Source organism: Paenibacillus plantarum, from assembly GCF_013141695.1.
In the GTDB taxonomy this organism is placed as follows: Bacteria; Bacillota; Bacilli; order Paenibacillales; family NBRC-103111; genus Paenibacillus_E; species Paenibacillus_E plantarum.
This window is the reverse complement of sequence record NZ_WHNY01000035.1, coordinates 1-57671: the sequence shown is the minus strand read 5'-3', so window position 1 is coordinate 57671 and position 57671 is coordinate 1. Positions and strand designations below refer to the sequence as shown.

Genomic DNA, 57671 nt, shown 5'->3' with positions numbered 1-57671 from the left:
TTAATTCAGTTAAATAGATATGATGACTTAATGAGTAAGCGAAAAGAAATTATTGAAATGTATGATAGTGCGCTTCTACCATTGGGGGTTCAAACTTTAGTTCATTACAGTGAAAATTTCTCCTCTTCTGGGCATCTTTATATAACTAGGATACCTGGTATAGGAGTAGTTGATCGAAATGAGATTATTGTTAGGATGGCCGAGGCTGGGATTGTTTGCAATGTTCATTATAAGCCATTACCCATGTTTACAGCATACCAGAATTTAGGCTTTGATATAAAAGATTATCCAAATGCCTTTAGTATGTATGAAAATGAAATTACATTACCACTTCATACATTATTAAGTAATGATGATGTAGAGTATGTGACTACTACTTTTAAAAATTTGCTAATTGAATTTCAAGTGAGGTAACACGATGTATAGGATTGTATTCAAAAGGATAATTGATATTTTGCTCGCAATACTTACGTTACCGTTTTTAATTATTATCTTGTGTATAGTCGGGCCAATAATATATTTGGAAGATAAAGGACCTATATATTACAATGCCCCACGTCTTGGTAAAAATGGCAGGGTATTTATGATGTATAAATTGCGATCTATGAAAATGAATGCCGCTGACCTACGCAATGCTGATGGATCGACCTTTAATGCTGAGAATGATCCTAGATTAACTAAAATAGGGAAGTTCATACGTAAGTCGAGCTTGGATGAATCACCACAATTGTTAAATATAATCAATGGCGATATGAGTATCATTGGACCAAGACCTGACTTGCCAGAACACGAAGCCCTATATGAGGGAAATGAAAAACGAAAGTTAGAAGTCAGACCAGGTGTTACTGGTTTCAATCAAGCTTATTATAGGAATACGATTCCTTGGAAAGAGCGAATTCAAAATGATATTTATTATGTAGACCATATATCTTTTTGGCTTGATATTAAAATTTTCTTAAAAACAGCGGTATCTGTAATAAAACGTGAAGATGTTTTTGTAACAGAGAATAGTGCAAAAAAGGTAGATAATAGTGGTATTGGCCTGTAAGAAGTGGGGGTTCCAATAGTGGGAAATGCAGTAACATTTTATGATTTAGCTTGGGATACAGATTTCTTTGGAATTACTAGTGCAAAAGCCATCTTACATAAGCCGCTTACAATGAACGAATGGAAATTACTAAAAAATAGGTTTAGTGAATATCAATTTGTTTCTATAGAGAATAGAAATTCTGAGCCAGTGAATACACAACTAATTGGAAGTGATACCTCAGCATACCTAGTAGATGTGAATATACAATTTGTGAAGACATTGGAAGTGCCAGATAGAGTATCATCGAATATTGTAGTACATCAAGCTCTAGATCATAATGATCAAATTCTCGAGCTGGCGGATTTTCAATTTTCAAAGTTTACTGAGGATAGTGAGTTGGCCAACCGGAACGGTGATCAAGTGTATCTCCAATGGTTAATAAATTCTTTTGGTAAATCAGAGAAGTTTTTTGCAATATCAAAGAATGAGAATGGTCTAGTAAACGGATTTTTATTGCATTCGTATTTTGAAAATAGTTGTGTGGTAGAGCTTATTGCTGTTTCTAAGGTTAGTTCTAAGAGTGGGATAGGAACAGAATTGTTTAAGGCGGTTGAAGAATTTTCATGCCAGCGCGGAATAAAAGAAATAAAAGTTGGTACTCAGGTTCGAAATATGGCAGCAATAAACTTTTATCATAAGGTAGGATGTAAGCAAATTGGTTGTCACCAAGTATATCACTTGTGGAATAATGGAATGTGATTTAGTCTAGGGTTTTAGACGAAATAAGTACGTATTGTCTAAATAGTTAGCAGGTAAATTTTTTTGGTCCGGGAAAATGGTATTGTGTCTGTAATTAAACTTATAGCATTATTCACACAGAGACAAATAGAGGCATTGGCACTGGTTTTTTCAAAGTATTAGAATATGTAGCATTTCACAATAATATAAAGGAAATTAAAGTTGGTATATGAGTGTGAATTTGGCTGAATTTATTTTTATGATAGAGTTAGTTGAAAGCAAGCAGGGTTTCATCAAAAATTGATGTAAATAGTTAGTTAGGGGGAAAAATGAAGAAAATTCTTATTGTTTCATCGGTAAGCAGACAGTTTTATTTGTTTGAACAAGGGAATATAGAAGTTCTGAAATCGTTAGGATATGAGATCCATGCTGCTGCGAATTTTAATGATGTAAACGAGAGGTTGGATACTTTAGATATTATTAGGCATCATTTTGATATTGAGCGATCACCATTTTCATTTAAAAATTCTAAAGCATACTACCAACTTAAACATATTATGAAATCTGAGAAATTTGATGCAATACACTGCCATTCCCCAATAGGGGGAGTATTGGCACGATTAGCAGCGAAGGCTGTAGGAAATTGTCCTGTTATATATACTGCTCATGGGTTTCATTTTTATAAAGGGGCGCGTTTTATCAACTGGGCAATATATTACCCTGTAGAGAGATTGTTGGCAAGGTATACAGATCATCTTATTACAATTAACAAGGAAGATTTCAAAAAAGCTAATGAATTTAAAGCTGGACAAATACACTACGTTCCAGGAATTGGTGTGGACACGGATGCTTTTAATAATACTGCACTCAATCGCGAGATGAAGCGTATGGAATTAGGGATATCAGATGATACATTTGTATTACTTTCAATAGGTGAACTTATTAAACGGAAAAATCTTGAGACCTTAATTAGGGCAATAGTGAAACTAGAAAACCAAAATTTTGTGCTTTTAATTTGTGGTAGAGGAGTATTGGAGAGCTTCTTAAAGGAACTTACTGTTTCCTTAGAAATTCAAGAGAAAGTCAGATTTCTAGGTTTTAGAAACGACATCAAGGAAATCTGTATCGCTTCTGACGTATTTGTATTCCCTTCTTATCAAGAAGGATTACCTGTTTCTGTTATGGAAGCAATGTCAGCAGGCTTACCAGTTATTGCATCTGAAATAAGAGGGAATACAGATTTAATAAAAAATGGTGTTGGAGGATACCTTTTAAGTCCTGATGATATAAATGGATTTTCAGAATCGATTCAAGTGCTTTTAGAGGACGCTAAGTTGCGTAAGGACATGAGTGTGAAGAATAAAGATGAAGTGAAAAGGTATGATTCAAGTATAATAAAAAATAAAATGAGAGAAATATATAGTTCACTTTAATTACAATTTATCAGTAGAAAAGAGTGTCTATGAATGAGGGTTATATTTGTACGTTCTAATCCTGTCGATCCGGATTCTAGGGTGGAAAAGGAAGTGAATAGTCTTATTAAAGCAGGGCATGAAGTTGAAATTCTCGCATGGGATCGAAGCGGAAAATATAAACATATAGAGTCTCATTTAAAATTAGACATTGGTTATGTGAAGATTCATCGTTTAGGAATACCTGCCACTTATGGTGGTGGTATTCGAAAAAACTTATTACCATTGCTAAAATTTCAAAATAGGGTGTTTAATTGGTTATTAAGAAACAAACATCGGTATGATGTTATCCATGCCTGTGATTTTGATACTGCTTTTATATCAAATATAGTTGCAAAGATATTGAAGAAAAAATTGGTTTATGATATTTTCGATTATTATGTAGATGCATTTGGAGTACCTCTCAAACTTAAAAAGTATATTGTTTATCAAGACCATGCCATTATAAATACAGCGGATGCTGTCATTATATGTTCAGATAAAAGGCGCGAACAAATTAAAGGTACGAGTCCAAAACGATTAACCGTAATACATAATACACCGGCTAGTATGGAAGCGGGTTTTCAAGCTCTGAATTTGAATCCCAATATAACAAAAATAGTTTATGTTGGGATTCTTGGAGATGGAAGATTTATACGTGAAATTGTGGAATTTGTAAAGAAAAATCCTTTGTACGAGTTTCATGTTGGGGGTTTCGGGGAGTATGAAAATTATTTAGAAAAAGCTGCATTGGAAAGTAACAATATTATTTTTTATGGCAAGCTTCCATACCATAAAACATTAGAATTAGAAAGTAGTTGTGATCTAATGACTGCGATTTATGATCCGAGTGTACCAAATCATTATTATTCAGCACCTAATAAATTCTACGAAGCATTAATGTTAGGAAAGCCGCTTATTATGGTGAAGAACACAGGGATGGATGATACTATTATAACTAATGGTTTCGGTGAAGTAATTGATTACAACCGAGAGAGTTTAGAGAAGGCTATTAAGAAGTTAGTTGAACGGAAAGAGGAATGGAGTAAAATATCGTCTAAAATGAAGAATTTATACAGGGATAAATATAGTTGGGATGAGATGGAAGTGAGATTAATAGATCTTTACAGTAATTTATAAAGAAAGTTTGTTGGAATTCGTATGTATTACGCTTTAAGGTAAAGGAAGGTGATAAATAGGTGAAAATTTTATATGTGGTTTCCAGACCTTTAGAGATTAATACTTCTTCTTCGATAAGAAACCGTGCGACAATTGAAGGATTATTAAAAATAGGACATGAAGTAGATCTTATTACGACCGAATTTGATAAAAATCATTCGAATTATGATCAGAGTTTATCATATAGTAACTTAAATGTAAGCTATCTTAAGTTGGGCGGTATACAAGATATTGTAAAACTCAGTAGGAAATTTAAAGTAATACAACCTTTAAAAAAACTAGCCTACAATTTAATAAAATACTTTGAAATTTATGACAATCTTAAAGGTGTAGTAGACTATGTAACAAAGGATAAAATTGATATAACGGATAATAAATACGATTTAATTATCTCTTCTTCTGATCCTAAATCATCGCATCTTTTTGTTAGAAAAATGTTTGAAAGAAGACTAGTAAGTAAAACACCATGGATTCAAATTTGGGGAGATCCATTTTTGTCGGATATAACCAGAAGCAATAAATTATTGAATTCAAAAATCAAAAAAGAAGAGAAAAAACTCTTTGAGTATGCAAATAAAATAATCTACGTATCAAAATTGACATTGAACGAACAGAAAATGATATACCCAAACTATGCTATAAAAATGGATTATGTACCGATTCCGTATGTGAAGGAAGAGATATATCCTAATAGGGATAGTTTTAAAGAAAATTTAACATTTTTATACAGTGGTGATTATTCATCAAAAATAAGAGATATCCAACCTCTTTATGATGCAATAAATAATTCTAGACACTCCTTAATTATATGTGGATTAAGCGATATTAATATTGAGAGTACAGATCGAATCAAAGTTTACCCAAGAGTATCTTTCGAGAAAACAAAAGAATTTGAAAAAAAATGCGATGTACTCGTTCATCTAAGTAATATTGAGGGCACACAAATCCCAGGTAAAATTTATCAATATTCAGGTACTAATAAGCTAATTTTATTTATACTTGATGGACAAAAAGAGACACTGTTGAAAACATTTAATAATTATAATCGCTATGTGTTTGCTGATAATAATAAAAATGAAATCTTCGAAAAAATTACACGGATTGAAAATAAAGAATTTGAAAACACAAAATTTATAGTGGAAGATTTTTGCTCTGAGAATATTGTAAGTAAAATTATTAACATAAACGCAAAAGTAATTGTTAAAACTGGAGTGTAATAAATGGCAACTTGGTTAGTAGTATCTTTGTACAGTTTATTGTTGATAATAGCGATTTATAATTTGCTCACTGAGTATAAGCATAAGAGAATCCTGAATGCTTTCATATTTTTTCAGGCAGCATTTATATTGTATTATATCTTTATTCCAATTTTTATACACATCTACATAGACATGAATGCAACCGGTTTAGTGGGGTTCGTACTACGGATCAGTTTAAGTGACTCCCATGACATATTTTATGCATTTTCTTATACTGTAATTTCTTATTCAGTGTTTATGTTTGTTTATCGTATAAGGTTTACTTCTAAAATAAAACTAAGTAATAAGATTACAGAGTTTTCTAAAACCGAGAACAGAGAAAAAAGATTTTTGAATCTAAATGTAAACGAAGAAAAAAACGTGTATAAGTTTGCAGTTTTCGCGGGTGTTTCTTCATTAAGTATCGGTGTTTTTGCTGAGTTACTTATTGCTAATAGTCTTGGGGGTATCTTGAATGCATTGGCAATGGGAGATCAGTTAAGAGCATACGGAAGTGATAATTCACTCTTAATACCTCAAAATAGACTCTTCGCTATAGTTTTAATGGTTAGTTCACTTGCTTCTACTTATTTCTTAGTTTATGCATTAAGAATTAAACGAAGCTTTCTTATTATCCTTTTCCTTTTATTATCAATTTTAGCAAGTATGTTTCTTCTTCTTATTAGCGCAGGTAGGTTAGGAGTATTACTGTTTGGCTTAACATTTTTTATAGATTATGCCTTTAGAAAATCTAAACATCCGTTTTTTTATATGTGTGTGTATTCTATTCTAGGTTTTATTTTGCTTAAACATCTTGATAATCTTTTTTTCTATTTAAGTTATGGATATATTAAAGAAAGTTCGTCTGATTTTGGCTCATTTATAAATGAATTTGCTTTTCCATATCTAAATTTATTAAATGTACATCATATTAATGATGCCTTTGGATTTAGAATGGGAGTGGATTATTTTACTTGGATTATCAATATCATCCCAACTTCTATTTTAAGTATTTTCGGTCTAACGAAAGTTACATCAGGTTATTACTTTATAACACAATATTATTCTGGAACTGATATACAAGGTGGGATTCCAACCGATTTAATAACCTTGGGAATTAGGCAATTTGGATTTATTGGTATACTAATAATTTTTGTTATTGTAGCTATCTTGTGTAAAAAAATGGATGTAATAATAGGGGAATTACATTCAAATAAGTTTTATTTTATTACTTTAAGAATTGCTCTAATTTTGTTTATCTTAGTTCCATATGCTGATTTAGATTCTTTCTTCCGCAATAGATATGACATGATTATGGTACTACTGTTTGCTATTATAGTAAATTTAATTAGATTTAAGAATAAGAGACATATCAATGATGGAACTTGTTGATGGGGGATATAGTAAGAGAATGAGACTGTTTATACATCGAATATTTATTTTACTTTCAAAATTGATGATGCCTTTATTCTTTAATAATGAATTTCTTAAAGGACGCTGGTTTGATAACAATATTGAAGGTTGGAAATGGTGCTGGAGAAGTTTATTATTTCAAAAGTTGCTAGGTAAAAATAGACATGTTCCATACCCAGTATCACATAATAACATAATCGGAAAAACTGATAACATTTTTTTTAATGTAAATGATATAAATAACTTTCAACACATGGGCTGCTATTTTCAGAATTGGAGTGGCGGAAGAATTGTAATTGGAGAAGGTACATATATTGCGCCAAACGTTGGGTTAATTACTGAAAATCATAATGCATATGATTTAGATGCACATGACGAACCTAAAGACATTATTATCGGTAAAAATTGTTGGATAGGAATGAATGCAGTAATTCTACCTGGAGTAATTTTAGGTGATCGTACCATTATTGGTGCAGGTGCAGTTGTTACTAAAAGTTTTAAAGAAGGTTACTGCATAATTGGTGGTGTTCCTGCAAAAAAAATAAAAGACTTAGAAAAGGAACTGCTATCAAATGCAAATAAAACTGAAAAAGGCGCTTCTAGACTCGCAATATTTTAAATATATTTATCAATTAGCAATAGGGTCTTTTCTTGCTCAAATCATAACAGTTATTGTAGCACCTTTGATGACAAGACTATATGCGCCTGAAGAGATAGGTATATACACTTTAATATTGACTGTAGTAACAATTTTTGGGCCAGTCTTGTGTGGGAAATATGATCAGGCAATTGTAGCTGCAGAAGATGAAAAAGAAGTCGTGCAATTAATTGTTGGAAGTATTTTTTTTTCCTTTACATTTTTAGTATTAATTACAATAGGTTTTAAGATTTATTTATCAAATAATTTACAGATAACAGATGAAGTTGGAGGATTTGCTTATTTAGTAATTGGTGTATTATTTCTTACAGTGTTTGTTAATATCTTAACAGCCTATAACAATAGGTATAAAGAGTTTAAAATTATTTCTTCTGTAACAGTAACTAGAACATTGGCTCAAAATGTTGGGGTATTGGTCTTTGGGCTTCTGAAATTTGGATCAATAGGGTTATTATTATCTCAATTACTAGGAATGTTAGTTGGGTTTAAAAGACAAGGAAAACATTTATATAGGAATAGAATTCAACTAAAGGAAGTTAATTTTACAGGAATAAAAAATTCATTAATTAAATATAAAGATTTACCAAAATTCTCTATGCCTGCACATTTTATTAATACTGCAGCATACTCAATCTTAAATTTCTTTATTATTGATCTTTTTGGACTTGTAATTTTTGGATTCTACGCGATTTCCTACAGGATTTTAGGGCTACCTTTAAATTTGATTAGTATGAATGTATCTAAAGTGTTCTTTCAAAGAGCATTTGAAGAAAATAAATTGTTAGGTAATTATAGGAGTTCGTTAAAGATAATAAGCCTTTTTCTTTTGTGTTTATCAATACCTATGGTAATACTATTATTTATAATGGGGCCTTTTGTATTCAGACTAGTTTTCGGGGGGAGCTGGAATGAGGCGGGTGTTTATGTTCAAATACTCTCACCGATGTATGGTCTAAGGTTTATTGTTTCAGCATTAGCACCAGCGTTGATTATCTCAGGGAAACAAAAAGCGGAATTTTATATATCTAATCTATTTATTGTAGCATCGGTTGTTTCTTATATGATTTGCAAATTAATGGGATGTGATATATATACGTTCCTAACTATTATAACTGCGACTTATTCATTAATTTATATAATTTTCTATTTATATATTTATAAATTAAGCAAGGGTATTTCAGTTAAAGCTATAAGGGAATAGAGGGGTTTAATTAAATGATTAACATTATTGGTTTAGGCTACATAGGTCTACCTACAGCACTAATGATGGCGAAATATGGAATTAAGGTAGTGGGTACTGATAATAATATTGAACTAGTAACTACATTGATTAATGGGGAACTGACCTTTGAAGAAAAAGGTATAAAAGAACTTTTTCAAGAAGCTATTGCAAATGGAATTGAATTTACTACAGAATATCAAAAAACACATACTTATATTATTGCAGTACCAACTCCATATCTTAAAGAGAATAAAAAACTTGACTCGAAGTATGTAGTTTCAGCATTAAACAGTGTTCTTGATATTTGTGAGAAAGGTGCAGCAATAATCATTGAATCAACTATTTCTCCAGGTACAATTGATAAATATGTACGCCCTGAAATAGAAAAAAGAGGGTTGGTTCTTGGAGAAGATGTACATTTATTACATGCACCTGAAAGAATTATTCCTGGCAATATGATTTATGAACTTGAACATAATTCAAGAACAATAGGTGCAGATAGTCCTGAAATCGGTGAAAAAGTAAAGGGATTGTATGCACATTTTTGCAGAGCGGAAATAGTGATAACAGATATTAGATCAGCCGAAATGTCGAAAGTTGTAGAAAATACTTATAGAGATATTAATATTGCATTTGCGAATGAATTAGCAAAAATCTGTCGTATGGATAAAATGAATGTTTATGAAATTATTAGAATTGCCAATAAACATCCACGAGTTGATATATTACTTCCTGGTCCTGGTGTGGGAGGGCATTGTATTTCTGTAGACCCATGGTTCTTAGTTGGAGATTATCCTGACCTAACTAATCTAATATTAACAGCACGAAAAATAAATGATTCTATGCCAAGACACGTATTAGGCCGAATCAGAGATATTATGAGAGAACATGATATAAGAGATATATCGAAAGTTGGTCTTTATGGGTTAACATATAAAGAGAATGTTGACGATACAAGAGAAAGTCCAACACTTCAATTGTTAGAGCGAATGGATGAACACTTGGCATTTGGTGTTAAAGTATTTGACCCTTTTGTGAAGAAAAGAATTGTTGATCATCAATTTATGAATTTCGAGGATTTCTTAAATGAGATAGAAATAATTGTTATTATGGTGGGACACGATCATATTAAAAATAATATGGATCTTATAAAGGATAAACTTATTTTTGATACAAAAAATATTTGTACTTATGATGTTGCTTATAAATTATAAATAAAAGTAAGTAGGGATGGGTCAGGAAAAACAGGTTAGTATACGACACACGGCAAGCAGAGATCAAAATGTGTATTCTAGTTAAGTTGGGCAAGTTGCTGTCTTGGAAAGAGGAGATTCCTTCCTGCGAAGCTCTTGACTGGGAGAATAAATTTCACGCACTTTCTGTGGAATATTCTTCTGCATCTGACTCGCTTACTTTGCAATACCACAGTTTGCCTGTATATAATTATCTCTAGTACTTCCGCCCCTCCCACATCCCCAAAATCACGACGAATAGACCATTGCCGCAATTCATGGATTTGCTACAATAGGTATATAAGTCAATCACATAAATCGGACGATAATGGCAAAGCTGATGAAAATCAGTGACGCAAAGCTATAGGGACTAAGGTGGTTTATGCCAGTATGTCAGCCAGCTTCCGAATCATCGTGCCTCCCAGTGATTTATGTGAAATCGAGGAGGGAATTAGATGGATAAGTTTTGGCATTCTTTTTGGTTGAGATTTAACGAGGCTATCCTGGATAGCTGCATCTGCGATGTTGAGCGAACGAAAATTTTTAATAAAATTAGTTATCATCGTACTAAACTGTATACATAAGGAAAGCACCCAAAGGGTGCTTTTTTCGTTCGTAGTCTTATTGACGCCGCGGGTATTGATTCAAGCTAGAAATAGGACTATTGACTATGACCTAGGTCCCTCTGCAAATGTCGAATCCTCAAGTATAATGAAATTATTGGCAGCATGTACCAAACAGTTATTTGGGACTGTCGGTGAAACGTCTGCGTTTAAACCCCCAGCATTTGATCCAAATAGCGCCTTCATCATCTTTGAAAAGCTTGATACCGAGCAGTTTCAAAGGGGTCCATACTTCTGTAAAGTAGTAGTTAGGCAAGTGCATCGTCTCCCGTGTAAGGCTTATATTACTTTAATATAATCGTTTTCATTTAAAAAGTATGTCGAAATTTGTCGCCTGTCTTATGGGGTGATTATTTTTGCGTTAAAATGCACCTCGAGGTGCATTTTTTTTGCGTTTTCTGCGACAATATGTGACTTCTGGGCTCTAAGAGTTTATAATAAACATATCTATTATGCGACTTGGTTGGTGAATATATGAAGAAAAAGAAATGGATGAAGCGACTAGTATGGGCAGGAAGTAGTGCTGCTCTGCTGCTTGTAGTTGGGTATTTTGGCATGAATATAGCTATGTCTTATTTCCTGAATTCGATGATTCCCTCCATGCCTTTGGAAATCAGTCAAGCAGCTGAAGATGAGACTAGTTTAATAGTTTCTGATGTTAGTGATGTTAATAGTAAAACTAACGCAACAACAGTAACGATGGAGTCTACTATTCCCAATGTGCAGAAGCTAGATGATGCGACGCCTACGCTTAAACCGCAAGGGACAACAATTCCGATAGATACACCAACTGAGAAACAAGCTACTAGTTCATCTACGCAGAAGTCGAATGAATCTAAGAGTGCTGATCAGATCTCGACACCATCTCCAGCAGCGTCTAAGAATGGGACAGGCTATGAAGCTCAAATTACGACGGAGAAAGCAAAAGAGGTCCAGGATGCGATCACGCTTAAGGAGAAGGCTTCGGTGACTTCGGTGCTTCTAAAGAAATTAAGTGCGTCAGATATCCAACTTTTTGCGAAGATGGCTGGTAATGGTTTATCTGTAGATGAAAAGAAGAAAGCCAAGGATATTATTCTGCAGAAGCTATCGGAAGACGAGTATAACCAATTGATTGGAATTGCAGCGAAGTATGGCTTAAGTCAAGGGAAGAAGTATGCAGAAACGCAACCGAAGTCTACAAAGTAATGTAAATACAGTTGCTAACTACAGTAGGGGGTTGAGATGAGAAAAAGGCTCATACTGACGGTCATTGTGCTAGGTATGCTAGGAGTTGGCGGTTATACGGCTTATAGTTATGCGATGAATGTGATTGCAGATAAAATAGCCAATCAACTTGTTCTGGATGGTGGGACAAGCCAACAATGGTTGAATTCCATGGATTTGTCCGCTGTTGCAAATACGATTGAAATTCCTCCTTCTGTTACCCCGAGTGCTGAGAAGCCGAAGTCTGCAAGCGAAGATAAGTCGGATGGAAACGTGAACCCGAAGAACTCGAATGAGCAGGTAAACGTTGCGAATACCGTGAAGGGGCAAGAGCCAACAACGGGAAATGAACAGAAGAAGTCGACTGCAACGGAGAAGAAGGAAGATGTTCAATTCGAGAATAAGCAGGAGGCTGTGAAGTTCGTGATGAGCCGATTCTCGGCATCTGAACTCAATAAACTTAGGCAAATGGCTAGTGGTGGACTGACGCCTGAGAAGAAGGCAGAGATGAAGAAGATCGCGTATACGAAGTTTACATCGGCAGAAATTGCGGCCGTACAGAAAGTGGTTTCTTCCCAATAATACATAGAAGAGGTGTTCAGAAAGTGAAAGCGAGTCAACGAATGAAAGCAATTACAGGTTTATCCCTAGCCCTGGTGATGGGGATTTCTGCGCAAGCATCGGCAGCACAAGTGCCAATGGATGTGGATGTGTATCAGGTTCCGATGCATTTTACGTTTGATGGGAAGGAATATGCGCCGCCAGTGGATCAGCAGGGATTTATTTATGAAGGCACGACGTATGTGCCCATTCGATTCATTTCTTACTCGCTAGATAAAGCGGTCAACTGGGACCCGAATACCTACACGGTAACGATTGCAGAGCCTAAGGCGACAGAGAAAATTAATATTAGTGAATATAAATTAAATACGCAGGTTTTTTCGAAAAGCAATGAAAAGTTCGATAAATCGAAGTTGGCGCTAAGTAATTTGAAGGTATATAAAGAGAAAATTAATTATGTTTTTGATGGTGTTAAGAAGAGTCCATCTGATGAATTGCCAGGGTATATTGTTGATGGTAGTTTGTTTGTTCCGATTCGTTTCTTCTCGGAATCTGTTGGGAAAACGATTAACTGGGATTCGGAAACGTACACGGTGTCCGCGGTTACGAAGGAAGAGAAGAAGCCTGAGGTGAAATTGCCTGAAGTGAAGCCAGAGACTAAGCCTGTAGTTACACCACCAATTGGTGGTGGGGCAGGTGGTGGGGGCGGATCCACCATTAAAGTATCTGTAGATTCAATTAAAGCTGAGGCTAAGGGGAAAATGTCAGCTCTTGAGACAGAAGCAGCTGGCGTATTGCTAGAACTGTATCTTAAATATCTTGCAACACATGATGAGAGCTTAAAATCACAAGCTAGAGAGTACATCAGAGAAACATCAGATAGAAAGTTTGAACAAATCATGAGTGACACGGAAACGAAATTAACTTCGAATGGTTACGATAGGTCAACAATTGATACAATAATTGATACCTATAGAAATGATTATGAGAAAAAGAAAGCTGATAAAGAGAAGGACCTTAAAAACAAGTAAACCCGCCCATTTTTTGGGCTTTCATTCACCGAATAGGCAATCGCACACATACAGTATAGTAGAAAATCAAACTATACAGAGATTGTGAGTGATTACGATATGACGAAGCGTGAAGATCAAGAATTTCGTCCGCCGGTCGGAGGGCATGGTGGCGGTATAGGACATGGACCTGGCGGTATCGGAGGCATAGGCGGACCTGGAGGTATTGGCCACGGACCCGGCGGTGTTGGTGGCATAGGTGGACCTGGAGGTATTGGCCACGGACCCGGTGGTATTGGAGGCATAGGTGGACCTGGGGGTATTGGACACGGGCCTGGCGGACCAGGCCACTTCCCAGGAGGCCCTGGACATTTTCCCGGTGGCCCAGGTCACTTTCATGGCGGCGGCTTTAACAATGTATTGCCATGGGTAGTGGCTCCATTGCTTTATGGTGCGGCGACACAACCGTACTACCCACCCTATTACCCGTACCCATATCCATATCCATACCCATACCCATATCCATACCCGCCGTACAATCAGTAATATCCACCATATCCGTACCCTATAAATAGGGATGAGGAAGTATAATCTCCACTGTATGAAAATAAGAGCTGCCTAACAAGTAGAAGTCCTTCCTTGTTAGGCAGCTTTTTGTATGTAAGGTCTATTTTCAATTATATGTTCTGGGTTGCATCCTAGACTCAGGCAGCAATTTGAATGTTCGTTCTGCGTCTGCGTGTTAGCATGACAACTAAATATGCGCCATAGAGCAAGTAGCAGATACTCAGCACAGCAACAACAAATACTTCGTTCGCCGTTGTTGTTGCGTTCGTCAACTGGGCCATGGCATCGAACATAAAATGAAAAATGATTAACGGGAGAATACGAGCCGTCATGACAATCAGCAAGGCTAAAATGAGTCCGATGAGAAATGCATTTATGATCTGAAGTAAAATGGACAACCAGTCCCGACCATTTAGGGCATTGGCCATATGTAGGATACCAAAAAAGATGGAAGAAAACAGGATGTAAAACAGTGAACTTTTATCCTTCAACTTTGCCCAAATGATCCCTCGGAAAATTGACTCTTCGGTATACCCGACCACAAGTGAAAACAGGACAATCAAGACGATCTTGCCTAAGGACAGTTCGCTATTAAATCCACCAATCACAGGTTGAACAAAAACAATGATAACGAGCGGAACATAGTACAGCACCGCCTTATTGTTTACTCCTGCCAGTCGTTTGAAGCCAAAGATAGCCATAGTGCTGTCTTTCCTTCGCATATACATGGTAACAGCTATCGCCATGACGATGAATGCGCACCCTTGGGCAATCATCATCCCTGTATCTCCCAAGCCTCGCACGGTGGCTGCAGCTGATGCTACCGAAATTAATAAGGTTAGCACAATGCCGAGGAAGAGTGAGAATAGAACTGGCTGATCCTTGTAAGTTTTGTCAGACATTATAGGCATGCCTTACACCTCTTTCATCTAAAAGTAAACGAATTCTATTATAACAAAAATGGATAAAAAAGGAATATTATTTTTACCCGCAGGCACGTTATACGAATGAAACCAAGTAGCTCTGCAGACAACAGCAGCAGTACGACGACAGGATAATCCCGCTTTAAAACCTTGATAAATCACAATGTCATTAAGTTAAGAAAATAACCCCATATAGCGTTATAAGAAGAGCTATTAGTGAGCCGACATGACATGATGACGGCTACAATAATTAACTGGATTTACTATGTTCTAATATCAGAATTCCAAAACTATCACTAACGACATAAAAGCAAATATCTTTAATAAACAGCGAATGCCCCCTTGTCAAATCTTCCAAAGGGGGCATTCGCTGTTTTTCTAACCCGTTAAGTTAATGACATTGTGATAAATCAAGGTTTATGTCGTTGGAGATTCTTGTCTTTTTTTTGCGACAAGAATCTCCCTTATTAGCTAACTCAGAAGTTAAGCAACTAGTAATAAATGACGTTAGATGGCAAAATTATACAAATTATCTTTACGATAATGATATTTGGAGGTGATTTTGTGAAAACAAAATTACGCTATATTAATATATGTGACTTATCTTTTACAAGTCAATAACATTTTAGCTTCAGAGGAGAGTGTAGGTTTGTGAATGATCATCATCTATTTATTAAGAGAATTTTGATCGGAATATTGGTAATGGCGTTGGTTATCCCGTTCATACCAGTATCCCTTTCATCCTCGTCCACTGTTTATGCCACTCCCGTGATTCCTGCGAATCCTAGCGGTGTCGTCATGGTGGAAGATTTCGAAAATGTCGACTTTAGCGAATTATACTTGGACAGTATACGCAATAAAGGTGTCACTCTCGCGCTTGAAACTAATCCCAAATACGTTCGTAATGGGGCAAAGTCCTTACGATTTGATTATGATTTTATTGGAGTTACAGATAATCCCTCTCAATTTGCTGTGGGTGATAAAACTCAAGTAGTACCGTTGCCAGGCGGCAGGGTTCCCAAGAAAATTGGGATGTGGGTATATGGCAATAACGAAGGACATGGTGTAACCGTTAAGTTTCGTAATGCAACTGGTTCGACTAGAAATTATGATATAAGGGATGAAGAGACAGGTATAGACTGGAGTGGTTGGAAATATGTAGAAGCTACAATAGGGCCGGATATGTCTGTGCCGGGCTCACTGTGGTTTTACTTCCAGGTTAAGCAAAGACAAATGAGCAAAAAGAATAAAGGTTCGCTTTGGATTGACGACGTCAGGCTCATTTATGATGAACCGGTTGGTGAAGATATGACCGTGCCCGTGATCACTCCGACTTCACCGACGCCAAATCAGACTTTGAACGCACCGCTATCCAATATGACCCTGTCTGCGGACGATGTTGGATTGGGCATCGATCCAAACTCGATCCAACTGACCGTGAATGGAAAGTCTGTCACATCGGCGACCTACGCCTACGATCCGGTCAATAAATTGATTGCGTATCATCCAGATGCACCGCTTGATGGCGGCTATTATGAGGTGAATGCGGCAATTAAAGATATGGCCGGTAATCCTGCAACGGCAGATTATTCTTTCAACATAGAGCATGGGGCACGGCTTACCATGGAGGCACCGGAAGAATCACTTAGCAGCGACATTTACCGATTACAGCTCGGAGCAAAGGGTGTAGGCGCGGCAAAGAGCGTACATACCAAGCTCAAGTTCGACCCGGCGACTCTGCAGGTGAAAGCAATAACCGGGCGTTCCGACCTGAGCAACGTGCAGACCACTATCGATAATGTAGGCGGTTATGTTGAGTTTAGCGCAGATGGTTTGCAAGGAGACAACGCGAATCCTTTGGCAAGTATCGATTTCGAATTCACTAGAACGGCCAAGATGGAACGCGGCGAGACATTTAAGCAAATACGCATGGCGGAAGGCGCCTTCGGTTATACGGGCGGCACTTCGGTGAATTCCTTTGCCGCTCCAATTAACTATAAGATCGCGTTCCCGTACAACTTGGCAATCAAGGGAACGGGTTTGCAAACGCAGTCCTTAATCACCGTTACCAATCACGCCGGAGCACCGGTGGCAGGAGCGGCGATCGAGTACTTAGATCCAAACGGTCCTCAGACATATGTAACCGTGACAGCTGCGAATTCCAATATATATAGAAACGCCGACGGCACGACATCTTTGCTAGCGGTAAAGAAAGATCAGCAATTTATCGCAACAACAGGAAGCACTTCCGGATTTGTAAATGTGTATTTGCCTGATGGATCCAGGAAAGGTTATATATCTACTGCTGATGTTCAGCAAAATGATCTTAAACGAGGCATTGGCTTAACGGATTCAAAAGGAGAAATTCATACGCCACTCTTAACCCTTGGGATAGGCACTTGGACACTGCAAGCGGTCAAGGACGGAAGCACCACCGAAAGTATGAACATGGAAATTGTTAATCAGTTTGGTAATGACGAACCGGAATATGTGCAAACCTTTGTTGCCGAAGATATGAGAACAATGATGAACGTAGGATGGCAGACGGCACCTAGAGTTCAACAAACCTCTATTCAGTACAGGAAGGATAGCGAGCCCACGAAATCGATTGTGCAGGACGCGCTTACGGAAGTGCAAGTGATCCATCGTGAAAAGAATGGTCCCTTAGTCGAACTTAAGTTCCATCAGGCATCGGTTACTGGTCTTGAGCCGGGTACGAAATATCGTTACAGGGTTGGTTACGAAGGACATTGGAGTACATGGTACGATTACAAGACAGCGGACCCCGCGCAGGATAAGCCCATTTCTTTCGTATTCATATCCGATTCGCATGCCAATAGTGATAATGGAATTGATAACTTTCAAAAACTGATGACAAACGCTTTTACAAATTATCCGAACACCCAGTTCATTATGCATGGCGGTGACATTGTTGACGACGGAAATTTCTTAGATGAGTGGACCCAGATCTGGAAATCTACGTCGATCTACGCAACCTCGATTCCTTCGGGTTACACGATGGGTAATCATGATGTTGGAGGTGATGGCAAAGGGATTTTCGCCAAGGGATGGGAGCTTCCTAAAAACGGACCGGATTTCATGAAAGAATACGCCTATTCCTTCGATTCAGGCGAGGTGCATTTTATCGTGATGAATTCCGAAGGTGACGAAGTAACCATGGCCAAGCAAGCAGAATGGCTGCGCGAGGATATTCAGAAGAGCAACAAAAAATGGAAAGTCGTTATGTTCCATAAGCCTGTTTATCATACTGAAAAGGGGCGCGGGGATTATATCGAAAATACACAAACCTATTTCGGACCCATACTAGAACAATTGGAAGTAGACTTGGTGCTGGAAGGCCACGATCACGTCTACTCGCACACGTATCCGATGAAAGCGGGTAAGCCATTGAAGAATGGAGAGCGTGGGACTGTCTATTTGGCTGGAGGAACATCTGGCTGGAAGTTCTACGATGGAACAAAGTATGATTATCTCGATTTCATGTATGATGAACACGTTCCGATATACTCTGCAATTCAAGTTAGCCATGATAAGATCTCAATTCAGGCTCGTACGGAAAGCGGAGAATTGGTTGACGACTACTCGATCGAGAAGAAGGATGCAGCCATAACAAGTGTAAGCTTAAGTCCGATAACAGCGAGTGTGGTTCAAGGGGCGACACAGCAACTGACAGCTACAGTAACAGCAGTAGGTGGAGCGGACCAAACCGTAACATGGACAAGCAGTAATTCGAAAGTAGTTGTTGCTGCGAATGGATTAGTGACGGTAGCAGCAGATGCAGCGACAGGCGACTATACCATTACAGCAGCATCAACCTTTGATTCAAGTAAAAAAGGAACAGCAACGATTACGGTAATAGCAGCAACAACAGATACACCATCAACAGATACACCATCAACAGGAACACCATCAACAGGAACACCATCAACACCAACACCAACACCAACACCAACACCAACACCTAAGCCTTTCTACAATGAAAAGGTAAATATCGATCTAATCAAGGTTCTAGTAGAAAAAGTAAACTCTAGACCTGCCGTAACATTCATGGATGTACCTAAAGATTCTCCAGTTGTTAAAACAATCGAGTTAGCAACTAAGCTTGGAATCGTAAAAGGGTATGAGGATGGTTCATTCCATGCTAATGCTATGGTAACTAGAGCAGAGTTTGCGACTATGCTAGTTAAAGCTCTTGGTTTAACGTCCACAGGTGATTCCAGTTTTATGGACACCAAAGGTCACTGGGCGGCAGACGCAATTGCTTCATTACAAACAAGCGGTATTATTAATGGTTACGAGGACGGAACGTTCAAACCGAATCAGACAATCTCCAGAGCGGAGATCGTGGCTATGCTTTCCAAAGTAATAAACACTACTTTTGTGAAAAATAGTAAGTTCAAGGATGCTTCGGGTAACTGGGCAGAGGCTGAGATTGATACATTATCCGAAATGGGTATCGTAAAAGGTGCAACAGATGATTCATTTAAACCAAATGCTAAGGCTACGAGATCTGAGTCGTTACTTATGATTTTGCGTATGCTGAATGTCAGTCTTGGTCTTTCATTGGATGTAGAATAGAAATTTAAAGTTACTTGAAAACGGTAGGTACTAGTAAAACAGTATCTGCCGTTTTGTAGCTTCTTTTGAAAGTGCTCACAACTCTATTCAATCATGTGAAGTCAACATTTCGTTATCCTCGGAAATTAATCATAAGGACTCTATACACCCCTCGCTTAATCCGATTCATGGACATGGATAGGGTAGTCGCGAAGTGGTAGGTCAGGTGTGCATGAGATGCGAGGGGGGTAAAGCATACAATTGGCTGTAAGTTTTCATGAAAACCAAAAATTTGAACACTAAAGTGAACGTATGTTCCGTACTTGCAATCTAACGATATGAAAATATCAACTTAGAAACCTTGGTAAATCACAATGTCATTAACTTAAGAAAATAACCCCATATAGCATTATAAGAGGCAAAGAGCTCACAATCTTTGCCTCTTTTCCGTTCGTACTGTAGTGAGAAATGTTCCTTAAAACTCTTCTAATCCAAAGCTAAAGTAAAGCCGAGACGAAAATTTCTGGTCAGGTTGTCAGCTACCACTTTCAAGCGAGAACAAAAACAAATGGAAAGTCATGATTGCCTAGTTGAGATTGTATTTGACAAGACTAGAATTAATCCACATAGAGACACTTCTACGGCAGATAAACTATTATCCGATCTATTGGCAAGCTCGTGTCAGAAAAGATATGAGACTGTTTGCAGGCTATGAAACAATAAATTTAAAGCTAATTAGAATTATTATAAATAAGGTTGACTTTATTTCTATTTTATTTATAATAATTATTATCTGATATCGATTATCAATGGCATGAATAAGGCCGAATGGAAGGAGTGCATCACCGATGTATGATGTCATTATAGTTGGGGCTGGTCCCGCTGGAGCTTCTGCGGCGATATATACAGCAAGAGGGAATTTGAAAACATTAGTTATCGACAAAGCACCCAATACAGGAGCACTAGCCATTACGCATAAAATTGCGAATTATCCCGGTGTCATTGGTGAATTGTCAGGTAAGGATCTGCTGGATACGATGCGCGACCAAGCCAAAGGCTTCGGAGCTGAGTTCATCCAGACGACGATTACGGATGTGGATGTTGAAGGCGAAACGAAGTACGTGTTTACAGCTGATGGGATGTTTGAAGGCAAGGCGATCATCATTGCAACGGGTTCTAAGGGACGTAACCGCATGCTACCTGGTGAAGAAGATCTGATGGGGCGGGGCGTGAGTACGTGTGCGACGTGTGATGGTGCATTTTTCGAAGGAAAAACGGTCGCAGTGATCGGGGATTCGGAAGAAGCGCTGGAAGAAGCACAGGCGCTCAGTAAGTTCACGAAATCCATTCATTTCGTTGTGCCTCGACCTGAGCTGCAAGGCGTTCACCACGTTCCAGAATTGAAAGGCACAAACATTCTCTATAAGACGAAACCGCTCGAGGTTCTTGGCGATAAGCAAGTTCATGGTCTCAGAATTCGTACGAGCTCTGGTGGCGAGGAAGTGTTGGATGTGGATGGTGTCTTCGTTTTCCTTTCTGGCAGCAAGCCAGGTACGGATTTCTTGCAGGATCAAGTTCCTCTGGATGCCGATGGCTTTATGATTTTGGACAGCTCAATGCAGTCGCCGGTTGCGGGTGTTTTTGGTGCAGGAGAAGTTAGACGTACCCCAGTGAAACAAGCTGTTGTTGCCGCTGCGGATGGTGCGATTGCCGCCATGGCGGTCGATAAATTCATTAATAAACGGGCTCAACTGATCCCGCAATACAAATAATTCAACCTTTTAGGAGATGACCAACTATGTCTAATGTAATTGTATATTCCAGTACGAACTGCCCTTATTGTGTCCAACTGAAAAAATATTTAACAGATCAGCAAGTCGGTTTTGAAGAAAGAAACATCGATTTGAATGATCAATTCGGACAAGAACTGCACGATATGGGTCTCATGTCCTTGCCTGTCACTGTCATCGGTGAACACAAAATTCTTGGTCTCAACGTCACCAAACTCAAAAAAGCACTAGCCGAAATCGCTAGCTAATCCCACACATCAAAGGAGATATCAACCATGACACAACAACTAACCGTTCAATCTCAAGCTGCTTTTGCTAAAATTGGGTTGCCAGCACCGAGCTTCTCCCTGCTCTCCACGAAAAATATGGAAACGCTCGAGGAAAAAATCTCGCTTGAGGATTACCGCGGCAGATGGCTTGTATTCTTCTTCTGGCCTTTCGACTTCACATTCGTGTGCCCGACGGAAATTACTGCTTTCAGCGACCATTACGAGCAGTTCCTTGACCTCGATTGTGACATCGTGGGAGCGTCTGTAGATAGCGTCTACACGCATCGTGCATGGACACAAACACCGCGCGATCAAAGCGGCATTGGTCCTGTGAAGTTCCCGTTGGTCAGTGACTTCTCCAAAGAAACAGCTCGTGCCTATGGCGTCCTCGATGATGAGACAGGCGCTGCGCACCGAGGCTTGTTCATCATTGATCCGGATGGCGTGCTACGCTATCAAGTGGTCACGGACATGAATGTTGGCCGGTCGGTTGACGAGACGCTTCGTGTGCTTCAAGCACTTCAAGCTGGCGGTTTGTGCCCAGCGAACTGGAAGCCAGGCGATCGGACGTTGTAAGGCAATCGCCAGGGGCAGCAGCCCCGCGGGCCTTGGCAGGCTAGCGCACAAAAATTATGCGCAAGGGCCCCAGCCCCTGCGACCTTGGCGAGCTAGCGCACAAAAAATGTGCGCAAGGGCCCGGCCCCGCCGGCCGCGGCAGGCTAGCGCACAAAAATTGTGCGCAAGAGCCCCGGCCTCGCCGGCCCCACCAAGCTAGCGCTATGGAAGTGCAAATAACTATTGTAATTTTGCGTAACTTGAAGTAAATTATGAATGAGATCAGGTCGTGAAGAACACGCCGCTTGCATGGGAACTCGTTTCCAGTGCAAGCGGCTATTTTATTTTCTCAACGTAGGGAAGGAGATGGGAAACATAAATGATGAGATGAGTTTGCAGCTTAGTGCTGCGTATGAAAAGTGGATAGAATTACAAATCAAGTCGTCCACAGGAGATCGGCGGTTGCGACTGCAAAAGGGGCTGAGTTTCTCACTAAAGAAATTCATTATCCATGTGCTCTGGCCTGCTGTCGGGAGTTTTGAGGGTTGGTTTGCTGAGTACGAAGTGATGGATTATAAAGACGGATACAGATACCTCGATTTGGCCAAACCATCGACCGGTATCAAAATTTGCATCGAAGTAGACGATAAGGGAACACATGGCCATAATGCTGATTCGTATAAATTTTCAGATGACCGATTCCGCCAGAATGATCTTATCATCGACGATTGGAAAGTACTGCGCTTCTCACTACATAGCATCCTGGAGCAGCCTCTCCGTTGCCAACAACAGTTGATGCATGCGTTAGCAAAGTGGGGGATTGAATCCAATATCGCCCAACCAGCTTTGTCTCCAACGGAACTTGCTATTTTCAAATTTATCGAAAATAAGACGAAGGCCTACTCGCCAGTTTCGATAGCTCAAGCAGTTGGAATCCACAGAAATACGGCCATAAAATATCTGAAGTCTCTAGTTGAAAAAGGTAAAGTGATACCTGATGTCAATACGGGTGGTCCAATAAGGAGATACCGCAACAATCAGGGTTAATGACACGGAAACTTGATTTGTCGAAATGGATAGTTCGTATTCGTGTCCCCATTTGAAGTATAATATATGAATTACAGGCAGATAGTGAGGTCGAATGCAGCATGGCGTCCATTGCGGACAAGGTATTTATGGGTTCTTTAATTTTGATGATGATAGCTGTTGTAGTAAGCGGGATTGGCTTTCAATTCGTGAATTGGAAATCGCAGGTGACCAATGAACTTGAGGGAGAAACGCAGACAAGCAGCAGTCGGAAGAAATCCGTTATGGATCGACAAGATAAAAGTTTGAAACGCATCGGGCGATCTTATTTATTTTGGATTGCGCTTGCGGGCATGCTGATTTCTATAGGGTTAAGTTATTTATCTAAATAGGTCGTTGAAAAAAGCGTATAGCTGCTCAGGTTCATGATGAGGGCTGTACGCTTTTTTGTAAATTCAGGGAAGACGACAAAAATCTACATGAACTGATTGACAAGATTCTCCAACATTTTCATCGGTTGTGCGTTATAAAGAATATATACATTCTTAATAACGGAAGGAAATGTTGAATGATGAAAACTTACTCTCAATTGAAAACCGAAATTCAAACGATATCGGATGAAATATCTTTGTTATATAAGATACAAGATGAACTAAACAAGCACTTACAGGAAGTTTGTCTCCACGAAAACAAAGTTACCCTCGACAATGTAGAATACTCAGGAATGCTGCAAAGTATTGATTACTGTATGGATTGCAGAAAACCATTGCCCCTTGCTAGCTTCGCATCAAGTGTTTAAACAAACTCAAATAGGTATACAGAACAGTGAGTAAATACGCCTTAATTGGTGTGTTTACTCACTTTTTTTATTTAACCTGAATCCCGCGCAATAAAACGCGCAGATAACACCACTTTCTCCACCTGTCTACCCGGATGCTGTAGCCGGTAAAGCAGCGTTTCTACAGCTCGAATGCCCAAGGATTCCTTACCGAGCTCAATGGTGCTCAACGCAGGAGTCGCATAGGCGGTTGCTTCGATATTGTCCAGCCCGATGACTTTAACTTGACTCGGTACATCGAGGCCATGACGCTTCAGGATCGGCAACAGCGCTAGCGCGAGATGATCATTGGCGCAAACAATGCCATCGGGCATGGTTTCCGGCGTCATTGCCGCTACTTTGCGCTCCATTTGATGGAGCATGTGTGGGCTCGAGTAAGCGATTTGCCATTTCTTCAAATGGTAGTGATCAGCGGGGCCGGCTATATCTTCGAGGGCCATGCGGCAGCCCCACCAGCGCTCTTTGAAGCTGACGGCGAATTGGTCATCGCCGATGAAAATCACACGCTTCGCGCCAGCGGAGAGTAGGCGTTGACAGGCCATTTTGCCAGCATCCAAATTGTTATTGAGCACACAATCGACTTCGATGAGCGGTTCATGATGGTCGATGAGGACGAGTGGAATGCCACTCTGTTTCAACGAAATAACAGACTGCGTAGGAAAGGTGCCTGCTAGCAGCTGCCCAATGCAATGCGACGGATCGAGATAGGAAGGCATCTGCAGTCCCAGTTGATGATGAGGCGCGATGGGGACGATGAGATGCTCAAAGCCTAATTCTTTGCTGGCTGCGGCAATGCCGGTGAGAACTTTTCCCCAGAAAGGGTTGTCCTCCAAATAGGTAGACTGAATCCAAACCAAGATATAAGGAGAGATTTCGGCTTGGGCGTGTATGTCTCCATTCGGGACGTGGCTGGCAGATAGATGATGCGTTGGTGTGCGTTGTGCGTGCTTCTGTTGGAGCGTATAGCCCATCGCTTTCGCAGTCTCCTGAATACGGAGACGGTTCTCTTCACTAACGCCTGATTTACCAGATAAAGCTTGAGAAACGGTATATTTGGACATACCTAATCGGTCAGCAATTTGCTGCATGGAAACTTTTGGGCTCATGAGTGACATCCTTTTATGTTATACATACGTTAATTTTTCAAAACAAACCTAACAAATCTATTGTTCCTGATCAAGGGGATATTGTCAATCTACGTTTATTTCATGGTCTTATGCAAAATAAAGATTGACCTCAACTCGGAAAGTGAGTAAATTGTGTTCATGATTAAGAGTTGTTAGCCTAACAAAAATAACAAAAATTTATAAAATAACGATTAAACCCACACATCGATTTGGAGGATGAAAACATGCTTACAACGATCATATTTTACGATCCCACATTTCCATATGAAGGAATTCGGCCCGATGACAAGGCTGTTGCACAGCTTGGAGAAATAGGCAGAGTGGTTGGAGCGGAGGAGCTAGAAGCAGCGCTGCAGCAGGGGGCAGATAACTTCATTCATCTCCACGGACGTTACTTTCCGAAGTCGGCTTGGCAATCTATCCTAACTCATGCGCGTAAAGGCAAAGGATTCGTACATCTAGGCAGCGCTCCTTTCCGAGTACCGGCTTACCTAGGCACAGAGGGCTGGGAGCTGGAAATCGAGCAGACAGCCTACCATCAGCAGCTTCAAATTCATGAAATTCTTTCCGTAGACGACGCTCCTATTGCGGGATATGCCGCGAATGCTGAGCTGCCATTGCTGGCAGGTAAGGAAAATCTGTTCGCTATTCAACCGACGGTTGGATTCGCGCTGCATGTGACACGGACCGATGATCATCCAGGGCAAATTGGTTCTAGTGGTCCGATGGATGCGCATTTCACGCCTCTTCTGAAGGGGATTTCCAAAGAGGGACGTGAAGTGGCAGCGCCGATCGTGCTTCTTGAGAATACGAAGGGGGCATTCGCGGGGGGCCGCCACATTTTCGCCAATGTAGTTACTGATGAAACTTTCTGGGGTAACGGGGGAGTGGCGTTAGTAAGTGAGTTAGCAGCATATACGAAACGAGGCGTTACGGAGATATGGTTCAAGCCGAACTACGCTTGTTATGATCCTGGCGACCGTGCATCTTTGACGGTTCAATTGCAGACACTTGCGAATCGTACGGGGGCTGTGTCTGAGAATGAGTCTTGGACATTCCATGTCCAAGTATCCAAAGACGGTGCATCAACGCCTTTCTGGACGACGGATTTCTCGATGAGTGCGTCACGCGAGCTCTCTTTTAAAAAGGTAAACATACCTGTTGATATTGAAGCGGGTTACTATACAGCGGTTTGTAAAGCGGTGGCGAATACGGGGGAAACGCGCACGTTTAACCAAGGCTTCTGGGGATATGATGCTGATTTGCTTCGCGAAGGAACGCCGATGTCCTGTGATCGCGACTACTTCTGGAAGGACGGACGTCCGCTTCCGATCGTTGGGATGACGTATATGACGAGCGATGTGGCGAGGAAGTTTTTGTTCTTACCGAACGTTTCCGTGTGGGATCGCGATATTGCGCAAATGGTTAAAGCGGGCATCAACCTGCTTCGTACTGGCGTGTGGTCAGCGTGGCGTCAAATCATGTTCGTAGATGGACATCCTTATGAGGAAGTGCTGCGCAGCATTGATGCTTTTATTTTGACTTGCAAAAGACATGGGATCGAAGTCACGTTCAATTTCTTCTCTTTTACACCTGAGCTTTGGGAGGGCGTGAATCCGTATTTGGATCCGCGCAGCGTGGAAGCGCAGAAGCGGTTCATTTCCTCCGTGGTGTCCAGACATAAGGAAACGACGAATGTGCATTGGGATCTGATCAATGAGCCGTCGATGTTCAATCCGAGCAAGCCTTTTGCTGGGCCGCAGTCGGCGCATGATGCATTCGAGCACGAAGCGTATGTAGCTTGGCTGGAGGAGCGTCATGGGGATATTCGCAAGCTGCAAGAGCGCTGGAATATGTCTCCTGCTGAGCTGCCGAGCTTCGCAAGTGTCCGTTTGTTGGATCCTTCTGAAGTGAACATGAGCACAACGGAGACGGTGGAGAAAAAAGGTTCCCCATGGCTGGATTACACCCTCTTCACCATGGACATGCACAATCGTTGGGCGAAGGAATTGATCGCGACGATTCGCAGTATTAACCCCGCACAGTTGGCGACTGTGGGACAGGATGAGGGCTTAGGGGCGCAGCGGCCGTCGCCTTTCTTTTATGCAGAAGCAGTGGACTATACGACGGTGCATACGTGGTGGTTGATGGATCAGTTGGTGTGGGACGGGATTTTTTCCAAGGCGCCGACGAAGCCAAGCTTGATTCAAGAAACGGGTATTATGTATGTAGAGACGGCAGATGGGCGTGCGAAGCGTTCGGAGGTTGAGTTGCGAAATATTTTGGAGCGCAAATATGCCTATGCCTTCTCGACAGGTGGAGCGGGTGCTGTTCAGTGGATTTGGAATATCAACTTCTATATGAATAACATCAATGAGTCGCATATCGGTGCGCTGCGGGCAGATGGGACAGAGAAGCCGGAGGCGGATGTTTCCTATGATTTCGGAGCCTTTATGGGTGAGATACGTGATCTCTTCGTTGGACGCAAATTAGAGGATGTCGTGGCAGTGTTCCCGTATTCGAATGATTTCTCAACGCGCAAAGTAGCCGGTGAGGCAACAGCGAAGATGACGCGCACGCTAGCTTATGGGATGAACGTACCGTTCCGCGGGTTGAGCGAGTATCATCTCGAAGCATTGGCATCAGATCAGCCGAAGTTGATTATCGTGCCGAGTGCGCATAATTTCAGTGATGCCGCTTTGGAGAAGTTGACGACGCATGTCCGTGAAAATGGCGGAACGCTGCTGTTTACGGGGCCACTTGGTTTGAATGAGTACTGGGCGCCTGTTGCTCGGTTGACCGATATTGTAGGTGAAACGGTGCTCAGCAACATTGTTCGTGAAGAGGCGATGGTGTTGGAGGGCGAGATGATTCCGGTGTCCTTCGGTGGTGCACGGATCGCTGAGTTGAATAAAGAGGTTCCACTTTCGGATGATGGAAAATGGAATTCTCAGCATGGCGTCGTTCGCAGCTACGAGCTTGGCAAAGGTCAACTGATCTGGTGTCCACTCCCAGTGGAGCTGGGAGAGCGCGGCGATGTACTTGAGAAGTTGTACGCGTATGCTCTTAAGTCAGCTGGCGTTGATGCGGAACTAACGTGGGTAAAAGGCGGGCAGCTGCCTGGCGTGTATGGGCGGAAGCTTAGCTTTGATAGCGGTTCGTTATTCATCTTCGTCTCGGAGTTCGGCGTGGACACGCAGGTTGAAGTGACGGATCCGGCAACGCGCCGGAGCTATGCGTTCGAGCTGGAAGCCGAGCGTACGGTGATGTTCGCCGCGAATTCTGCGGGCGAGTTGTTGGCGGTGTATCGACCTGAGCAGGTGCAGGTTGAGGTGAAGTAGTAGCAGCTGGATGATTAAATATGAAATATAGAAGAAGCCCTTGCGGGAGAAAAGCTAATGCTTTTCTCCCGCAGGGGCTTTTGGTTGTGCGTGATCTGGTAAAGTTTTCTTTACAGAGTTCCTCCGATTTGTTAGAATTGCCAAAGTTGATTGTCAACCATTTACGTTGATTTTTGGTTGACAATAAAACAATTAACGGATGGTGATTCATTGTGCTTACGAATTATGAACGGCTTGCTGCCCGGAATAAGGAATACTTATGGCATCCTTTTACTCAAATGAAAGACTACAATAACGCTGACCCGCTCATTATTGAGCGTGGGGAAGGCATGAAGCTATTTGATGTCCATGGACGCGCCTACTGGGACGGTTTTTCATCTGTCTGGCTCAATGTACATGGACACAATGTGCCTGAGTTAAATCAGGCCATCACAGATCAGTTGGGACGCGTCGCCCATTCCACGCTGCTCGGAATGGCCAATGTTCCAGCAATCGAGCTTGCTGAGAAACTGGTGGAGATTACGCCGAAAGGATTAAACAAGGTGTTCTACTCGGATTCAGGTGCAACAGCTGTCGAGATTGCGATCAAAATGGCGTTTCAATACTGGCATAACCAGGGAGTACGAGGTAAAACGAGGTTTATAACCATGAATCAAGCGTACCACGGAGATACCATCGGTGCGGTAAGTGTCGGCGCCATTCCTCTTTATCATGAAGTGTACCGCCCTATGTTATTTCCTTCCCACGTCATTCCCTATCCCTGCGCTTATCGCCATGATGGGGGTGAGAGGGAGGTATTGGAAGCAACACTCACTTCACTGCGTCATTTACTGGTGGCGCGGGCGGATGAGATCGCAGCTCTCATTGTGGAGCCCATTGTGCAAGGGGCTGGCGGCATCGTTGTTATGCCGCCGAGCTGTTTGCGCGAAATGTCAGCGTTGTGCCGGAAACACGGCGTACTGTTTATCGCTGACGAGGTAGCGACTGGCTTCGGGCGGACGGGAGCCATGTTTGCTTGTGATCTCGAAGAGGTTACACCTGACTTGATGGTGGTTGGAAAAGGGCTTACAGGCGGCTACTTGCCAGTGGCAGCAACACTCGCGACAGATGAGATTTACCAGGCATTCTATGCGGACTATCAAGAGCAGAAGACATTCTTTCACGGTCATTCCTACACAGGCAACCCGCTTGGTTGTGCGGTTGCGTTAGCCAGCTTGAAGTTGATGGAAGAGCGCAGCATGGTTGAAGGCGTTAGAGCGAAGGCGGCATTTGTCGAGCGAAAGCTCGCTGCGATTAAGGATCATCCGCACGTCGGTGATATCCGGCAGAAGGGATTGATGATCGGAATCGAGCTTGTACGCCATAAGGCTACACGCGAGGCGTATGATTGGTCAGAGCGAATCGGTGTGCGCACAAGTCTGCGTGCCAGAGAACTTGGCATGCTAACAAGACCACTTGGCAATGTGATGGTCTTTATCCCTCCGCTTGCAGCTAATGAAGCTGAACTCGATGCGATGACTGATATTTTAATAGAATCCATCATTAGCGTTACAGAGGGGGCTCATTGACTATGAGCAAAGAGAGTGTTGAACGGATACGGGGTTTATTTGTGACAGGGACAGACACTGGCGTTGGGAAGACAATGGTCACTGCGGCTATTACTGCTGCTCTTCGAGCCGAAGGGCGGAATGTGGGAGTATGGAAGCCTGTTCAATCCGGTGCACGGCTAGGCAGCGGATTGACAGATAGCGAGAGGTTGCTGCAAATCACGGGAATCGATGAGCGACCTGAAGATGTGGCGCCATTTACCTTCGATGCTCCGCTTACGCCGCTGTTAGCCGCTAAACAGGCGGGTGTGATCCTTACGCTCAAAGAGCTGATTGCAGCTGGCGTACCCCTTACTAAACGATACGAAGCGCTGCTCATTGAAGGTGCAGGCGGCGTCGGTGTACCGCTTACCCATGATAGTCTTATGGTGGATTTGATCTCAGAACTTCGGATTCCAGCGTTAATTATAGCGCGATCCAGCCTCGGCACGATTAACCATACGCTTCTGACTGTGTCATTTCTGAGGGCTCATGGCGTTCCGATTGTAGGCATTATTATGAATGATGGGGATTGGTCGAACCCGTCTGACGACCCGAGCATGGCTACCAATGCGAAGCTAATCGAACAGTATAGCAGTACTAAAGTCTTGGGCAGGTTTCCTCGTTTGCACGCCAATTCCAATTCAGAAATGTTCATCCAGACCGTTCGACAAACCATCCAATTGGGGCCGATCAGACAGGTATTGAAATACATTCATACATAGGAGGATGATTGAAATGAATACAATTATTGTTGATTTGAAATGGCAATCGCTTGCACATAAAGCGTTACAAGGGGAATGTATTACGCTAGAGGAAGGGATCGCTGTCCTAGAAGCCGACAATGATGAAGTGCTGCTACTGCTGCAAGCTGCCTTTCAGGTGAGGAAGCATTTTTACGGTAAGAAAGTAAAGCTGAACATGATCATCAATGCCAAAAGCGGGCTATGCCCCGAGGATTGTGGCTATTGCTCGCAATCCATTGTTTCGACGGCGCCTGTAGCCAAGTACACACTGCTTGATAAAGATACGCTGCTTGCTGGGGCGCGTGAAGCGTTGGCACGCAAAGCGGGAACCTATTGCATCGTGGCGGCTGGTAAAGGACCGACAGACAAGGAACTGGATCAAGTCGTAGACGCAGTTAAAGAGATACGTGAAACGATGCCGCTCAAAATTTGTGCATGTCTGGGCATCCTCAAGGGCAATCAAGCGGAACGACTCGCAGAAGCAGGCGTACATCGATACAACCATAACTTGAACACCAGCAAAGCTAATTACGCAACTATTACCACGACTCATACCTACGACCAACGGGTTGAAACCGTGGATCAAGTAAAGTCGCAAGGCATGTCCCCTTGTTCCGGAGTCATTATCGGCATGGGTGAGACCCATCAAGAAATCGTTGAGATGGCTTATGCACTCCGCGAACTCAATGTAGATTCGATTCCAATTAATTTCCTAAATGCGATTCCGGGAACCCCGCTAGAACACGCAGGCCGTACGCCTTCGATGAAAGCGTTGAAGGTACTGGCTTTGTTCCGTTTTATTTGTCCGTCGAAAGAAATTCGTGTGGCAGGCGGGCGTGAAGTCAACCTCCGTACTCTGCAGCCACTATCCTTATATGCTGCCAATTCACTCTTTGTAGGCGATTATTTAACGACTGCAGGTCAAGACGTTACGGCTGATCATCAAATCATTGAAGATCTGGGCTTTGAAATCGAATTAAACGCCCTTTAAGGTTGTGGACACCATGAATACCATGAACTGGATAGAAAAAGAACTTGAGTTACTCGCTGAAGCCTCGCTGGAGCGATCCTTGCGCAGGAGTAGTCCAGTGATCGAATCTCCAGGCTACATCATGCGAGGAGAAAGAGTGCTGCTCAACTTGTCATCCAATGATTACCTTGGACTCGCCCAGCATCCTGCAATTATTGAAAGGATGAGGAAGGCGCTGCTGACAGAAGGAGCAGGTTCAGGTGCTTCAAGGCTTGTGACAGGCAATCGACCACCGTATGAACGTCTTGAAGAAGAGATAGCTATTTGGCAAAAATGTGAAGCAGCACTCTTTTTTGCAAACGGCTATATGACGAATACTGGCGTTATTGGCGCGCTTGTAAGCAGGGGCGATGTGGTTTTCAGCGATCAATGGAATCATGCGAGCATAACGGATGGCATTGTAGGGAGTCGAGCCGAACACGCCCGGTATCGTCATCGTGATATGGCACATTTACGTACGTTATTGCATAAGTACCGTGATAAACGACGGAAGTTAATCGTGACGGACGCTGTGTTCTCGATGGACGGTGATCAGGCGCCGTTGCGTGAGTTGGTGGCACTTAAACGTGAGTTCGGGGCTATGCTGATGGTAGATGAGGCTCACAGCGGGGGCGTTTATGGGAAGCGCGGAGAGGGATTATGCCACGAGCTCGGCCTGCAGGATGATGTGGATATTCATGTGGGGACGTTTAGCAAATCGTTCGGTGTCTATGGCGCCTATATCTGCGGCAGTCATATGCTTATTCGATGGTTGATTAATAAAGCCAGACCGCTCATCTACTCAACCGCTTTACCCCCTTCGATCCTAGCGGGTATTTCGGAGGGGTTAGCTTTGGTCCAAGTCCAGCACTGGCGCCGAGAAAGGCTATTCGCGTTAAGCGAGCTATTCCGTTCCCTGTTGCGGGCGGCCGGTTTCACGATCAGTGTCGGCAATTCCCCGATTGTACCCGTGATTGTTGGTGATAACGCTATGACTTTACGCTTTATGGGTGCACTTGAAGCTGAAGGAATTGCAGCAGTAGCGATACGTCCGCCGACTGTTCCTGATGGCACGGCTCGTATTCGCTTCTCCGTATCAGCCGCCCACACAGAAAAGGAACTGACGGATGCTACTGAACAAATCCGCAACATTGGAATTCAACTGGGAGTGTTGAAGAGAGGATGACACACGTTATGGAAACCCGGAGAGAGTCGAGATCAACCATGTTGTGGCTGACTGGATGGAGTATGTCGGATCAGGTTTTCGATCGGCTGCGAGCATTGTTGCCAGATTTCCATCACTTATCTGTTGATTACAGTAAGGCGAATTCGCCTGAGGACATGCTACTTATGACCGAAACGGCCGCCATGCATATCATGTCAACTTGTCATACGAAGGATGATCGTGGCAGGCTGTTGATCTGCGGGTGGTCTCTGGGTGGATTATTGGCACTGAGATTAGCAGCCAAAGGTTACGGAGATGGTCTTGTGGTCATTGCAGCAAACGCTCGTTTTACACGTTCAACAGAAGAGAAAGAGCTAGGATGGTCAGTTGCAGCCATTAGACAGATGATGACAGAGCTACAGAAAGATCCACAACGTGTTGAAACCAAATTTCGACAAAACTGTTTGACAGAATTGGAATTCGAAGAAGGTCTTGGAGGGGAACTTTCTCTCCCGGGTGAATGGACAATTCCTGGCCTTCTCTCTGGCCTTTATATTCTACGAAATGTGGAAATTATTTCTGAACTGCCGACTCTCATTTGTCCAGTGTTAATCGTTCATGGAACCGCAGATAAGATTTGCCCATACGGCGCTGCACGAGAGCTTGCAGACCATTTGCCGTATGCGGAGTTAATGACAATTCCTAATCGTGGGCATGTCCCATTTTTGAAAAGGGAGACTGATATAGCTGATAAAATGAGGAGTTGGTGGCATGAACACGAGGACAACCGCTATTCGTCGTCAGTTTAATCGTAGCTCCCAGGGGTTGTATGATCAGCATGCCCATGTGCAGCGAAGCATGGCTGACAGGCTTGCACAATCTCTCGGGGACGTCCACGCTGAGAAGTTCAACATTCTTGAGATTGGCTGCGGCACGGGTGCTCTCACAGAAATTTTACTAAACACGTGGTCGTCATCCGTGTCGATTACTGCACTTGACATCGCACCGGAGATGATCAAAGAGGCTGAACAGCGAGTCCGATCGCGTGGACGGAACGAGCTAGATTCTTTAAACGGCCTATCGTCTCGTATACGTTTTCTTGTTGGGGATGTTGAAACGTGGGTGGATGATGCGGCATCAGCTTCATTTGATCTCATCGTCTCTAACGCCTGTTTCCAATGGTTGCATCATCCGAGGCAAACACTAGGGCATCTTCGGCGGATTATTCGCCCTGGAGGGAGGCTGGTGTTCACCACTTTCGGACCCGATACGTTCAATGAGCTGCACAAGTCATTTCAAGAAGTTTATCGAGCAAGCGGTTTAGAGCCACAGCGGCATGGACTGACTTTTCAATCGAGCGAGCAGTGGAAGGATTGGCTTATAGAAGCGGGATATTCACGTATCCAAGTTGAGCGTGAGGTTCGAAAGGAATCGTATACTTCAGTCAGAGATTTCCTTTATTCCGTAAAAGCAATGGGAGCTAGCACGACTGAAGCCATTGCATGGCAGGGTCTCAGTACGCGACGTTTGTTCGCTAAGATGTATGAAGAATACGAGGGAAAGTTCGGTATACCTGGGGGCGTTGTAGCAAGTTACGAACTTCTTATGATCGAAGCGTTAGCAGATGAGGGAGAAGTGTGAAGAGAAAAGAGGGTTGCCACAGCGGCAACCTTCTTATTTTTACGTATAAATGGCGTGACCCGCTTTCTTAAACGCTTCCGACTTTTCACTCATGCCTTGTTCAATGGCTTGCGCATCCTCAATGCCTTGTAGTTTGGCATAGTCTCGGATATCTTGGGAAATCCGCATGGAGCAGAACTTAGGACCGCACATTGAACAGAAATGAGCGATCTTGGCACCTTCTGCAGGCAGCGTCTCATCATGGTACGCTATGGCTCGTTCTGGATCCAAGGATAAGTTGAATTGATCATGCCAACGGAATTCAAAACGTGCCTTGGATAACGCATTATCGCGATCCATGGCGCCCTTATGTCCTTTGGCCAAATCGGCGGCATGAGCAGCAATTTTATAGGTGATAACCCCTTCGCGAACGTCATTTTTATTAGGCAAGCCCAAATGTTCTTTGGGAGTTACATAGCACAACATAGCAGTACCAAACCAGCCTATCATCGCAGCTCCAATGGCAGAAGTGATATGGTCATAGCCTGGCGCAATATCCGTTGTAAGCGGTCCTAATGTGTAAAAAGGAGCCTCATCACAGATTTCAAGTTGTTTATCCATATTTTCTTTGATTAAATGCATGGGCACGTGACCAGGACCTTCTACCATGACTTGTACATCATGTTTCCAGGCGATTTTGGTGAGTTCACCTAGTGTTTCTAGTTCTGCAAACTGGGCTTCATCATTCGCATCTGCAATGGAGCCTGGGCGTAAACCGTCGCCTAAAGAAAAGGATACATCATAGGTTTTCATGATTTCGCAGATCTCTTCAAAATGTGTATACAGGAAGTTTTCCTGATGGTGGGCGAGACACCAAGCTGCCATAATGGAGCCGCCTCGAGAAACAATACCTGTTACTCGTTTAGCCGTAAGAGGAACATAACGCAGCAGCACACCAGCATGAATGGTAAAGTAATCGACACCTTGCTCAGCTTGTTCAATAAGCGTGTCTCGGTACACTTCCCATGTCAAATCTTCAGCTTTGCCATTCACTTTCTCTAGTGCTTGATAAATAGGTACGGTACCAATAGGAACAGGGGAGTTACGTATAATCCATTCTCGGGTGGTATGAATGTTTTTACCTGTAGAGAGATCCATAATATTGTCAGCGCCCCACCGAGTAGCCCATCTCATTTTTTCCACTTCCTCTTCAATGGAGGACGATACAGCAGAATTTCCAATATTCGCATTGATTTTTACGAGAAAGTTACGTCCAATGATCATAGGCTCACTCTCAGGGTGATTAATATTTGCTGGGATAATCGCTCTGCCACGAGCGACCTCTTCTCTCACAAATTCCGGAGATACATTTTCGCGAATCGCGATATATTCCATTTCGGACGTGATGATACCTTGACGTGCATAATGCATCTGGGTTACATTACGACCTTTTTTGGCTCGCATTGGGTGACGATGTAAGCCGGGAAAAATCTCAGCAATGTACTCACCCTTGGCATATCCATTATCTTCCGGTTTAATCGTTCTTCCTTCATACCTGTCAACATCGCCGCGTTCGACAATCCAATTCAAACGATTAGGTGGAATACCTTCACGAATATCTGTTTGGATCTCTTCATCTGTATATGCGCCACTCGTGTCGTAGACGCGCAAAGGGGCGTTTTCCTGTTCACCGTAAGCACCTGTGGTAGGACTCAAAGTGATTTCACGCATAGGGACACGGATGTCCTTTCGTGAGCCCTCGACATACACTTTTTTGCTTCCCGGAAAAGAGGAGATTGAAGAAGAGTCGGTTTCTTTACTTGTTTCCATTGACATTGACATGCCTCCTATAATTGATTTTGATCAAGCGGAGGATTCATGCTGCGAAAAAAAAGACCGCATCTCTAATAGAGGCGGTCTCCTGGTATACAAAGAGATCTTGTGTTCCTCCGCTGGCATTATCCAGATCAGGTTTAACGGTCGATAGTTATAACTATCCTCTCAGCCTGGTCTCACCAAGCTCCCGTGATTATGCACTTAGGTAATTAATTTACACGTTATTACCAGATTATGCAAATATTATTTTGCCGGAAAGCTCATCATAAACCAAAAAGCCCCTCAGGGTCATCACTGAAGGGCTTTTGTCCAGCCTTGCTGTACTATTAAGTAATCTCATCAATACAATTGCTGCATACAAGCTTCCCTTTGAAATAGGTCATGTCCTCGAAATTTCCACAGAACACACACGCAGGCATATACTTCTTGAGGGTAATACGCTCAGGGTCCACATAGACTTCGATGGCGTCACCGATTTCAATATGGAGTGTCCGACGCAACTCAATAGGTAAAACAATCCGTCCCAATTCGTCTACTTTTCTTACAATTCCTGTCGATTTCATACAATTACCTCCTTTTTCATGCACCAAGGAACTACTTCTCCTAGTTACAAAGACTCATATTGTGTATATACTCTATTCCACATATGCACTCAAATTCCTTTTATTTACTGGGTGTGATTTTCATGTAGTGGCTCATATTGATACTGCTGAATGAAAGCGAAAAAAATGTAAACTTACTTCAATAGAAACGTCAACTTTGACCCAAACAATCTTGGTATAGTTAGGGAAATAAGAAGAAATCAGAATCGCATGCTCAAGCGAAGGTGGAGGTTTTTCATTGATTTGGAATCGATTAGGCGTACTGACGGATGAAGTATCTCCGGATTTCGAGAAAGCGTTGAATTGGGCTGCAGAGCAGGGTCTGCAACATGTTGAAATAAGAGTTGTGAATGGCATGAATGTATCCGTGTTGGCTGACGATCAGATCGTGGGCATCCGCAAAATGGTTGAAGAGCGTGGACTATATGTCTCCGCCATTGCATCTCCTTTGTTTAAATGCGCGTTGGATCCGAAGCGATTGGTTGAATCGGGGGACACGTTTGGGCAGAAGGAGCAGAGTGTAGAGGAGCATTTTAAGAAACTGGATAGAGTGATCGAAATCGCAAAACTGCTGGGGACAACGCGCATCCGTATTTTCTCGTTTTGGCGAGAGTTGGAGCCGGAGCGGCATCGTGATGAGATTGTTCATTATTTAAAAAGGGCAGGCGACATTGCAGCGCGCGAAGGCGTGATCCTGCTCCTAGAGAATGAGCCTTCCTGTAACGGAGGCTTTGCGAAGGAAGTGGCGGCACTTGTGTCTGCCATCGATTCTCCAGCTGTTCGGGGCCTTTGGGATCCAGGTAATGAAGCGTATGGCGCCAGAGAGGCATTCCCAAGCGGGTACCAGTACATGAAAAATGCCTTGGCCCATGTCCATCTGAAGGATGCTTACATTCGTCAAGATGGAACACCGAAATGTGTGCCTCTTGGTTCTGGGAATGTAGATATAACAGCTCAAATTAAGGCGCTTGAAGCGGATGGGTATGCGGGGTTGTATACGATTGAAACGCATTTTGTTCCAGAAGGCGGAACCCAGCTGACAGGTACGCGAATGACGCTGGATGCGCTTCGAGCTCTGCTTGAGGAGGTGTAGGGTTGGTTAACTGGAGGTTCGGCATTATCGGCTGTGGATCGGTAGCAGATTTTCATATCGAGGCGATTCGTCAAATCGAAGAGGCAAGCCTAGTCGTGGTATCTAGTCGAGCGGAAGCGAAGGCGCAAGCGGTAGCCGAGCGAGAAGGCTGCACCTGGACAACGGATTACCGTGAGATCTTGACCAGGTCTGATGTAGATATCGTCTGTGTCACGACTTCAAGCGGCAGCCATGCTGCTATCGGTTTGGAGGTCGTGAATGCGGGCAAGCATCTGATTATCGAGAAGCCTATCAGCATGAATGTGAACGATGCAGAAAGGCTTGTGCAAGCGGCCAAAGCGAATAATGTTACACTCTCTGTCATCTCTCAGCGGCGATTTGAAGCTCAGAATCAAGCGATTAAACGGGTGTTGGATGAAGGTGATCTTGGTAAGCTTCTGCTGGTTGAGGTGTCACTCCCCTTTCATCGATCCCAGTCTTATTATGATAGCGCGAAATGGCGCGGAACGATTGCCGAAGATGGAGGAGCTCTGATGAACCAAGGGATTCATTGCTTGGATCTGCTGCTGTGGTTCGCTGGAGACGTACACACTGTCTTTGGCAAGGTGGCTACTCAGACGCACGAGATGGAAGCGGAGGATTTGGGTTTAGCCATTTTGCAATTTAAAAATGGCGCGTTCGGTACGATCATGGCCTCGACCAGCATTGCTCCGGGCTTTGCGGCGACGATTAATCTGTACGGGGAAAAAGGCTCGATCAAGCTGGAAGGCTCGACGATTGTCCATTGGACAGTGCCAGGGCGAAGCGAACCGACTTGGGCGGAGGCAGGTGCCTACGGCGGCATTACCGATCCGCGCAGCATTGTGTCGGATTTTCATCAAAGCCAGCTGCTCGACGTCATGGCTGCCATCGAAGCCGGCGATGAACCGCTGGTTACGGGGGAATCTGGCCTGCGCGCGGTGCAGCTAGTTGAACAAATTTATAAGAGCGCTGCCGAAGGGCTGCAGCTGACTATATGATAATTGGAGGAACGATCCTATGAGCGAGCCACAAGTACAAGATCAGCCTGTCTGGCATACACGAATCGATGCGTTGAAGGTTAACGTATATCAGAACCGGATCGCATTGGGGCAAGCGGCTGGGCTAGATGCAGCCAATCAAATCAAGTCGCTGCTTGCTGAGAAAGCGGCTATCCGTATTATTTTCGCGGCAGCGCCCTCGCAAAATGAAATGCTCGAAACGCTGGCTCAAGATGAAGCCATCGACTGGTCGCGGATCACTGTGTTTCACATGGACGAATACATCGGGCTTAGTGAAGACGCGCCGCAGCGATTTGGGAGCTTTTTGAACGACCACTTGTTCGATCAGGTGAAGCCGGGAACTGTGCATCTGATTAATAGCATGAACCAGGCAGAGGACGAGTGCAAACGGTATAGCGCACTTCTTGAAGAAGCGCCGATTGATATTGTCTGTCTTGGCATTGGCGAGAATGGTCACATTGCTTTCAATGATCCGCCAGTTGCCGATTTCGCAGATCCGGAACTGATTAAACGTGTGGAGTTGGACGATGTTTGCCGGCAGCAGCAGGTGAATGATGGATGCTTTGAAAGTTTAGATGATGTGCCGACCCATGCATTAACACTGACGATTCCAGCGTTGATGTCGGGTACGCATCTGTTCTGCTCAGTACCTGGTGTAACGAAGCATCAAGCGGTGAAGCGCACATTAAACGGAGCCATCTCGACAGAGTGTCCATCGACGATTCTCCGCGAGCATCCGGACTGCACGATGTATCTGGACCACGATTCCTATGGCCGATAAAATGAGCGTCATTCGCGCACGCCACTATGCAACAGGAGCGCCTGTCGCGATTACCGTCCGCGATGGACGGATTGATGAAGTGCTGCAGCTGGACGCTTCAGAGTCAGAAGAGCTTCCGATCGTCGCCCCTGGCTTGGTCGATCTGCAGATCAATGGCTATGCGGGATTAGACTTCAACCAGCTTCCGCTGCAAGCGGAAACGGTTAGTCAAATCATCCGCAAGCTATGGCGGGAAGGGGTCACCTCCAGTTACCCCACCGTCATTACGAACACGCCCGAGGCGATCGCTAGTGCGCTCGGCAGTATTGCAAGCGCCTGCGCGGCGGATCCGGCGACGGAGCAAGGCATTGCGGGCATTCATCTCGAAGGCCCGTTCATTTCACCGGATGACGGAGCGCGCGGCGCTCACCGTCTGGATGCCGTAAGGCCGCCGGATTGGGACCTCTTCTGCCGTTGGCAGGAAGCGGCGGGCGGCCGCATCAAGATTGTGACGCTGTCGCCGGAATGGCCGGACAGTGCTACGTTCATTAAGCGCTGCGTCGATAGTGGCGTGATCGTGTCCATCGGTCACACCGCTGCGGACGCTTCGCAGATTGGCGAAGCAGTCGCGGCAGGCGCGCGGATGTCGACGCATCTGGGGAACGGGGCACACCTGATGCTGCCACGTCATCCGAATTACCTGTGGGAGCAATTGGCACAGGATGATTTGTGGAGCTGTGTGATCGCGGATGGATTTCATTTGCCGGACCAAGTGTTGAAGGTCGTGCTGAAAGTGAAAGGGGAGCAAGCGCTCCTTGTTAGCGATGCCGTAGCTATCAGCGGTCTTGAACCAGGCGTCTACAAGACGCACATCGGTGGAGATGTTGTACTTACCACAGAAGGCAAGCTTCACCTGGCTGCTGACCCCCGGCTGCTTGCAGGCTCGGCTCAGATGCTGCTGTGGGGCATAGCACATTTGTGCAGACAGGGCATCGCCGAATTCCCGGCTGCCTGGGAAATGGCCTCGATACGCCCGGCCCGCTTGATGAGATTACCTGCCGCAGAGGGCTTGTCGGTAGGAGCGCCGGCTGATTTCGTTCTCTTGGATAGGGTGCGAGATGACGGATGCATCCCCTTGCGTCAGACTTACAAAGCTGGCAGGCTCGTCTATGACGACAGCTGCAAGATCTAAGCAATGCGTCATGCCACGCGTCAGCATACAAGGGTTGTTCTATTCCGTCAATTGGCATATGCTTGAAGGAAATATGGCTTCGGACAGGTGGTAATCGTATGAACATGGGGAAGGGAATGTCCTATTTTCAAACTAAATTAACGCTGAAAAAGGAATTTCCTTTTAAAATATTCAGCTACTCCAGCCTCTCGCTGAAGCAGCCCTTGCATATCCACGAATATACGCAGATTGCTTACGTGCTTAAGGGTGTATGCAACCATCAGCTGCGTGGCAAGTCGCTGAAAGTCAGCAGAGGGGATATGTTCATCATCACTCCTGGGGTGGAACACAGTTTGAGCGCCACCCAGGATCATGAGTTCGAAGTGGTGCTGATTGATTTTCTCCCGTATTTGGTGAGGGAGCAGTTGAAGCCTTTTTTGGATACTTTGCAGCCTCTTCTTCAAAATGCTGACGAATTACCCGAGCTATCGTCCTTGCCTCAGCCGTGGCTGCATATCGCGAAGTCGAAGCAACTTCTCGTCGAGCAACTGCTTCAAGATATTCAGGAAGAGTTTGAGCATCGTGAAGCGGGGTATGAATATGCCATATGTACGAGCCTCGTCAAGCTGCTCATCATCATGGATCGCGAATATCGGCGTGCTAGGCGCAAGCAAAGTGTACAATCAACATCGACGAGCCAGCATCCAATTGAAGAGGTCAAACGATATATACACGACAATTACAGTCAGGATATTCCGCTGGAGCAAGGAGCTTTCCTTGCGAATATGGCACCTGCTTACTTTAGTACGGTTTTTAAGAAAGAAACTGGCCAGAACTTCGTCGATTATGTGAATGAGGTACGCATCGAAAGGGCAATGGAGCTGATTCAGCGTAACATGCATACGATTACACAAATTGGCTTCCAGGTCGGATTTCATCATCTCAGCCATTTCATCCGAACATTCAAGAAACGAACAGGCATTACGCCTACTGAATATAAGAAAACGTTTGGCAAGACCCCCTAAACCCACGAAGAAAGAGGTAGTTGAGATGACCAAGAAAATTGTAAAGGTAGGTATTATCGGACAGGGACGCAGCGGGCGCGATATTCACGGAAAGTTGCTCGTTCAACTTCCTGAACATTACCAGATTACGGCGGTTGCGGACTCCATTCCAGAGCGTCAAGAGCTAGCGAAATCAGAATACGGATGCCAAGCCTACGCCTCCTGGGAGGAGATGGTGGCCCATGAGGAGCTCGATTTGATCGTAAATGCTTCTCCGAGTCATCAGCATTTTCCGATTACACTGGAGCTGCTTAACCGCGGTCTTCATGTTTTGTGCGAGAAGCCGCTTGCGAAAACAACGGAAGAGGTTGATCAGCTGATTGAGGCATCGGAGCGAACAGGCGCTATATTGGCTGTATTCCAACAATCCCGTTATCAACCGGCCTTCGTGCAGCTGCGTAAAGTGATTGAGTCTGGCGTGCTGGGACGCATCGTGCAGATCGATTTCAGCTATAACGGGTTTGCCCGCCGTTGGGATTGGCAAACGTTGCAAAGCAATAATGGCGGCAGCTTGATGAATACGGGGCCACATCCGCTGGATCAGGCACTGCAGCTGTTCGGTGCGGACGCACAGCCAGAGGTGATGTGCATCATGGACAGAACGAATACCTTCGGTGATGCGGAGGATTATGTGAAGCTTCTTATGCACGGGAAAGGTCGCCCTACGATAGATATGGAAATTTCATCCAGTTCCGCCTTTCCTCATGAACTGTTCAACATTCAAGGAACGAACGGTGGCCTCCATGGAAACGGGGATAAGCTGGAGTGGAAATATTTTAAATCGGAAGAAGCGCCTGAGCAGAAGCTGATCCGGGAGCCTTTATTTTCGGCGGATGGGAAGCCTGCCTATTGCAGTGAGAAGCTGCCTTGGCAAACGGAAAGCTGGGAGCTTGCGATTCCAGGCGGGAAATCAGCATTCGAGCATATGACAGAGAAGCTTTATCTAATGCTGTATGACACGCTGACTGAGGGGAAAGAGCTGGAGATTACGCCTCAGCAGGTTCGCAGACAACTGTGGGTTATCGAGGAATGCCAACGCCAAAATCCTCATATTTATGCGAAATAAGCAATAAGTAGCAATGCCCCGATCTCGCTTTAGGCGGGGGAGGGGCTTTTTGAGCACTGTGTGTGGATTGTGTGTCTTGAGGGAAGCACGCTCCGCAACTGGGGGGAGTGGGTGGGAGGAGAGTAGTTAGGTAGAGAGTCAGGCTCCCATAGTAAGGTTTGGGCGGTCAATCTTTTGAAATAAATGGATTTTCTCCATCTAATCTGTCGATTATTTCCTAGATGAAAGGAATAAATGGATTTCCTACAGTTAATTGAGCTCAGTTTGATGGGATTTGTGGAATTTGGCTAGATTAGCTGTATTTTTTACATCTAATTGATTATTTTGGATGAATTTCAATAAATTAGATGTAGTTAATACAGTTAGTGGCCGGCAAGGGCGCCATTCTTATCATCTACAAACATTTGAAAGATTTGCTTATAGGCGAGATCGCCTAGATGTCCTATATTTCTCAGTAAGGCTATGCCATTTGCCGTAAGTTACGTATGTGTAATCAGGGGGATACCCAGAGGAGGAGCAGCATGAACTGGATTTTCGAACGAATGGAAGCGTCGCATCTGAGTGATATGGTAGCGCTATGGAATAAGGAGTTGTCGGACTCGTTCCCGATGAGGCTTCGATTGTTGGAGCAGAATGTCGTAGGAGACCGACTTTGGCTAAGGGAAGGATCCTGGGTGGCGCTAGAGCAATCGTCCGGGCGTGTTGTTGGATTCGTCATTGCCAAGATGGCTAGTGAGGTTACTGTGCGTTTTGGCATTCGCGGGGATATGGGATGGATTCAGGCGCTGATGGTAGACCCCGAGCATAGAAACAAGGGAATCGGGAGTTATTTACTTTACAAAGCTGAAGAGGCTCTGCAGAACGCCGGAGCACGGCGGATCATGCTGGGCAATGATCTGCACGGCCGTCTGTTTCCGGGGATTCCAGATCAACTCGAGGAAACGAAAGCGTGGTTTGAGAAGCGAACATACACCTTCTTGGAGCATTCTTTCGACCTACTGAACGCTTATGAAGAAGGTCAGATCATATCTCTGCCAGCTGTCCATGAGGCGTCATTCCGAGTCGCCAATCGGCATGATCGAGAAGGCTTAACAACGTTCATGAATCGCTGCTTTCCTGGCACATGGGATTATCAGCATCGTGACTATTGGGAACGCGGTGGTACGGGCCGGGAATTCGTGCTACTAGAGAAAGAAGGCTCGATCATTGGTTTCTGTAGGATGAACGATGCACAGTCTCCCCTGTTAGCGCAGAACATTTACTGGTCGCCGCTCTTCGAGGGAGAATTGGGCGGCATAGGCCCTCTAGGCATCGATGAGAGCTTCCGTGGACATAAATACGGGATCTCGATTGTACAAGCAGCGATTCATTATTTGTTGCAGCGTGACGTTCGCCACGTGGTTATTGATACTACACCTTTCGTAGATTTCTATGGTAAGTTGGGCTATCAAAGTTGGAAGAGCTATGCCAGATATGCGAAGGATCTAAATTAGGGGAAACAAAAGGGAGCAAATACGCCATCCAGGTGTATCTGCTCCCTTTTCATTTAATTTTTATTATTAAGCCTTCTGAACTCACTAGGCGTAATCCCTGTGTGCCGCTTGAAAACACGGTTGAAAGAAGCAGCTGTGAAGTAGCCAACAAGTGAAGCGATCTCCTGCACTTTCAGGTCGGTATCTCGCAGCATTTCAATCGATTTATTCATTCGAACGGTGAAAATGTAATCGCTGAAATTCGTCCCCGTCTTTTCCTTGAAGTAGGTCGACAGATACGGGCCGGTAATTCCCAGTTTGGCAGAGATCGCTTCTAGTGACAGATCATCTCCGAAATTGGACTCCACATATTCCATGACGAACTTGGTCATGACGTCGGTTTCAGATTTCTTCTCTTTCATGGCGGCTGCGGACCGGGATAAGAACCAGTGCAAGAAATCCTTGTACTGCTCTAAGGTATGGCATGCTTTCAAGAGATCGTAAGGTGAACCTCTGTCTGAGAATGTGTGGATGGAAATATTTTGGGCGTACATACTCTTCATCGCTTTGTTCACGATATCTTTGGTGAAGTCTTGAAACTGGTGGGCGAGTGCGCCAGCCTTCGCAAGTTGATCGAGCAGCTTATCGGTTAGAGGAATCGTGACGGCATCAGAACCTGCTTGTAGATTAGCTGTTAGCTCGTTCTCCTCAGATGGTGTAGGAATCAGTAGAGCGGGCTGTGGAAGCCATTCCGTAATGATCTGAACATCTTCGCCAAGCCGCCGTTGTTTAATGAGATCTAGCGCATTCTGATACGTTTCCACAAAGTCAGATGAGTTCTTGTGAATAGGACTTGGTGCAATGGTGAAGTTGCAATACGCAGAGTCAATTTCCAGCATACGCACAAGATGATCTAGATCATCAGGATGCCCAGCATCTTCCTCATGTTCGATAAAAAGAATGGACAAGATCTGATCCTTTTCCAATTGAAAGGTTAATGAATCTGTGTATAAGCGCGAGAAATGAGTCTCGATTAGTTCCTTATACGTGTTGAAAATGCGCTGATGCCCGTTCGTAATTTCCGTGAGGAACTTATCTTTGAAGTCGATTTGAAAAAGGATGAGCTTGTACGGCTTGTTCGCGTCGATAGAAGTATGCAATTGTGAGCCTTTGCCTTCCAGTTTCTTCAATCGTGTCATATAGGCAAATTGCTGCAACAGGGTATTCTTGGAGCGAATATCGTTATGAAATTCCTGATTCGATCGGGATAGATCGTGAAGGGTATTATGAAGCAAGTTGAATTCCTTAATTCGGCTATTCGTAATGCCTTGCAGGCCTGCAGGATGATACGCTTCCAGCGAGCGAAGCATATTCGCCAGTGGATTATGGAATCTCCTAGCAATCAGATAGGAAACCGCAAGTGAGATGAATAGGGAAAGTAGGATAAGAACGAGCATATTGAGGTTAAGTCGGTGAATTTGCTTGGTGAGACCTTTGTCGGAAACGATCTCGATATACGTTAAACCTGTCTCTGCGCTGGTGTGGTAGAAGTAATAGGTATTCTTAATTAAGGAATAGCCACTGCCAGATTGCTCCTTGATTTCAGAGGGTAGTTGAGCCTCATCGGAGGAAAAAATCACGTTGTGATTACCATCCATAATGAGGAGGCTGCTTTCAGGCTGCGACTGATGAAAGGCTTCATAGACCTTAGCGCTCTTCATGAAGACGATAAAAGCGAAATTCGTATCATACGCGCTCTTAATTAGGATGGGCATGAGGCTGCCGACTGGTTTATTTTCAAATGCGGTAACCGAGTTGAAGACGGCGGAAGGGTAGATTTTGAAGCTCTGTGAGCTAGCCAACTCCTTGTTCCAGTAATCGACCGTATAGGATGACTGGGCATAAAATTTACTGAACATGGTCTCGGCATTCCGGGTACCATCTTTCTCAATGACAAACTGACTATCTTTGAAGTAATAGAGGATGTTGTCTAAATAGAGCAAGGAATTATTAAGTGAGTACTGTAAATTAGTTTGCGCTTTAACCACAATATCGTAGTGGGATAACGGATTGCCATTCTTTAAGATTTCTGTGTCATTGCTGAACAGATAGCCGACCATGATGCTTCGAATCAGCTTGATATGCTTCTCATAATTAGCGACAGTCGTATTCAAATTCAGACCGCTATTGAGGATAATCTCATCCTTGATCCGATCGCGGAAGAAGGAATAAGACCACGTATTAATCGATACGAGCAATAGAATAATCGCGATGAAGCTGAAGAACAAGGTGTAGAACAGTGAAACTTGATTTTGGATTTTTGTCGAAAATCGTGCTATCCACTTCATCGTGTCATTCCTTTCCTAAGTAGGAGTTAACCATATTGAGTATATCACGGAGCAGTGGGATGGGTTCAATACTCTGAGCTTTAAAAAGTTCTCCATTTTCATGATTCATGCCTCATAAAGCGTGGTTAGGGTGCAAAATAGTGACAGATGGTGGATGCGCATGCGGAATTTTCCAATCTTGCTGGAACTGTGAATATTGACTTTTCTTAAGAACCTATGTCGATTTCGGGAATGTAGAAAATAGTGAGGAATCGAAAGTATGACTCATTGTTGAGGGGGCCTGGTTGCTTTAAAGTTTGATGCATAGACAGGATATTCAGACTGGAGGTCAAGGCATGCAGCAATTCCAAAAGAGATGGCATAACAGCAAGTATTTAATGCTCTTGTTTTTGCCGGCGCTTATTTACTACTTATTATTTAAGTATGTGCCGATGTTCGGGATTTTGATTTCGTTTAAGGACTATAACACCTTCAAAGGTGTGTGGGCTAGTGAATGGGTGGGTTTGAAATACTACTCACTCTTCTTTCATAGTCCTGATTTTCTGAAGCTGCTCAAAAACACAGTGCTCCTAGGGATTTCCAAAGTTGTTTTCGGATTCCCGGCACCAATTATTCTAGCTCTACTATTAAATGAAGTACGCAGGGCTACATTAAAGCGATTGGTTCAATCGATTAGTTATTTGCCTCACTTTATTTCGAATGTCGTTGTTGTAAGTATGATGTTCTTGTTTCTCTCGCCAACGAGTGGATTAGTCAATAATGTGATCCAGTGGTTCGGATATGACGCTATGAACTTTATGCAGAATGAAGACTACTTTCGAGCGATTTATATTTTATCAGAAATTTGGCAGCATGTCGGTTGGGAAACCATCATTTATCTAGCCGCTCTAAGCGCAATTGATCCTCAATTATATGAGGCAGCAAGAGTGGATGGCGCGAATCGCAGACACCAATTGCTGCATATTACAATTCCGGGCATTCGGCCGGCGATTATTATTCTGTTTATTTTGAACATTGGACATGTCTTAGATATCGGTTTCGAAAAAGTGCTTCTGATGTTGAATCCTTCCATTTATGCGACCGCCGACGTGCTATCCACCTATGTGTATCGGACAGGTATTCAGTCCATGAACTATAGCTATGCGACAGCGATCGATTTATTCAGCAGTATCATTAACCTCATCTTCATTCTGACTGCCAATTGGATTAGCCGCAGAACGAGCGAGACAAGCTTATGGTAGGGAAGGGAGTACACGTATGAAAAGAAAATTTGGTCTCTTTGATATTGTTTTATTCGTGAGTTTGCTGGGAGTAGTCTTATCGGCGCTGTATCCCTTCGTTTATATGATAGCGGTTTCGTTCAGTGGTGTCGTGCCAGTTTTAAAGGGGCAAGTATTCCTATGGCCAAAAGATTTTAATTTGAACACGTATGCATCCGTTTTTGAAAAACCAGAAATTGGAAGGGCTTACCTCAATACGATCTTCTATACCTTGCTCGGTACGACGCTTTCTTTGCTAGTCAGCGCAGCAGGCGCTTATGCCCTGTCCAAGAAACATATGTTGTTTCACCGTGGTTTCATGATCATGATCGTGATTACGCTGTTCTTCAGCGGTGGCATGATTCCGACGTTCCTAGTCGTCAAAAGCTATCATCTCATTGATACGATCTGGGCAATGATCCTACCAACGCTGGTTAGTTCCTGGAACATCATCGTGATGCGTACGTTCTTTGCCGGTATGCCGCAGGAAGTGGAGGAGTCTGGCAAAATGGATGGTCTTACGGATATCGGCATCTTCTTCCGACTCGTTTTACCCTTATCCAAAGCGATTCTGGCGACCATTGGTTTATTCTATGGCGTTGCGATCTGGAACAACTTCTTCTCCGCTCTCTTATATTTGCGAGATGCCGACTTGTTCCCGTTACAAATTATTGTTCGCAACATGGTGCTGCAAGGTCAGGGCACAGGCGCTGGTAATATCGGCGGCGACAGCATGATCGTAGATGAATCCATTAAATACGCAACCATTATTATTACAACGGTTCCCATCCTGATGGTCTACCCGTTCCTTCAGAAGTATTTTGCAAAAGGAGCACTAATTGGGTCGATCAAAGGTTAATATAGAGGTACAAGAACAATGGGAAGCAAGGAAGGCAAGTCAAGGAAGACAGGGAAGTCGAACCCGTAGAGCAGCATGAAGCCATTCAGCGCATGGGGAAAGCAAATTCGAAGAAAATTAGGGAGAGTGGGGCAACGTATGAAGAAGAAGTCGGTCGTTATGTTAGCAACAATTATGAGCATGAGTTTCGTCATGGGGGCATGTTCGAAAGAAAACAGTGTAGCAACGCCATCCGCAGCATCGACAGCTGCAGCCTCATCAGCGTCATCAGCACCGAAAGCACAAACCTTCAAGTTTCTAGACTACAGTAACCCAAGCTGGCCTTATGATGCGAATTGGAAGGTATGGGGATATCTGACGGAGAAAACAGGCGTAAAGCTAGATATTCAATTGCCGCCGGGAAATCTGCTTGAGGATGCACTTAGCATGACTGTTGCTTCTGGTGATATGCCGGATTTGATGTGGACACAAACGAAAGCAATCGCTGATAAATTCGGGCAGCAAGGTGCTTTGGTCAACATTCTTGACTATGTGAAGGACATGCCGAACTTGAAGGCTTGGATGGAGAAGTACCCAACAGAAGCGCAGAACGTCCTATCGTCAGATGGCAAAATGTATGTGTTCCCGAATCAAGGTTTGGGTGAATCGAACCGTCGTACATGGATGTACCGGGAAGATGTATTCAAGAAGCTCGGTTTAGCAGCGCCAACGAACTGGGATGAGCTCTATGATACGTTGAAAAAGCTGAAAACGGCCTATCCAGAGAGCTATCCGTTGACGTTCCGTAATGGCTTGCGTTACTTGTATGATTTCGGAGCGGGCTTCAATGTACCGGCAGAAGTAGAGAAACGTAAAGCTTCCGTGTTCTTTGACAGCGCATCCAAAGATTGGAAATATGCGCCAATCCAGAACGAATACAAGACGATGTTGACGTATATGAACAAGTTCTATAAAGAAAGCTTGATCCCGAAAGATTTCTTAACGATTGATACGAAAATGTGGCAAGATATCGTGTCCACGAATCGTGCATTCGTGACACTTGACTACATGGGACGTATTGACTTCTATAACAGTGCATTACGTAAAGACAATCCACAGTTCACGATGAATTATATGGCTCCGCCAGCGGGTTGGGCAGGTGGACCTCGTAAGACAGCCTTTACAGCAGTGACAGAAGAAGGCTTCATGGTTTCTTCCAAGTCGACCAAAATCAAAGATGTGATGAAGTATTTGGATTTCTTCTACTCGGAAGAAGGTAAGAAACTTGTTAGCTGGGGGAAAGAAGGAGATACGGCTAGTGGGACTTCCTTCACTACGAAGTATGCGGATATCGCAGATTTGAGAAAGAAAACAGGCTTGTCCACAGATGGTGCTTATACATGGTTTGATTTCAATGCTCATATTTCCGTTTCTTCACCAGAGTTGCAAGCTGCCTATAAAGAAGCACCTAAGTATGATGGCGAGAAGAATAGTACGCTTGCTTTCACGCTGGAAGAGCAACAAATCTTGGATACGAAGGGTGATTCCTTAAACGCGAATCGTGACGAGAATTTCTCCAAATTCATTATGGGTTCACGCAACTTCAGCGAGTGGGATAAATTCGTTGAAGAGCAGAAGAAGCTTGGTTACGAGGAAATCGTGAATATCTATAGAAATGCTGACAAACGTGCGAAAGCAGCAGTGAAGAAATAAGGTTGCAGAGGAATGGTTTCATCGATTACAGCCCCGCCTGAGATAGCGGGGCTTTGTATTATCCAGAGGAGAGGGATGAAGATTATGGTGCTTCGTCGGTTTATGAAAAGGCTGTCAGCTTTACATGCAGCGCTGTTACTCTTAAGCCTGCTGCAATTGTTCCTTCCACTCCAAACCGCGCGTGCGGCGGTTCAGGAGTTTCCGATTTCTTTACAGTTGAACAATATGGATTCGACAACGAATCTAGCTGGCGATATCACAAGTACGGCAAGTCTGGCCGCAGAAAGTAATGCGGATCCCCAATTTATTAAAGAGGGAACAGGCTCGAAGAAATGGTTATTAACGTTCAATAACGGAGCTGATGTCACAGGTACAGTTTCGGTTTATCCCAAATTGGCTCCTAATGTTGACCTGAATGGCTACTCTACGTTTAAAGTGTGGGCCTACTCCGCGAAGGCGAGAACAGGAACTCAGGCGGATCGACCATTTGAGATCAGGTTTCACATGAAAGGTGATAGTAACTACTATTATTATCGGGTTCTTCTCGATTGGACAGGATGGAAAGAAATCGAGATTCCGCTTAGCGTCGTGCAAACGCAGAAGAGTTCTGCAAGCGTTGCGGCTTGGGGACCTTTAGATTACATCCGATTCCATCCGCAGCCTCTAGGTTCGACAGTCCAAGATGTGGGTTTGCAAATTTACTTAGATGACCTTCGGTTGACTGGTAATGCAGCGGTTCATCCTGTCACATCGAATAAGCCCTCAGGCGAGTATACGAATAAAGTGATCGTGAGTTTATCCAGCGCATCGACACCAACCTCGTTAGCGAAGCTGTACTATAAACGTGTGGGCATTGACAGTGCATTCCAGCTCTACACAACCCCGCTCACATTTACTTCGAACGGTGAACAGACCGCGAATGTGACGCTGGTTACGAAATCATCGATTAATAATATAGAAAGCGAAGAAACGACCTATCAGTACGCGATTATTTATCGTGATTATGTTGAAACCGTTAGCGCCAGTCTTCCGGCGGGGACCTATGCGGAAACGAAGTCGATTGCTTTATCATCCCCGACAGTTGGGGCAGCCGTCTATTATAAAATTGAAGGTGTAGATAACACCTATAAGCTGTACACAACACCACTAGTAGTGGATCACCCACTGACAATAACGACGAAGGCTGAATTCGAGGGCAAGGTCAGTGAAGTGAAGAGTTACACGTATAATATGGACTTGTCTGGAAGTTCGAGTACGCCGATTGGCAATATGGAGACTTTCGGCGGTTGGACGAACACGACGGCAACGTCTGAAATACCAGCAGTTCTAGGTACCAAGTCGGGGCGGTGGACGGATCCAACAACGGCCATTAATATAACAGGAATGACAGGGCCTTGGAAGCAAAATGACCAAATCGAATTCTGGTTATATTCCGAGAAAGTATCTAATAAAAAAGTGTATTTCATTCTTGAATGTAACGTTCCAACGCCTGGCTTCGATTATTTCATGTCTACGTTTTATGTGGATTGGGTAGGGTGGAAGAAAGTTGAAGTACCTTTCAATAAAATGCTGAATTCAACGGGATTAGCTGACTTAGCGAATTTCAATCAAGTCATCATACATCCCAATTGGTACAATTTAGATGTATCGGATCCGACGGATAAGTTGTATTTCGATGGTTTTGCACTTGCTAAGAATGCAGTAGAGTCATCCATTAAACAGATTGATAAGAGCACATTACCAGATAGCACGCTGAACTATACATTTTCACTCAAAAATATTAGTGATGTCGATACGGCTTATCAAATCTCGCCGAAAACAGTATTTGGACCTGGTTATGATGTAACGGTTACTCCGACTACCGCTGTCGTTGCCAAAGGCGCGGAAACGGATGTGAATCTTCAGGTCAAGGTACCTGCCTCCGCCCAGGCGGGCGATGTACAGAAAGCGATTTATACCGTGAAGCCTATTCAAGGCGGTAAGGAAATAACGGTTGAATTGAATGCGAAGGTAGGGGCGCCAAGGGTCGCGACGAAGCAGCATCCCTACATTATGACATCTCAAACACAGCTGAATGAGGCGAAGGCTAAGATTCAGAGCTATGGTTGGGCTGAAGATTACTTAGATGCGATTAAAGTAAAAGCAGATAGATGGTTGAATAAAACGGTCTATTATCCTTCCAAACCAGCAGGAGAGAGTGGGAAATTCGTCTGCGGAGACACGCCACTCGTATTTAATTATGACAAGCCTCATGAACATTTATGTCCGACTGATAACCAAATATACACGGGTTCGGATGTAGATGCCGGATGGCGGTTTACAGCACATACGGTTAATATCGAGGCGGCACGCAATCTTGCGCTAACGTATGCATTGAGTGGAGAGGCTAAGTATGCGCTGAAAGCCAAAGAGATACTGCTCAATTATGCGGAGCTATATCCAAGCTACGCTATGCAAGCGCTAAACGGCAGATTGTACTATCAGTCGCTGGATGAAGCGGTTCAGATGATTGAACTCGTTCAAGCCTACGACTTAATTGAACCAAGCGGTCTGTTGAGTGCCGCTGAGAAGTACAATGTGGAGCAGAATTTGTTTGCCCCTTCAGCTAAAACTTTACAAGGTTATGATGTTGGGAAGTCTAACTGGCAAACGTGGCACAATGCGGCAATCGGTGCTGTTGGTGCAGCATTGGAAGATAAGACGCTGATGGATTTCTCTGTGACAGGGAAGAGCGGATTTAATTTCCAAATGGCAAACAGCGTACTGTCCGATGGCTTCTGGTATGAGGGTGCGATAGGATATCATTTCTACGCACAGTCAGCGTTGTTCTTCCATGCTCAAGCCTTGAAGAATATGGGTTATGATCTATTTGCTAGTCCGAACTTCAAGAAAACATTTGACGTTACACTGCAATATGCGTTCCCGGACCTCGGCATTATTAACAGTAACGATTCTGGTAAGTATCCTACGAATTTAGGGGCGCCAGGCAGAGTTGTGCCGATGGATTACGAAGGCGTGTATGCGGAGTACAATGACGCTGATTACGGTACGCTGTTGAGTATGCTTTATAACGATAGAGAGCGGGCCAGAGGCGGCTTTATCATACCAGGCAATACAAACTCGGGTATTGTTGGCGAACAAGCGGTGTTCTACGGGAAAACCGTGATCCCAACGGGAGGAACATTACCAACTGAAAGCATGAATTTCACCGGACTCGGCCATTCTGTTTTGCGTGCGGGTTCTGGAGATGAGCAGCTTTACGCACTTGTTGATTATGGTGTGCACGGCGGTTATCACGGTCATCCGGATAAGCTTCATTTAGAGGTATTTGGGAAGGGTGAGCGGTTAGCCCCGGATCTTGGTATTCCTCCTTACAGTAACTCAATGTACACATCTTATTACAAAACGACATTCTCTCATAACACCGTCATGGTTGACGGCGATACGCAGGCAATTCCGACTGTGAACAATGTGGAAGTGTATGAACCGACGAAGTTATTCATGCAATCGGAACCGTTCAATATTATGACGAACACATCAAGTAAAGCTTACGCGGGCATGGGTCGCTATGAGCGAACAGTGGCTGTGACCAAGGATTACATGATTGATCTATTTACGCTGGAATCAGCAACGAGACGTCAGTATGATTGGTTATTGCATGGTATTGGTGCATTCACACCTGGCACGACGATGGACACTTTCGCAGGTCCACTAGGAACGAAGGACTCAACGCCTTACTTCCGAAATGGCACATCCAAGGAGCTGTCCGGTAGTTGGGAAGGTGCATGGAATACCGTCAATGGAAATGGGTTAAAACTATTTAGCTTAACTAGCTCCCCGAGCGCGACTTCTACGATGATTGTAGGCGAAGCACCTGGGCCAGGCAATGATACAGCTGCCTACACACCTACAGTAGTCAATCGGGTGTATGGCAACAATGCGCAATTCGTTAGCGTACTTGAACCGTACAAAGGTACAAGTAAAATCGAGAACGTACGTAGAACCGATCCAACACATATCGTGGTGGACATGAAAGACGGTCGTAAGCAATTATTCTATTCGAATAGCGAGAAGGAAGTCGCTGGACAGTTGCAATATTATTTCGTAGACGGTTTGCAACAAACAGCGGAGAATGTGGACATCTCAACGAGTGTTAACGCGAATGAATTACAGCTGACGCTAAACGAGCTGTCAGGCGTCAACACTGTGACTACGGTTACTTACTCACCATCCACAACGAAGGTGTTATGGAACGGCAGCGAAGTGCCTTTCACCAAAGATAATGGCTTTGTGATGGTAAGTGTTCAGCAGTTGTCTGCACCTGCGTTATCAGCAGATGTGACTGCGAACGATACACTAAGCCCAATCGACATCACATTCACAGAGAATGCGGCATGGAGATCTGCCATCACAGCAGTGAAAGATGGCGCAACGACGTTGTCACCGACGGATTATGAGATTCAAGCAGGGAAGATCACGATACGTGCGGGTGTGTTAGGTGAGGGTAGCCATGCGGTAACGGTAAAAGCATCGAATTATGGTGATACTGTGGTTACACAGGTTATCTTGCTTGGAGTTCCAGTAGTGATCAGTAACGATGCTTTGCTATCGGACTTAGATGTAGATCCAGGTTCAATAACATTCGATCCTGCGCAGCTTTCATATAGCGTGGAAATTCCGAATAGCGTTACTAGTCTTATTTTGACTGTAAGTAAAGCTCATGCTAATCAAACGCTGACAGTGACGGGAGCAACTTATAGTTCCGTATCCGGTAACGTATATACCTACACGGTGAACGACTTACAAGTGGGATCTTACCTTATTAATGTTAAGGTGACTGCCGAAGATGGCATTGCCATAAATCCATATCAAATTAGTGTGAATCGAGCACCAGAAGTGCCTGTAGTTAGCAGTAATGCTGACTTGAGTGGACTAACGTTGTCTACTGGCGTCATTGCTCCTACTTTTGCAGTGGGGACATTGTCTTATAGCTTGCAAGTATCTAACTCAGTCTCACGTCTATCGGTGACGGCGAGTGTGTACGATAGTCATGCGACGATGACGGTTAATGATGTTGCAGCGATTAGCGGTCAAGCGAGTGGATGGGCTAATTTACAAGTAGGTACGAATGACATTAAGATCGTGGTGACTGCACAGAACGGTAGTAGTAAGACGTATACAGTGACTGTAAAACGCGATGCAGAGGCTGTTGTGCAAGGAAACAGCGGCTCAACACCAACTTCAAATAACCTACACGTTGTTTCTACAAATGGTACGTTGACGTTACCTCAAGGTAAAACGGGCGAGGTTAGTTTGAACAATGAGGTGAAGATTACTATCCCGGCTGATGCTTCGGCCAAAGAACTGAAGGTCACGATAGACAAAGTGCTAGATACTGCAAAACTGATAACCAATAAAGCGGTTCTTGCTAGTCCGATTTTTGAGATTTTGAAAAACTTCTCTGAGAACTTCAGTAAGCCTATCACGCTAACGTTTGCTTTTGACAAAAATAGTTTGAAGGCTGATCAGAAAGCAGCGGTTTTCTATTATGACGAAGCGAAAAAAGTGTGGGTGGAAGTCCCTGGTGGTAAGGTAAATGGGGATCAAATCACTGTCGATGTGAACCATTTGACGAAGTATGCTGTATTCGTTGTTAACCAAACGACGGTCGTACCTGCCGTAGATCCAATATCAAATCTGAGTGATATTGCAGGACATTGGGCAGAATCGGATATTCGAGCAGCGTTGAAAACGGGGATCGTACATGGGTATGAGGACGGCTCATTTAAGCCGAATCAGTTCGTGTCGCGTGCGGAATTCATCGTCATGCTGATGAACGCTTTGCAGCCGAACGTTGGGGCAGAGAAGCTCCCGAATTACACCGATGGCGATATGATCGGCGATTGGGCGAAGCAAGCCATTGCGCTGGCAGCCAAATCGAACCTTGTTCAAGGCTACGAGGACGGCACGTTCCGCCCTGGCAATCCATTGACAAGAGCACAAATGGCTGTTGTGCTGGCGAACGCGCATGGCGCCGGAACATCGGCGGAGAAAGCCGTGACATTCGCGGATGTCTCCGACATACCTGCGTGGGCCCTAGAAGCTGTAGGCATCGTACAAGAAGCGGGACTGATGCAAGGATATGCAGAGAACCGTTTCGGACCGCTTAGCACAGTTACTCGTGCTGAGGCGATTACGGTGATTACTCGATTGTTGCCGAAGCAAGCTAGTAAGTAAAATCAATTAAGCAATAAGAAGAATCCGAAAGATGTACGCTTGGAGTCAAGCGTGTGTCTTTCGGGCTTTTTCGTTTGCGTTGCCTCCACGTCGACCTCTTCCGCCGTTGCCTCCCGGCCTTCTCCCCGCTCTCCCCCTCCCTCGCCCTCGCATTCGCCCTCGTCACGCCTCGCGCGCCAGCCACCTCACCCCGCCGTAGCCGCAGCCGACACCCCCAGAGTAATTCATTCAACACCCCATGCCGCTACCCCGCTCTGTCTTAACGCCTCGTAGTGCTCTATGTTGTCAGGTTAGTAGAATTAGTCCGAAATTACCCAACTATTCTCATTGTTAGCCCCAACAAATCCGGATTAGTCCGAATAAGCGTACCTAAATCCCCGAAAACGCCCCACCCCCAAGGAAATGGTGTTAATAGTTCGGTAGAATCGGACTATTAGTCTATCTTAGAGTAGAATGCTCGGTTTAGTTCGG

44 protein-coding genes and 2 riboswitches (1 of these 46 running past the window's edge) are annotated in these 57671 nt (G+C 43.9%); of the genes, 38 read left to right on the top strand and 6 right to left on the bottom strand.

The window, feature by feature from the left end:
* The 10 genes from GC096_RS10915 to GC096_RS10870 all read left to right on the top strand — a co-directional run.
* A protein-coding gene (locus GC096_RS10915) for a DegT/DnrJ/EryC1/StrS family aminotransferase (RefSeq protein WP_171630269.1) crosses the window boundary here: on the top strand, positions 1 to 414 show its final stretch. Its footprint begins 813 nt before the window's first position; 414 of the gene's 1227 nt are visible here — the last part of the coding sequence; its start codon lies off the left edge, out of view; it ends in the stop codon at positions 412 to 414.
* A 4-nt stretch (positions 415 to 418) separates the two neighbouring features.
* Complete coding sequence (locus GC096_RS10910; protein ID WP_171630257.1) at positions 419 to 1048, top strand: sugar transferase; 630 nt, start codon at positions 419 to 421, stop codon at positions 1046 to 1048.
* Positions 1049 to 1066: 18 nt separating this feature from the next.
* Positions 1067 to 1789 carry a GNAT family N-acetyltransferase gene (locus GC096_RS10905; RefSeq protein ID WP_312886241.1) on the top strand — a complete coding sequence of 241 codons (723 nt, stop codon included), beginning with the start codon at positions 1067 to 1069 and terminating at the stop codon, positions 1787 to 1789.
* A gap of 308 nt (positions 1790 to 2097) precedes the next feature.
* Complete coding sequence (locus GC096_RS10900) at positions 2098 to 3201, top strand: glycosyltransferase family 4 protein (RefSeq protein ID WP_171630256.1); 1104 nt, start codon at positions 2098 to 2100, stop codon at positions 3199 to 3201.
* A 33-nt stretch (positions 3202 to 3234) separates the two neighbouring features.
* Positions 3235 to 4359 (top strand): glycosyltransferase family 4 protein, encoded by a 1125-nt coding sequence (locus GC096_RS10895; RefSeq protein ID WP_171630255.1) that lies wholly within the window; start codon positions 3235 to 3237, stop codon positions 4357 to 4359.
* Between the two features lie 59 nt (positions 4360 to 4418).
* A complete protein-coding gene (locus GC096_RS10890) occupies positions 4419 to 5615 on the top strand; it encodes a glycosyltransferase family protein (protein WP_171630254.1) in 1197 nt (398 codons plus the stop codon).
* A gap of 3 nt (positions 5616 to 5618) precedes the next feature.
* A complete protein-coding gene (locus GC096_RS10885) occupies positions 5619 to 7028 on the top strand; it encodes an O-antigen polymerase (protein WP_171630253.1) in 1410 nt (469 codons plus the stop codon).
* The gene (locus GC096_RS10880) at positions 7012 to 7668 is read left to right on the top strand and encodes an acyltransferase (RefSeq protein ID WP_246302691.1); all 657 of its coding nucleotides are present in this window, start codon (positions 7012 to 7014) and stop codon (positions 7666 to 7668) included. Before GC096_RS10885 ends, GC096_RS10880 begins: the two co-directional genes overlap by 17 nt.
* Positions 7622 to 8908, top strand: a complete 1287-nt coding sequence (locus GC096_RS10875; RefSeq protein WP_171630252.1) for a lipopolysaccharide biosynthesis protein — start codon at positions 7622 to 7624, stop codon at positions 8906 to 8908. Before GC096_RS10880 ends, GC096_RS10875 begins: the two co-directional genes overlap by 47 nt.
* Positions 8909 to 8922: 14 nt before the next feature.
* Complete coding sequence (locus GC096_RS10870) at positions 8923 to 10143, top strand: nucleotide sugar dehydrogenase (RefSeq protein ID WP_171630251.1); 1221 nt, start codon at positions 8923 to 8925, stop codon at positions 10141 to 10143.
* Positions 10144 to 10481: 338 nt separating this feature from the next.
* Positions 10482 to 10570: riboswitch (cyclic di-GMP riboswitch) on the top strand.
* Between the two features lie 332 nt (positions 10571 to 10902).
* On the opposite strand, the gene GC096_RS10865 is transcribed toward GC096_RS10870, so the two are convergent.
* The gene (locus tag GC096_RS10865) at positions 10903 to 11040 is read right to left on the bottom strand and encodes a hypothetical protein (protein WP_171630222.1); all 138 of its coding nucleotides are present in this window, start codon (positions 11038 to 11040) and stop codon (positions 10903 to 10905) included.
* A gap of 218 nt (positions 11041 to 11258) precedes the next feature.
* Between GC096_RS10865 and GC096_RS10860 the strand changes: the two genes are divergently transcribed.
* From GC096_RS10860 to GC096_RS38430, 4 genes are all read left to right on the top strand, one after another.
* Positions 11259 to 11972, top strand: a complete 714-nt coding sequence (locus GC096_RS10860) for a hypothetical protein (RefSeq protein WP_171630250.1) — start codon at positions 11259 to 11261, stop codon at positions 11970 to 11972.
* 36 nt (positions 11973 to 12008) lie between these two features.
* Positions 12009 to 12572, top strand: a complete 564-nt coding sequence (locus tag GC096_RS10855) for a hypothetical protein (protein ID WP_171630249.1) — start codon at positions 12009 to 12011, stop codon at positions 12570 to 12572.
* Between the two features lie 23 nt (positions 12573 to 12595).
* Complete coding sequence (locus GC096_RS10850; protein WP_171630248.1) at positions 12596 to 13582, top strand: copper amine oxidase N-terminal domain-containing protein; 987 nt, start codon at positions 12596 to 12598, stop codon at positions 13580 to 13582.
* A gap of 99 nt (positions 13583 to 13681) precedes the next feature.
* Positions 13682 to 14107 (top strand): hypothetical protein, encoded by a 426-nt coding sequence (locus GC096_RS38430; protein WP_216626092.1) that lies wholly within the window; start codon positions 13682 to 13684, stop codon positions 14105 to 14107.
* Between the two features lie 158 nt (positions 14108 to 14265).
* On the opposite strand, the gene GC096_RS10840 is transcribed toward GC096_RS38430, so the two are convergent.
* Entirely contained in the window at positions 14266 to 15039 is a 774-nt protein-coding gene (locus tag GC096_RS10840; RefSeq protein ID WP_171630247.1) for a CPBP family intramembrane glutamic endopeptidase, read from the bottom strand.
* A 663-nt stretch (positions 15040 to 15702) separates the two neighbouring features.
* On the opposite strand from GC096_RS10840, the gene GC096_RS39330 reads away from it, so the two are divergent.
* The 6 genes from GC096_RS39330 to GC096_RS10810 all read left to right on the top strand — a co-directional run bounded on the left by GC096_RS39330 (position 15703) and on the right by GC096_RS10810 (position 23661).
* A complete protein-coding gene (locus tag GC096_RS39330; RefSeq protein ID WP_171630246.1) occupies positions 15703 to 19650 on the top strand; it encodes an S-layer homology domain-containing protein in 3948 nt (1315 codons plus the stop codon).
* Between the two features lie 827 nt (positions 19651 to 20477).
* Positions 20478 to 21401: an NAD(P)/FAD-dependent oxidoreductase gene (locus GC096_RS10830; RefSeq protein ID WP_171630245.1), complete on the top strand. Its 924-nt coding sequence runs from the start codon at positions 20478 to 20480 to the stop codon at positions 21399 to 21401.
* 26 nt (positions 21402 to 21427) lie between these two features.
* Complete coding sequence (locus GC096_RS10825; RefSeq protein ID WP_056624514.1) at positions 21428 to 21667, top strand: glutaredoxin family protein; 240 nt, start codon at positions 21428 to 21430, stop codon at positions 21665 to 21667.
* Between the two features lie 27 nt (positions 21668 to 21694).
* The gene (locus GC096_RS10820; RefSeq protein WP_171630244.1) at positions 21695 to 22264 is read left to right on the top strand and encodes a peroxiredoxin; all 570 of its coding nucleotides are present in this window, start codon (positions 21695 to 21697) and stop codon (positions 22262 to 22264) included.
* A gap of 255 nt (positions 22265 to 22519) precedes the next feature.
* Positions 22520 to 23290 (top strand): putative endonuclease domain-containing protein, encoded by a 771-nt coding sequence (locus GC096_RS10815; RefSeq protein ID WP_171630243.1) that lies wholly within the window; start codon positions 22520 to 22522, stop codon positions 23288 to 23290.
* A 101-nt stretch (positions 23291 to 23391) separates the two neighbouring features.
* On the top strand, positions 23392 to 23661 hold the full coding sequence (locus tag GC096_RS10810; protein WP_171630242.1) for a hypothetical protein: 270 nt from the start codon (positions 23392 to 23394) through the stop codon (positions 23659 to 23661).
* A gap of 478 nt (positions 23662 to 24139) precedes the next feature.
* Here GC096_RS10810 and GC096_RS10805 read toward each other — a convergent pair whose 3' ends face one another.
* The gene (locus GC096_RS10805; protein WP_171630241.1) at positions 24140 to 25213 is read right to left on the bottom strand and encodes a LacI family DNA-binding transcriptional regulator; all 1074 of its coding nucleotides are present in this window, start codon (positions 25211 to 25213) and stop codon (positions 24140 to 24142) included.
* 245 nt (positions 25214 to 25458) lie between these two features.
* Here GC096_RS10805 and GC096_RS10800 point away from each other — a divergent pair, with 245 nt between their 5' ends.
* The 7 genes from GC096_RS10800 to bioC all read left to right on the top strand — a co-directional run bounded on the left by GC096_RS10800 (position 25459) and on the right by bioC (position 34722).
* Positions 25459 to 28575, top strand: coding sequence for an alpha-amylase family protein (locus GC096_RS10800; protein WP_171630240.1), 3117 nt, complete (start codon positions 25459 to 25461; stop codon positions 28573 to 28575).
* Between the two features lie 212 nt (positions 28576 to 28787).
* Positions 28788 to 30143 carry an adenosylmethionine--8-amino-7-oxononanoate transaminase gene (gene bioA / locus GC096_RS10795; protein ID WP_171630239.1) on the top strand — a complete coding sequence of 452 codons (1356 nt, stop codon included), beginning with the start codon at positions 28788 to 28790 and terminating at the stop codon, positions 30141 to 30143.
* A 2-nt stretch (positions 30144 to 30145) separates the two neighbouring features.
* Positions 30146 to 30886 carry a dethiobiotin synthase gene (bioD, locus tag GC096_RS10790; RefSeq protein WP_171630238.1) on the top strand — a complete coding sequence of 247 codons (741 nt, stop codon included), beginning with the start codon at positions 30146 to 30148 and terminating at the stop codon, positions 30884 to 30886.
* A gap of 13 nt (positions 30887 to 30899) precedes the next feature.
* On the top strand, positions 30900 to 31898 hold the full coding sequence (bioB, locus tag GC096_RS10785; RefSeq protein WP_171630237.1) for a biotin synthase BioB: 999 nt from the start codon (positions 30900 to 30902) through the stop codon (positions 31896 to 31898).
* 13 nt (positions 31899 to 31911) lie between these two features.
* Positions 31912 to 33102, top strand: coding sequence for an 8-amino-7-oxononanoate synthase (bioF, locus tag GC096_RS10780; RefSeq protein WP_171630236.1), 1191 nt, complete (start codon positions 31912 to 31914; stop codon positions 33100 to 33102).
* Positions 33103 to 33110: 8 nt separating this feature from the next.
* Complete coding sequence (locus tag GC096_RS10775) at positions 33111 to 33890, top strand: alpha/beta hydrolase (protein ID WP_171630235.1); 780 nt, start codon at positions 33111 to 33113, stop codon at positions 33888 to 33890.
* On the top strand, positions 33853 to 34722 hold the full coding sequence (bioC, locus tag GC096_RS10770; RefSeq protein ID WP_171630234.1) for a malonyl-ACP O-methyltransferase BioC: 870 nt from the start codon (positions 33853 to 33855) through the stop codon (positions 34720 to 34722). The genes GC096_RS10775 and bioC overlap by 38 nt, the downstream gene beginning before the upstream one ends.
* Before the next feature lie 39 nt (positions 34723 to 34761).
* On the opposite strand, the gene thiC is transcribed toward bioC, so the two are convergent.
* Together thiC and GC096_RS10760 are read right to left on the bottom strand one after the other, a co-directional pair.
* Positions 34762 to 36537 carry a phosphomethylpyrimidine synthase ThiC gene (gene thiC / locus GC096_RS10765; protein WP_171630233.1) on the bottom strand — a complete coding sequence of 592 codons (1776 nt, stop codon included), beginning with the start codon at positions 36535 to 36537 and terminating at the stop codon, positions 34762 to 34764.
* A 91-nt stretch (positions 36538 to 36628) separates the two neighbouring features.
* A riboswitch (TPP riboswitch) is annotated at positions 36629 to 36738 on the bottom strand.
* Positions 36739 to 36863: 125 nt separating this feature from the next.
* Positions 36864 to 37100: an AbrB/MazE/SpoVT family DNA-binding domain-containing protein gene (locus GC096_RS10760; protein ID WP_171630232.1), complete on the bottom strand. Its 237-nt coding sequence runs from the start codon at positions 37098 to 37100 to the stop codon at positions 36864 to 36866.
* A gap of 277 nt (positions 37101 to 37377) precedes the next feature.
* Here GC096_RS10760 and GC096_RS10755 point away from each other — a divergent pair, with 277 nt between their 5' ends.
* From GC096_RS10755 to GC096_RS10725, 7 genes are all read left to right on the top strand, one after another.
* Positions 37378 to 38232 carry a sugar phosphate isomerase/epimerase family protein gene (locus GC096_RS10755; RefSeq protein WP_171630231.1) on the top strand — a complete coding sequence of 285 codons (855 nt, stop codon included), beginning with the start codon at positions 37378 to 37380 and terminating at the stop codon, positions 38230 to 38232.
* Positions 38233 to 38234: 2 nt separating this feature from the next.
* Positions 38235 to 39251 carry a Gfo/Idh/MocA family protein gene (locus GC096_RS10750; protein WP_171630230.1) on the top strand — a complete coding sequence of 339 codons (1017 nt, stop codon included), beginning with the start codon at positions 38235 to 38237 and terminating at the stop codon, positions 39249 to 39251.
* A 19-nt stretch (positions 39252 to 39270) separates the two neighbouring features.
* A complete protein-coding gene (locus GC096_RS10745) occupies positions 39271 to 40053 on the top strand; it encodes a glucosamine-6-phosphate deaminase (RefSeq protein WP_171630229.1) in 783 nt (260 codons plus the stop codon).
* Positions 40043 to 41224: an N-acetylglucosamine-6-phosphate deacetylase gene (locus GC096_RS10740; RefSeq protein WP_246302690.1), complete on the top strand. Its 1182-nt coding sequence runs from the start codon at positions 40043 to 40045 to the stop codon at positions 41222 to 41224. Before GC096_RS10745 ends, GC096_RS10740 begins: the two co-directional genes overlap by 11 nt.
* A gap of 98 nt (positions 41225 to 41322) precedes the next feature.
* Positions 41323 to 42228 (top strand): helix-turn-helix transcriptional regulator, encoded by a 906-nt coding sequence (locus GC096_RS10735; RefSeq protein WP_171630228.1) that lies wholly within the window; start codon positions 41323 to 41325, stop codon positions 42226 to 42228.
* A gap of 25 nt (positions 42229 to 42253) precedes the next feature.
* On the top strand, positions 42254 to 43333 hold the full coding sequence (locus tag GC096_RS10730) for a Gfo/Idh/MocA family protein (RefSeq protein WP_171630227.1): 1080 nt from the start codon (positions 42254 to 42256) through the stop codon (positions 43331 to 43333).
* 521 nt (positions 43334 to 43854) lie between these two features.
* On the top strand, positions 43855 to 44826 hold the full coding sequence (locus tag GC096_RS10725) for a GNAT family N-acetyltransferase (protein ID WP_246302689.1): 972 nt from the start codon (positions 43855 to 43857) through the stop codon (positions 44824 to 44826).
* Between the two features lie 53 nt (positions 44827 to 44879).
* On the opposite strand, the gene GC096_RS10720 is transcribed toward GC096_RS10725, so the two are convergent.
* On the bottom strand, positions 44880 to 47153 hold the full coding sequence (locus tag GC096_RS10720; protein WP_171630226.1) for a helix-turn-helix domain-containing protein: 2274 nt from the start codon (positions 47151 to 47153) through the stop codon (positions 44880 to 44882).
* A gap of 335 nt (positions 47154 to 47488) precedes the next feature.
* Between GC096_RS10720 and GC096_RS10715 the strand changes: the two genes are divergently transcribed.
* From GC096_RS10715 to GC096_RS10700, 4 genes are all read left to right on the top strand, one after another.
* On the top strand, positions 47489 to 48394 hold the full coding sequence (locus tag GC096_RS10715) for an ABC transporter permease (protein ID WP_171630225.1): 906 nt from the start codon (positions 47489 to 47491) through the stop codon (positions 48392 to 48394).
* Between the two features lie 16 nt (positions 48395 to 48410).
* Positions 48411 to 49271, top strand: a complete 861-nt coding sequence (locus GC096_RS10710) for a carbohydrate ABC transporter permease (RefSeq protein WP_171630224.1) — start codon at positions 48411 to 48413, stop codon at positions 49269 to 49271.
* A gap of 138 nt (positions 49272 to 49409) precedes the next feature.
* Positions 49410 to 50963 carry an extracellular solute-binding protein gene (locus tag GC096_RS10705; RefSeq protein ID WP_246302688.1) on the top strand — a complete coding sequence of 518 codons (1554 nt, stop codon included), beginning with the start codon at positions 49410 to 49412 and terminating at the stop codon, positions 50961 to 50963.
* A 75-nt stretch (positions 50964 to 51038) separates the two neighbouring features.
* Positions 51039 to 57200: an S-layer homology domain-containing protein gene (locus tag GC096_RS10700; RefSeq protein WP_171630223.1), complete on the top strand. Its 6162-nt coding sequence runs from the start codon at positions 51039 to 51041 to the stop codon at positions 57198 to 57200.
* The last annotated feature ends 471 nt before the right edge of the window (positions 57201 to 57671 follow it).

Bases quoted from the DNA above. Each gene is read 5' to 3' on its own strand.
- thiC (WP_171630233.1), bottom strand. From the start codon at position 36,537: ATGTCAATGGAAACAAGTAAAGAAACCGACTCTTCTTCAATCTCCTCT.
- GC096_RS10895 (WP_171630255.1), top strand. From the start codon at position 3,235: ATGAGGGTTATATTTGTACGTTCTAATCCTGTCGATCCGGATTCTAGG.
- GC096_RS10705 (WP_246302688.1), top strand. From the start codon at position 49,410: ATGAAGAAGAAGTCGGTCGTTATGTTAGCAACAATTATGAGCATGAGT.
- GC096_RS10745 (WP_171630229.1), top strand. From the start codon at position 39,271: ATGAGCGAGCCACAAGTACAAGATCAGCCTGTCTGGCATACACGAATC.
- GC096_RS10880 (WP_246302691.1), top strand. From the start codon at position 7,012: ATGATGGAACTTGTTGATGGGGGATATAGTAAGAGAATGAGACTGTTT.
- GC096_RS10860 (WP_171630250.1), top strand. From the start codon at position 11,259: ATGAAGAAAAAGAAATGGATGAAGCGACTAGTATGGGCAGGAAGTAGT.
- GC096_RS10875 (WP_171630252.1), top strand. From the start codon at position 7,622: ATGCAAATAAAACTGAAAAAGGCGCTTCTAGACTCGCAATATTTTAAA.
- GC096_RS10830 (WP_171630245.1), top strand. From the start codon at position 20,478: ATGTATGATGTCATTATAGTTGGGGCTGGTCCCGCTGGAGCTTCTGCG.
- GC096_RS10730 (WP_171630227.1), top strand. From the start codon at position 42,254: ATGACCAAGAAAATTGTAAAGGTAGGTATTATCGGACAGGGACGCAGC.
- GC096_RS10775 (WP_171630235.1), top strand. From the start codon at position 33,111: ATGGAAACCCGGAGAGAGTCGAGATCAACCATGTTGTGGCTGACTGGA.
- GC096_RS10885 (WP_171630253.1), top strand. From the start codon at position 5,619: ATGGCAACTTGGTTAGTAGTATCTTTGTACAGTTTATTGTTGATAATA.
- bioD (WP_171630238.1), top strand. From the start codon at position 30,146: ATGAGCAAAGAGAGTGTTGAACGGATACGGGGTTTATTTGTGACAGGG.
- GC096_RS10810 (WP_171630242.1), top strand. From the start codon at position 23,392: ATGGCGTCCATTGCGGACAAGGTATTTATGGGTTCTTTAATTTTGATG.
- bioB (WP_171630237.1), top strand. From the start codon at position 30,900: ATGAATACAATTATTGTTGATTTGAAATGGCAATCGCTTGCACATAAA.
- GC096_RS10760 (WP_171630232.1), bottom strand. From the start codon at position 37,100: ATGAAATCGACAGGAATTGTAAGAAAAGTAGACGAATTGGGACGGATT.
- GC096_RS10825 (WP_056624514.1), top strand. From the start codon at position 21,428: ATGTCTAATGTAATTGTATATTCCAGTACGAACTGCCCTTATTGTGTC.
- GC096_RS10715 (WP_171630225.1), top strand. From the start codon at position 47,489: ATGCAGCAATTCCAAAAGAGATGGCATAACAGCAAGTATTTAATGCTC.
- GC096_RS10840 (WP_171630247.1), bottom strand. From the start codon at position 15,039: ATGCCTATAATGTCTGACAAAACTTACAAGGATCAGCCAGTTCTATTC.
- GC096_RS10870 (WP_171630251.1), top strand. From the start codon at position 8,923: ATGATTAACATTATTGGTTTAGGCTACATAGGTCTACCTACAGCACTA.
- GC096_RS10720 (WP_171630226.1), bottom strand. From the start codon at position 47,153: ATGAAGTGGATAGCACGATTTTCGACAAAAATCCAAAATCAAGTTTCA.
- GC096_RS10820 (WP_171630244.1), top strand. From the start codon at position 21,695: ATGACACAACAACTAACCGTTCAATCTCAAGCTGCTTTTGCTAAAATT.
- GC096_RS10815 (WP_171630243.1), top strand. From the start codon at position 22,520: ATGAGATCAGGTCGTGAAGAACACGCCGCTTGCATGGGAACTCGTTTC.
- GC096_RS10735 (WP_171630228.1), top strand. From the start codon at position 41,323: ATGAACATGGGGAAGGGAATGTCCTATTTTCAAACTAAATTAACGCTG.
- GC096_RS10910 (WP_171630257.1), top strand. From the start codon at position 419: ATGTATAGGATTGTATTCAAAAGGATAATTGATATTTTGCTCGCAATA.
- GC096_RS38430 (WP_216626092.1), top strand. From the start codon at position 13,682: ATGACGAAGCGTGAAGATCAAGAATTTCGTCCGCCGGTCGGAGGGCAT.
- bioF (WP_171630236.1), top strand. From the start codon at position 31,912: ATGAATACCATGAACTGGATAGAAAAAGAACTTGAGTTACTCGCTGAA.
- GC096_RS10700 (WP_171630223.1), top strand. From the start codon at position 51,039: ATGAAGATTATGGTGCTTCGTCGGTTTATGAAAAGGCTGTCAGCTTTA.
- GC096_RS10900 (WP_171630256.1), top strand. From the start codon at position 2,098: ATGAAGAAAATTCTTATTGTTTCATCGGTAAGCAGACAGTTTTATTTG.
- GC096_RS10805 (WP_171630241.1), bottom strand. From the start codon at position 25,213: ATGAGCCCAAAAGTTTCCATGCAGCAAATTGCTGACCGATTAGGTATG.
- GC096_RS10740 (WP_246302690.1), top strand. From the start codon at position 40,043: ATGGCCGATAAAATGAGCGTCATTCGCGCACGCCACTATGCAACAGGA.
- GC096_RS10855 (WP_171630249.1), top strand. From the start codon at position 12,009: ATGAGAAAAAGGCTCATACTGACGGTCATTGTGCTAGGTATGCTAGGA.
- GC096_RS10710 (WP_171630224.1), top strand. From the start codon at position 48,411: ATGAAAAGAAAATTTGGTCTCTTTGATATTGTTTTATTCGTGAGTTTG.
- bioC (WP_171630234.1), top strand. From the start codon at position 33,853: ATGAACACGAGGACAACCGCTATTCGTCGTCAGTTTAATCGTAGCTCC.
- GC096_RS10725 (WP_246302689.1), top strand. From the start codon at position 43,855: ATGAACTGGATTTTCGAACGAATGGAAGCGTCGCATCTGAGTGATATG.
- GC096_RS10800 (WP_171630240.1), top strand. From the start codon at position 25,459: ATGCTTACAACGATCATATTTTACGATCCCACATTTCCATATGAAGGA.